The 56,064-nt window shown below is 55.8% G+C and carries 57 protein-coding genes and 1 tRNA gene (1 of these 58 cut by a window edge); 31 read left to right on the forward strand and 27 right to left on the reverse strand.

Annotation, left to right across the window (positions count from 1 at the left end):
• Positions 1–2,529 carry the 5' portion of a glutamate synthase large subunit gene (gene gltB / locus ACVDG4_RS22695; RefSeq protein WP_447236780.1) on the reverse strand. It extends 2,271 nt beyond the left edge of the window, so 2,529 of the gene's 4,800 nt are visible here — the first part of the coding sequence; its start codon is at positions 2,527–2,529; its stop codon lies off the left edge, out of view.
• 534 nt (positions 2,530–3,063) lie between these two features.
• Here gltB and ACVDG4_RS22700 point away from each other — a divergent pair.
• From ACVDG4_RS22700 to ACVDG4_RS22720, 5 genes are all read left to right on the forward strand, one after another.
• Positions 3,064–3,369: a BufA1 family periplasmic bufferin-type metallophore gene (locus ACVDG4_RS22700; RefSeq protein ID WP_133951331.1), complete on the forward strand. Its 306-nt coding sequence runs from the start codon at positions 3,064–3,066 to the stop codon at positions 3,367–3,369.
• Between the two features lie 101 nt (positions 3,370–3,470).
• The gene (gene bufB / locus ACVDG4_RS22705; RefSeq protein ID WP_447236781.1) at positions 3,471–4,367 is read left to right on the forward strand and encodes an MNIO family bufferin maturase; all 897 of its coding nucleotides are present in this window, start codon (positions 3,471–3,473) and stop codon (positions 4,365–4,367) included.
• Between the two features lies 1 nt (position 4,368).
• Entirely contained in the window at positions 4,369–5,160 is a 792-nt protein-coding gene (locus ACVDG4_RS22710) for an HvfC/BufC N-terminal domain-containing protein (protein ID WP_447236782.1), read from the forward strand.
• Positions 5,161–5,201: 41 nt separating this feature from the next.
• On the forward strand, positions 5,202–5,780 hold the full coding sequence (locus tag ACVDG4_RS22715) for a DoxX family protein (RefSeq protein ID WP_133951337.1): 579 nt from the start codon (positions 5,202–5,204) through the stop codon (positions 5,778–5,780).
• 45 nt (positions 5,781–5,825) lie between these two features.
• The gene (locus ACVDG4_RS22720) at positions 5,826–6,884 is read left to right on the forward strand and encodes a threonine aldolase family protein (RefSeq protein WP_447236783.1); all 1,059 of its coding nucleotides are present in this window, start codon (positions 5,826–5,828) and stop codon (positions 6,882–6,884) included.
• A 78-nt stretch (positions 6,885–6,962) separates the two neighbouring features.
• On the opposite strand, the gene ACVDG4_RS22725 is transcribed toward ACVDG4_RS22720, so the two are convergent.
• Positions 6,963–7,409 (reverse strand): Hsp20 family protein, encoded by a 447-nt coding sequence (locus ACVDG4_RS22725; protein WP_133951341.1) that lies wholly within the window; start codon positions 7,407–7,409, stop codon positions 6,963–6,965.
• 270 nt (positions 7,410–7,679) lie between these two features.
• Here ACVDG4_RS22725 and ACVDG4_RS22730 point away from each other — a divergent pair, with 270 nt between their 5' ends.
• Positions 7,680–8,105 (forward strand): hypothetical protein, encoded by a 426-nt coding sequence (locus ACVDG4_RS22730; protein ID WP_306147828.1) that lies wholly within the window; start codon positions 7,680–7,682, stop codon positions 8,103–8,105.
• Between the two features lie 106 nt (positions 8,106–8,211).
• The gene (locus tag ACVDG4_RS22735; protein WP_447236784.1) at positions 8,212–9,291 is read left to right on the forward strand and encodes an alpha/beta fold hydrolase; all 1,080 of its coding nucleotides are present in this window, start codon (positions 8,212–8,214) and stop codon (positions 9,289–9,291) included.
• A 42-nt stretch (positions 9,292–9,333) separates the two neighbouring features.
• Here the strand turns inward: ACVDG4_RS22735 and hisN are convergent, their stop codons facing one another.
• On the reverse strand, positions 9,334–10,140 hold the full coding sequence (gene hisN, locus ACVDG4_RS22740) for a histidinol-phosphatase (protein WP_447236785.1): 807 nt from the start codon (positions 10,138–10,140) through the stop codon (positions 9,334–9,336).
• 279 nt (positions 10,141–10,419) lie between these two features.
• Positions 10,420–11,268 (reverse strand): N-formylglutamate amidohydrolase, encoded by an 849-nt coding sequence (locus tag ACVDG4_RS22745; protein ID WP_209002538.1) that lies wholly within the window; start codon positions 11,266–11,268, stop codon positions 10,420–10,422.
• 247 nt (positions 11,269–11,515) lie between these two features.
• Here ACVDG4_RS22745 and cpdR point away from each other — a divergent pair, with 247 nt between their 5' ends.
• The 5 genes from cpdR (at position 11,516) to ACVDG4_RS22770 (ending at position 14,234) form a co-directional block, all read left to right on the forward strand.
• The gene (cpdR, locus tag ACVDG4_RS22750) at positions 11,516–11,875 is read left to right on the forward strand and encodes a cell cycle two-component system response regulator CpdR (protein ID WP_008196017.1); all 360 of its coding nucleotides are present in this window, start codon (positions 11,516–11,518) and stop codon (positions 11,873–11,875) included.
• Between the two features lie 134 nt (positions 11,876–12,009).
• Positions 12,010–12,084, forward strand: a tRNA-Val gene (locus tag ACVDG4_RS22755).
• A 152-nt stretch (positions 12,085–12,236) separates the two neighbouring features.
• Entirely contained in the window at positions 12,237–12,362 is a 126-nt protein-coding gene (gene ykgO / locus ACVDG4_RS22760) for a type B 50S ribosomal protein L36 (protein ID WP_008196524.1), read from the forward strand.
• A gap of 244 nt (positions 12,363–12,606) precedes the next feature.
• Positions 12,607–13,179 (forward strand): tetratricopeptide repeat protein, encoded by a 573-nt coding sequence (locus ACVDG4_RS22765; protein WP_447236786.1) that lies wholly within the window; start codon positions 12,607–12,609, stop codon positions 13,177–13,179.
• A 176-nt stretch (positions 13,180–13,355) separates the two neighbouring features.
• Positions 13,356–14,234: an alpha/beta fold hydrolase gene (locus tag ACVDG4_RS22770; RefSeq protein WP_447236787.1), complete on the forward strand. Its 879-nt coding sequence runs from the start codon at positions 13,356–13,358 to the stop codon at positions 14,232–14,234.
• A gap of 49 nt (positions 14,235–14,283) precedes the next feature.
• Here ACVDG4_RS22770 and pyk read toward each other — a convergent pair whose 3' ends face one another.
• Positions 14,284–15,720, reverse strand: a complete 1,437-nt coding sequence (pyk, locus tag ACVDG4_RS22775; protein ID WP_133951353.1) for a pyruvate kinase — start codon at positions 15,718–15,720, stop codon at positions 14,284–14,286.
• Positions 15,717–16,160 carry a DUF1036 domain-containing protein gene (locus tag ACVDG4_RS22780; protein ID WP_447236788.1) on the reverse strand — a complete coding sequence of 148 codons (444 nt, stop codon included), beginning with the start codon at positions 16,158–16,160 and terminating at the stop codon, positions 15,717–15,719. Before ACVDG4_RS22780 ends, pyk begins: the two co-directional genes overlap by 4 nt.
• Positions 16,161–16,624: 464 nt before the next feature.
• Here ACVDG4_RS22780 and ACVDG4_RS22785 point away from each other — a divergent pair, with 464 nt between their 5' ends.
• From ACVDG4_RS22785 to ACVDG4_RS22795, 3 genes are all read left to right on the forward strand, one after another.
• Positions 16,625–17,434: an N-formylglutamate amidohydrolase gene (locus ACVDG4_RS22785; protein ID WP_447236789.1), complete on the forward strand. Its 810-nt coding sequence runs from the start codon at positions 16,625–16,627 to the stop codon at positions 17,432–17,434.
• 39 nt (positions 17,435–17,473) lie between these two features.
• Positions 17,474–17,770, forward strand: a complete 297-nt coding sequence (locus tag ACVDG4_RS22790; RefSeq protein ID WP_409694411.1) for a DUF1244 domain-containing protein — start codon at positions 17,474–17,476, stop codon at positions 17,768–17,770.
• 139 nt (positions 17,771–17,909) lie between these two features.
• Entirely contained in the window at positions 17,910–18,176 is a 267-nt protein-coding gene (locus ACVDG4_RS22795) for a DUF2312 domain-containing protein (protein WP_133951361.1), read from the forward strand.
• Between the two features lie 75 nt (positions 18,177–18,251).
• On the opposite strand, the gene ACVDG4_RS22800 is transcribed toward ACVDG4_RS22795, so the two are convergent.
• Both ACVDG4_RS22800 and ACVDG4_RS22805 read right to left on the reverse strand, forming a co-directional pair.
• Complete coding sequence (locus ACVDG4_RS22800; RefSeq protein WP_447236838.1) at positions 18,252–19,964, reverse strand: peptidoglycan L,D-endopeptidase MepK; 1,713 nt, start codon at positions 19,962–19,964, stop codon at positions 18,252–18,254.
• A 331-nt stretch (positions 19,965–20,295) separates the two neighbouring features.
• Positions 20,296–21,858 (reverse strand): sigma-54-dependent transcriptional regulator, encoded by a 1,563-nt coding sequence (locus ACVDG4_RS22805; protein ID WP_447236790.1) that lies wholly within the window; start codon positions 21,856–21,858, stop codon positions 20,296–20,298.
• Between the two features lie 189 nt (positions 21,859–22,047).
• Here ACVDG4_RS22805 and ACVDG4_RS22810 point away from each other — a divergent pair, with 189 nt between their 5' ends.
• The 8 genes from ACVDG4_RS22810 to ACVDG4_RS22845 all read left to right on the forward strand — a co-directional run bounded on the left by ACVDG4_RS22810 (position 22,048) and on the right by ACVDG4_RS22845 (position 30,587).
• Positions 22,048–23,874: a M3 family oligoendopeptidase gene (locus tag ACVDG4_RS22810; protein ID WP_447236791.1), complete on the forward strand. Its 1,827-nt coding sequence runs from the start codon at positions 22,048–22,050 to the stop codon at positions 23,872–23,874.
• Between the two features lie 16 nt (positions 23,875–23,890).
• Positions 23,891–24,805 carry a heme-dependent oxidative N-demethylase family protein gene (locus tag ACVDG4_RS22815; protein ID WP_447236792.1) on the forward strand — a complete coding sequence of 305 codons (915 nt, stop codon included), beginning with the start codon at positions 23,891–23,893 and terminating at the stop codon, positions 24,803–24,805.
• A gap of 99 nt (positions 24,806–24,904) precedes the next feature.
• Positions 24,905–26,284 (forward strand): ABC1 kinase family protein, encoded by a 1,380-nt coding sequence (locus ACVDG4_RS22820; RefSeq protein WP_447236793.1) that lies wholly within the window; start codon positions 24,905–24,907, stop codon positions 26,282–26,284.
• A gap of 177 nt (positions 26,285–26,461) precedes the next feature.
• A complete protein-coding gene (locus ACVDG4_RS22825; protein WP_008190938.1) occupies positions 26,462–26,743 on the forward strand; it encodes an aa3-type cytochrome c oxidase subunit IV in 282 nt (93 codons plus the stop codon).
• Positions 26,744–26,804: 61 nt separating this feature from the next.
• On the forward strand, positions 26,805–27,944 hold the full coding sequence (locus ACVDG4_RS22830; RefSeq protein WP_209174833.1) for a Re/Si-specific NAD(P)(+) transhydrogenase subunit alpha: 1,140 nt from the start codon (positions 26,805–26,807) through the stop codon (positions 27,942–27,944).
• 11 nt (positions 27,945–27,955) lie between these two features.
• The gene (locus ACVDG4_RS22835; RefSeq protein WP_008188999.1) at positions 27,956–28,426 is read left to right on the forward strand and encodes a proton-translocating transhydrogenase family protein; all 471 of its coding nucleotides are present in this window, start codon (positions 27,956–27,958) and stop codon (positions 28,424–28,426) included.
• Between the two features lie 12 nt (positions 28,427–28,438).
• Complete coding sequence (locus ACVDG4_RS22840; RefSeq protein WP_133951373.1) at positions 28,439–29,833, forward strand: NAD(P)(+) transhydrogenase (Re/Si-specific) subunit beta; 1,395 nt, start codon at positions 28,439–28,441, stop codon at positions 29,831–29,833.
• Between the two features lie 82 nt (positions 29,834–29,915).
• Positions 29,916–30,587: a pseudouridine synthase gene (locus tag ACVDG4_RS22845; RefSeq protein ID WP_447236794.1), complete on the forward strand. Its 672-nt coding sequence runs from the start codon at positions 29,916–29,918 to the stop codon at positions 30,585–30,587.
• A gap of 13 nt (positions 30,588–30,600) precedes the next feature.
• On the opposite strand, the gene ACVDG4_RS22850 is transcribed toward ACVDG4_RS22845, so the two are convergent.
• The 3 genes from ACVDG4_RS22850 to rpsU all read right to left on the reverse strand — a co-directional run bounded on the left by ACVDG4_RS22850 (position 30,601) and on the right by rpsU (position 32,549).
• Positions 30,601–31,194 carry an NAD(P)H-dependent oxidoreductase gene (locus tag ACVDG4_RS22850; RefSeq protein ID WP_447236795.1) on the reverse strand — a complete coding sequence of 198 codons (594 nt, stop codon included), beginning with the start codon at positions 31,192–31,194 and terminating at the stop codon, positions 30,601–30,603.
• Positions 31,195–31,296: 102 nt separating this feature from the next.
• Complete coding sequence (locus ACVDG4_RS22855) at positions 31,297–32,160, reverse strand: tetratricopeptide repeat protein (protein ID WP_447236796.1); 864 nt, start codon at positions 32,158–32,160, stop codon at positions 31,297–31,299.
• A 161-nt stretch (positions 32,161–32,321) separates the two neighbouring features.
• Positions 32,322–32,549, reverse strand: a complete 228-nt coding sequence (gene rpsU, locus ACVDG4_RS22860; protein WP_008188883.1) for a 30S ribosomal protein S21 — start codon at positions 32,547–32,549, stop codon at positions 32,322–32,324.
• Positions 32,550–32,902: 353 nt separating this feature from the next.
• Between rpsU and ACVDG4_RS22865 the strand changes: the two genes are divergently transcribed.
• The gene (locus tag ACVDG4_RS22865) at positions 32,903–34,303 is read left to right on the forward strand and encodes an MATE family efflux transporter (protein WP_447236797.1); all 1,401 of its coding nucleotides are present in this window, start codon (positions 32,903–32,905) and stop codon (positions 34,301–34,303) included.
• On the opposite strand, the gene ACVDG4_RS22870 is transcribed toward ACVDG4_RS22865, so the two are convergent.
• From ACVDG4_RS22870 to ACVDG4_RS22880, 3 genes are all read right to left on the reverse strand, one after another.
• On the reverse strand, positions 34,304–35,398 hold the full coding sequence (locus ACVDG4_RS22870; protein ID WP_447236798.1) for a 5-(carboxyamino)imidazole ribonucleotide synthase: 1,095 nt from the start codon (positions 35,396–35,398) through the stop codon (positions 34,304–34,306).
• Positions 35,399–35,422: 24 nt separating this feature from the next.
• Positions 35,423–35,917 (reverse strand): 5-(carboxyamino)imidazole ribonucleotide mutase, encoded by a 495-nt coding sequence (gene purE, locus ACVDG4_RS22875; RefSeq protein WP_409694391.1) that lies wholly within the window; start codon positions 35,915–35,917, stop codon positions 35,423–35,425.
• Positions 35,918–36,052: 135 nt separating this feature from the next.
• A complete protein-coding gene (locus ACVDG4_RS22880) occupies positions 36,053–36,250 on the reverse strand; it encodes a YdcH family protein (protein ID WP_133951385.1) in 198 nt (65 codons plus the stop codon).
• 348 nt (positions 36,251–36,598) lie between these two features.
• Between ACVDG4_RS22880 and ACVDG4_RS22885 the strand changes: the two genes are divergently transcribed.
• Entirely contained in the window at positions 36,599–36,778 is a 180-nt protein-coding gene (locus ACVDG4_RS22885) for a YdcH family protein (RefSeq protein WP_133951387.1), read from the forward strand.
• 70 nt (positions 36,779–36,848) lie between these two features.
• Here the strand turns inward: ACVDG4_RS22885 and ACVDG4_RS22890 are convergent, their stop codons facing one another.
• Complete coding sequence (locus tag ACVDG4_RS22890; RefSeq protein ID WP_447236799.1) at positions 36,849–38,480, reverse strand: acyl-CoA synthetase; 1,632 nt, start codon at positions 38,478–38,480, stop codon at positions 36,849–36,851.
• Between the two features lie 87 nt (positions 38,481–38,567).
• Positions 38,568–39,332, reverse strand: coding sequence for a sulfite exporter TauE/SafE family protein (locus ACVDG4_RS22895; protein ID WP_133951391.1), 765 nt, complete (start codon positions 39,330–39,332; stop codon positions 38,568–38,570).
• Between the two features lie 167 nt (positions 39,333–39,499).
• Between ACVDG4_RS22895 and ACVDG4_RS22900 the strand changes: the two genes are divergently transcribed.
• The 3 genes from ACVDG4_RS22900 (at position 39,500) to ACVDG4_RS22910 (ending at position 42,847) form a co-directional block, all read left to right on the forward strand.
• The gene (locus tag ACVDG4_RS22900) at positions 39,500–41,407 is read left to right on the forward strand and encodes a propionyl-CoA synthetase (protein WP_447236800.1); all 1,908 of its coding nucleotides are present in this window, start codon (positions 39,500–39,502) and stop codon (positions 41,405–41,407) included.
• Between the two features lie 135 nt (positions 41,408–41,542).
• Complete coding sequence (locus tag ACVDG4_RS22905; RefSeq protein ID WP_306147808.1) at positions 41,543–42,334, forward strand: SDR family NAD(P)-dependent oxidoreductase; 792 nt, start codon at positions 41,543–41,545, stop codon at positions 42,332–42,334.
• 108 nt (positions 42,335–42,442) lie between these two features.
• Complete coding sequence (locus ACVDG4_RS22910; protein WP_447236801.1) at positions 42,443–42,847, forward strand: hypothetical protein; 405 nt, start codon at positions 42,443–42,445, stop codon at positions 42,845–42,847.
• A 28-nt stretch (positions 42,848–42,875) separates the two neighbouring features.
• On the opposite strand, the gene ACVDG4_RS22915 is transcribed toward ACVDG4_RS22910, so the two are convergent.
• Positions 42,876–44,669 carry an ABC transporter transmembrane domain-containing protein gene (locus ACVDG4_RS22915; RefSeq protein ID WP_447236802.1) on the reverse strand — a complete coding sequence of 598 codons (1,794 nt, stop codon included), beginning with the start codon at positions 44,667–44,669 and terminating at the stop codon, positions 42,876–42,878.
• 319 nt (positions 44,670–44,988) lie between these two features.
• On the opposite strand from ACVDG4_RS22915, the gene rpmE reads away from it, so the two are divergent.
• Positions 44,989–45,213, forward strand: coding sequence for a 50S ribosomal protein L31 (rpmE, locus tag ACVDG4_RS22920; protein ID WP_008196026.1), 225 nt, complete (start codon positions 44,989–44,991; stop codon positions 45,211–45,213).
• 128 nt (positions 45,214–45,341) lie between these two features.
• Here the strand turns inward: rpmE and rcdA are convergent, their stop codons facing one another.
• Complete coding sequence (gene rcdA, locus ACVDG4_RS22925) at positions 45,342–45,884, reverse strand: protease adaptor protein RcdA (RefSeq protein ID WP_306147805.1); 543 nt, start codon at positions 45,882–45,884, stop codon at positions 45,342–45,344.
• A 403-nt stretch (positions 45,885–46,287) separates the two neighbouring features.
• Entirely contained in the window at positions 46,288–46,485 is a 198-nt protein-coding gene (locus ACVDG4_RS22930; protein WP_133951403.1) for a DUF1192 domain-containing protein, read from the reverse strand.
• A 139-nt stretch (positions 46,486–46,624) separates the two neighbouring features.
• Between ACVDG4_RS22930 and ACVDG4_RS22935 the strand changes: the two genes are divergently transcribed.
• Both ACVDG4_RS22935 and ACVDG4_RS22940 read left to right on the forward strand, forming a co-directional pair.
• On the forward strand, positions 46,625–47,629 hold the full coding sequence (locus tag ACVDG4_RS22935) for an NAD(P)H-quinone oxidoreductase (protein WP_447236803.1): 1,005 nt from the start codon (positions 46,625–46,627) through the stop codon (positions 47,627–47,629).
• A gap of 154 nt (positions 47,630–47,783) precedes the next feature.
• Positions 47,784–48,530, forward strand: a complete 747-nt coding sequence (locus ACVDG4_RS22940; RefSeq protein ID WP_209174820.1) for a DUF1013 domain-containing protein — start codon at positions 47,784–47,786, stop codon at positions 48,528–48,530.
• Positions 48,531–48,668: 138 nt separating this feature from the next.
• Here ACVDG4_RS22940 and ACVDG4_RS22945 read toward each other — a convergent pair whose 3' ends face one another.
• The 8 genes from ACVDG4_RS22945 to fba form a co-directional block, all read right to left on the reverse strand.
• Entirely contained in the window at positions 48,669–49,052 is a 384-nt protein-coding gene (locus ACVDG4_RS22945) for a GFA family protein (protein WP_447236804.1), read from the reverse strand.
• A 61-nt stretch (positions 49,053–49,113) separates the two neighbouring features.
• Positions 49,114–50,148, reverse strand: a complete 1,035-nt coding sequence (locus ACVDG4_RS22950) for a peptidoglycan -binding protein (RefSeq protein ID WP_133951411.1) — start codon at positions 50,146–50,148, stop codon at positions 49,114–49,116.
• Positions 50,149–50,154: 6 nt separating this feature from the next.
• Entirely contained in the window at positions 50,155–51,144 is a 990-nt protein-coding gene (locus ACVDG4_RS22955; RefSeq protein ID WP_040451027.1) for a flagellar motor protein MotA, read from the reverse strand.
• Between the two features lie 168 nt (positions 51,145–51,312).
• Entirely contained in the window at positions 51,313–52,119 is an 807-nt protein-coding gene (locus ACVDG4_RS22960; RefSeq protein WP_447236805.1) for an inositol monophosphatase family protein, read from the reverse strand.
• Positions 52,120–52,185: 66 nt separating this feature from the next.
• A complete protein-coding gene (gene efp, locus ACVDG4_RS22965) occupies positions 52,186–52,749 on the reverse strand; it encodes an elongation factor P (RefSeq protein ID WP_008196321.1) in 564 nt (187 codons plus the stop codon).
• Positions 52,750–52,906: 157 nt separating this feature from the next.
• Positions 52,907–54,040 carry a tetratricopeptide repeat protein gene (locus ACVDG4_RS22970; RefSeq protein ID WP_447236806.1) on the reverse strand — a complete coding sequence of 378 codons (1,134 nt, stop codon included), beginning with the start codon at positions 54,038–54,040 and terminating at the stop codon, positions 52,907–52,909.
• 7 nt (positions 54,041–54,047) lie between these two features.
• Positions 54,048–54,686, reverse strand: coding sequence for a thiamine phosphate synthase (locus ACVDG4_RS22975; protein WP_447236807.1), 639 nt, complete (start codon positions 54,684–54,686; stop codon positions 54,048–54,050).
• 136 nt (positions 54,687–54,822) lie between these two features.
• Entirely contained in the window at positions 54,823–55,890 is a 1,068-nt protein-coding gene (gene fba / locus ACVDG4_RS22980; RefSeq protein WP_447236808.1) for a class II fructose-bisphosphate aldolase, read from the reverse strand.
• Positions 55,891–56,064: the final 174 nt, after the last annotated feature.

The following is a 56,064-nucleotide window of genomic DNA, read 5'->3' on the forward strand; positions in this document are numbered from 1 at the left end:
CTCGGAATGGCGCTGAACGGTTTCCTGGGCAACTGCACTCAGGCCAATGCCTTCGATCATGGTCGCTGTGCCGAAGAAGTACTTCTCGACGAATTCAGAAGACAAACCAACGGCGTCAAAAATCTGGGCACCGCAGTAGGACTGGTAGGTCGAGATGCCCATCTTGGACATGACCTTCAAGATGCCCTTGTCGATCGACTTGATGTAGCGCTCGACGACTTCGTACTGATCAACTTCTTCCGGGAAGTCCATCTCCATGTGCATGGAAAGAAGGGTTTCGAAGGCAAGATACGGGTTGATGGCTTCGGCACCAAAACCGGCAAGAACACAGAAATGGTGCACTTCACGGGCTTCACCGGTTTCAACCACCAAGCCGACAGATGTGCGAAGGCCCTTGCGGATCAGGTGGTGATGGACCGCAGCTGTCGCCAAGAGGGCCGGGATCGCAATCCGCGATCGGTTAATCATGCGATCCGACAGAATGATGATGTTGTATCCGTCAAGCACCGCTTTTTCGGCGCGCTCGCAGAGTTCGGCCAATGCGCCTTCCATTCCTTCAGCGCCTTTATCGGCGTTGTAGGTGATGTCCAGGGTTTTGGCCGAGAACTGATTGTCGGCGATGTCGCCGATCACCCGGATTTTTTCCAGATCTTCGTTGGTCAGAATTGGCTGACGGACTTCCAGGCGTTTGGATGTCGACAAACCTTTCAGGTCAAACAAGTTCGGGCGCGGCCCGATGAATGAGACCAGGCTCATCACCAGCTCCTCACGGATCGGGTCGATCGGCGGGTTGGTGACTTGAGCGAAGTTCTGTTTGAAGTAGGTATAAAGCAGCTTAGATTTGTCCGACAACGCCGAGATTGGCGTGTCGGTGCCCATGGAGCCAATAGCTTCTTGACCGACTGTTGCCATCGGGGTCATCAAAAGCTTGATGTCTTCCTGGGTGTAGCCAAAGGCCTGCTGACGGTCGAGCAGGCTTTCGCCTGCGACCGGGGCCATCTGGCGGACGCCCGGCAGATCTTCCAGAACGATCTGTGTCTTGTGCAGCCAGTCTTTATATGGGTTGGCCGTGGACAGCTGGCGCTTGATTTCGTCGTCAGAGACGATCCGACCTTCTTCCAGGTCGATAAGCAGCATCTTGCCCGGTTGCAGGCGCCATTTCTGGACGATCTTTTCTTCTTCAACCGGCAGAACGCCAACTTCGGAAGACATGATGACGAAGTCGTCTTCAGTCACGATGTAGCGGGCCGGGCGCAGACCGTTCCGGTCAAGCGTCGCACCGATCTGGCGGCCATCGGTGAAGGCAACAGCAGCCGGGCCGTCCCACGGCTCCATCAATGCAGCGTGGTACTCGTAAAAGGCACGGCGATTGTCATCCATCAGCGGGTTGCCGGCCCAAGCCTCCGGGATCAGCATCATTGCAGCATGGGCGAGCGAGTAACCGCCCATCACCAGGAATTCGAGCGCATTGTCGAAACAGGCTGTGTCTGATTGGCCTTCATAGGAAATCGGCCAGAGCTTCGAAATGTCGTCTCCCAACAGCGCGGATGAAACCGATGCCTGGCGGGCAGCCATCCAATTGACGTTGCCGCGGAGCGTGTTGATTTCGCCGTTATGGGCGACCATCCGGTAGGGGTGGGAGAGGTCCCAGGACGGGAACGTATTGGTCGAGAAACGCTGGTGAACCAGCGCGAGAGCAGAGGTGAACCGCTCATCCTTCAGGTCGCTGTAGTAAGCGCCAAGCTGATAGGCGAGGAACATGCCCTTGTAGACAATGGTCTGGCTCGACAGCGAGACGATGTAGAAGCCTTTCGTGACCGCATCTGTTTCCGCGCGAACGGTATTGGAGATCACTTTGCGCAGAACATAAAGCCGGCGCTCGAACGCATCCTGATCGTCGCCATTCGAGCGTTTGATGAAGACCTGACGCGATACCGGCTCAGTGGCTGCAATGTCTGGAGCTTTGGAAAGGGACGCGTTGTCGACCGGCACATCGCGCCAGCCAATCAACTCTTGCCCTTCGGCTTTGATGACCCGCTCTACGATTTCTTCGCACTTGGCACGCAGGACATCGTCCTGTGGCAAGAATACAAAGCCTACGCCATAGCCGCCGAATTCCGGAAGCGGTGTGCCAGCGGCAGACATCTCGGCGTCGAAAAAACCGTGCGGGATTTGAACCAGCATTCCGGCGCCGTCGCCCATGAGCGGATCTGCACCAACTGCGCCGCGGTGTGTGAGGTTCTCCAGAACCTGCAGTCCGTCTGCAACGATCTTGTGGGATTTTGCGCCCTTCATGTGCGCAACAAAACCAACACCGCAGGCATCGTGTTCTCGCGACGGATTGTAGAGCCCTTTGTCGGCGGCCGTGCCCAGTCGATCGGCAAGTGTTGTGGCTGTCACGGTGTTTGTCTCCGTCTGGCCTGCTTGCATGGCTGTGCTGGTCGTCAGCTCTGTCTTCGTCATGTGCGCCCTCACTGTTACCCCAGTGTTAGCCGTGGTTTGGAGCGTCGGGTTCCGTTCGGGTCGCATTCCATCAAGAGTGCGGCTCGGTGAACCCTGGCTTTTGCCCCGGCTCTGTCGATGTACTTACTGCAGCGGCTTGTTCTGGCAAACCGTCGCATTGCCGCAGCGCCAGTTAGCGCTGTTGAAACACAATTGCCTCATCTTGCTGGAGGCCCTCCCCGGACCGAGCAAGCGGCTGCTTGGATCTTACATTTATCACGACCGGCGGTCCGGTGGTGTTTCCCTTACCTCAAAAGGACAGTATGCCTGTCCTATTCCAAGCGGGCGGAACATGACAGATTTCATTGCAAGGAGCAAGTGTGTTTCTTTGTCGCTATTATAATTGTTTCGTACGTAAAGTGCCAATCGTCCGGAAACGTCGCGTTGAGTTGGGTTTGAGTAAGAATCTTTCGTTTAATAGTCTAAGGTAGGTGACAGCTCGCAGCAGTGTCACAGGCGTTTGATTTCCCATTGAACGCCAATCCGGCCATGTAACGGGTGTAGCAGCACTTATCCGGCATCGTGGTTGCTGCGCTGATTTTTTGACCAGAGGAGTTTGATATGAAAAACAAGGCTATGTCTGCAGCAGTTGTTGCTGGCGCCGTTGCCACTGCAATTGCAGGTCTTTCGGCGACCACTTCGACACCGGCCCATGCTCAAGCCAAAGAGAAATGCTATGGTGTTTCCCTGAAAGGCCAAAACGATTGTAAAGCCGGTCCGGGCACGACGTGTGCCGGTTCTTCAACCGTTGACTACCAAGGCAACGCTTGGACGCTGGTTCCGAAAGGCACATGCGTGTCCATGGAACTTCCGGACGGCCGCAAGGGATCCTTGACGGAATTGTCTCGCGACCTTCCGGAAGCGTAATTGGAAGAATTCGAATCGGCCATTAACGGGCGATCATACGAACTCAGGCTGGCGGTTTGCGCCGCCCGCCTCACACCGTAGTTCAAGGTCTGGAGCTTGCCATGCGGTCCGACGAACAACCCGTTTCTGCTTTTGGCACTCAGGCGGCCGTTCCGAACCGGCCCGGCGCTGGTTTGAAAGCGGAGCATGTCGACGACATTCTTCAAAGCCACCCGGACATCGGTTTTTTCGAAGTTCACGCTGAAAACTACATGGGCGCCGGAGGGCGGCCGCATCAACAACTCACGGCAATTCGCGACATCTATCCGCTATCGCTTCACGGGGTTGGTCTGTCCATTGGCGGCGAAAGCCCGCTCAACAAAGATCACCTGGCTCGGCTCGCGGAGTTGAACAAACGCTATGAGCCCGGTCTGTTCTCTGAACACCTGGCCTGGTCTACACACGAGACGACCTACTACAATGACCTCTTGCCGGTTCCATACGACCAGGCAACTCTCATACGCGTGTGCGATCACATCGATGAAGTTCAAGATGTGATGGGGCGGCAGATGCTTTTGGAGAACCCGTCCACTTACATTGCCTATGCTCAGAGCACCTTCAGTGAGTTGGATTTCCTTAAGGAGATCACTCGCCGGACAGGGTGTAGTCTGCTGCTTGACGTCAACAACGTCTACGTGTCCTGTACTAACCAGGAACAATCGCCGGCCGTTTACCTGGCCGAATTTCCCATGCAATATGTCGGTGAGATACATCTTGGAGGCCATGCTCCGGATATGGACGAGGCGGGACGTCCGCTGTTGATTGATGCGCATGACCGAGCCGTCGATGATGCTGTTTGGGCTCTCTACAAAGACGTGATTGGAATGCACGGCGCCCTGCCGACATTGATTGAATGGGACAATGATGTTCCTGCATGGCCCGTTTTGCTTCGTGAAGCAGATGCTGCGCAGGAAATCCTGCGTCGTGCCGAAGACGCAGACCTGAAGGCGGTCAGCTGACATGGCACAAGTGTTTGCACTGCCAAGGCTCTCCGCAGCTGACTTTGGCGACGCTCTCATCAATCCGGAACTCGGGACACCCGAAGGCGCTGTCGGACCCGATGGGCTGCCGGACGTGAAACGCTTCAATGTTTATAGGAACAATGTCATCGTCAGCCTTTGCGAGGCGCTGGGCGAGACCTATCCGTCTATCAAAGCGCTCCTCGGTGACGAATATTTTGCGGCTTTGGCCCGTGCGTTTGTCGCAGAACATCAGCCGTCAAACCCTGTCCTGATCTGGTATGGAGAAGCGTTTCCAAATTTTCTTGCCGCATTTCCGCCGCTGAAGGCCTATCCTTATCTGGAAGATGTGGCGCGCCTGGAATGGGCTTGGCTTCAATCCTACCACGCAAAAGACTGTGAAGTTTTTGATCCGGCCGCGCTTGCGACGATCCCGCCCGCAGATCTTGAAGGCGTGAGATTTCAGCGTCACCCGGCGGCAACGATCGTGGCTTCAGAGTGGCCGATCTGGGATCTCGTGAAGGTCAATCGGTTCAAAGATGGAGAGCAATCGCAGATCGATCTCTCTGTTGCTCAGCCTGTGCTGATCGTCCGGCCAGAATTCGATGTCGATGTCCGGGTTTTGGAACCAAGCCATGCCACGTTCGGGGGCGCAATTATTTCTGGGGCAACGTTGGGGGAAGCGGCTGAAACGGCACTTGAAATAGACAGCGGTTTTACACTGGCTGATTGTTTGTCGAACTTTCTATCAAATGGGGCTCTTGCCGGTTTGCAGACCAAAGAACCCGCCTAAGCGGGATCCGGCTAGAAACAACAAAAGAGGCTATGAAGCGGATGGTTATTGGTTTTTTTGTAAGGCTTTACACGTTGGTGTTCGGCGCAATTGAGCGGCTGACTGAGGGCTGGTTTCTGGGTCTTGCCTCCCGGCTTATTTTTGCTGCTGTGCTGTTCCAGTTTTTCTGGAACTCGGCGCTCACAAAAATTGGCGGCAACATCATGAACATCTTCACGCCGACGGCTGGCGCATATGCCCAAATGCTGCCGGCCATGATGGAGCAGGTCAGCTATGACACCAGCCAGATCGCCTTTTTTCCATATGGACTGATTGTCCTCCTCGGAACTTGGGGCGAGTTCATCCTGCCGGTGCTTGTTGTTGTTGGCCTTTTCACCCGCGCGGCGAGCCTTGGCATGATCGTCTTCATAATTGTCATGACTTATGTCGACATCACGGGTCATGGGGCCGATGCCAAGACAATCGGGGCGCTGTTTGACGGAGATCCTTACGCGATTATTGCGGATGATCGGCTGCTGTGGATCTTCCTGCTTCTGGTGCCGACTTTAAAAGGACCGGGTTTGATTTCGCTCGATGCGCTACTGGGTGTCCAGTACCGCAAGCGGGAAATGTACTACTAGGAAATAGCGGTTGCCCGGTTGGGGCCGTGGTGATTTAACGGCCCCATGAATTTTGCCAGTGACAATTGGGCGGGTGCAGCTCCGGCGGTGATGTCGGCGCTGACCCGCCATAATAATGGTCATGCGCCGGCTTACGGCAGTGACCCCTTCACCGAAAGCGTCTCCAACAAGTTCAATGAGCTGTTTGAACGGCAAGTTGCAGTTTTTTTTGTGGCAACAGGGACGGCTGCAAACTCGCTCGCGCTCGCGGCTTACGGCAAACCGGGTGGTGCCATTTTCTGCCACCGCGACTCGCACATTCAGGTCGATGAGTGCAATTGTCCGGAGTTCATGACCAGCGGCGGCAAGCTGGTCAGTGTTTCTGGGCAAAATGGCAAATTTGACGCAAGTGGCTTGATCGAGGCCATGTCCGCTTTCCCCGATGGCGTTGTGCATCATGGTCAGGTCGCAAGTGTCTCGATCAGCCAGGCGACCGAAAGCGGAACAGTCTACACGCTGGAAGAGATGGCTGCGATCAAGGAGGTTGCTGCCTCCCGGTCCGTCCCCTTGCACATGGACGGCGCTCGTTTTGCAAACGCGCTCGTAACGCTTGGATGTTCACCCGCCGACATGACCTGGAAATCCGGGGTGGATGTTCTTTCCTTTGGTGCCACCAAAAATGGGTGCTGGTGCGCGGAAGCAGTCGTCTTCTTCGATCTGGAGGCTGCCAAGGGATTTGAGTACTTCCGCAAGCGCGGCGGGCATCTGTTTTCCAAGAGCCGGTTTGTGGCTGCCCAGTTTGATGGATATTTCAGTGAAGACAGCTGGCTGGATACGGCAGCACACGCCAACGCGATGGCACTAAAACTTGCCGAAGGTATTCGGTCCGCTGGTGGAAGAACCGCCTGGCCTGTTGAAGCCAATGAGCTGTTTCCAATCCTGAAGCGTCGGCAGTTCGAGCAATTGGAAGCCAAAGGCGCAAAAATTTACGAATGGCCGGCGAAAGATATGCCTGAGGACCATGCTCTGCAGGCGGATGAAGTTTGCGTACGAATGGTGTGCAGCTTCGCAACGACCGAAGACGACGTGGCAGCGTTCTTGGGCGCGCTGTCCGAGATATCTTGAGGCTGCGGTAGATACGAAGAGAGGCGCCTGTTTGACAGGCGCCTCCGCACCGCTTCAGCTCAGGGGAAAAGCTGCCGGTCAGTGAGCGGTGCTTTCAATCTGTTTGGTCCCGCCGGATGTGATCTCGATCTTGCGGGGTTTCATGGCCTCGGGCAGCTCACGGACCAGGTCGACGTGAAGGAGACCATTTTCGAGGCTCGCACCGTCAACGCGGACGTATTCCGCGATCTGGAAGCGGCGTTCGAACGTCCGGGATGCGATGCCGCGATATAGTATTTCGCGATCAGCAGCTTCTTCTGCTTTTTCACCCTTGATGGTCAGAACGTGTTCTTTTGCTTCAACGGAGAGTTCCGCATCGCTGAAGCCTGCAACAGCCATGGTGATCCGGTAGGAGTTTTCGCCGGTCCGCTCGATGTTGTACGGCGGATAGCTCGGAGCTTCATTGCCAGCTGCATCCAGCATGGAAAAAAGGCGGTCAAAACCGATTGTGGAACGGTGAAGGGGAGTAAAGTCGAAGTGACGCATAGTCTGTCCTCTCTTTGAGCAACTGTTACTTCTGATCTTTGCGATCTCCTGTCCCCCATCATCGGCGAGACTGGAACGCTGCGCAGACCCGTTTTGGCGCCTGCACTGATCGAGATGGGAATTCTGAATTTTGAATTCAAGAGGTCGTGGGTAAGCGGAATCATCGGCGATGAACTGAAGATGAATAGGGCCTTCCGGTCCCGTTCAAACGCTCTTCGGCATTCTCCGGGTATCGCCAGCACGGGGCTGGCGGAACAAGGAGATCACACAATGTCGATGTCACTCATGAAGCGCATTTCCACGAAAGCGTCTGCCCCGATTGCAGGAGCGGTTTTGCTCTTGGCCGCCGGTGGAGCAACGCAAGCGCAGGCTGTTCCTGTCTCAGGTTTCGGTGCAAAGGCACCCGTGGTTAGCGGCATGACGATTACAGTCGATTACCGCGGCGGGCCGGGGCGCGGTTGGGATCGTCGGCACGGTCGGCATCAATACGAGTTGGGGCCGAGGCAAATTCGCCGCAGCTTGCGCCATCGCGGGTTTCATCGGATCAAAATCATTGATCGCCGCGGCCCGATGTACATCATCAAAGCACGTGGCTGGCGTGGTTTTCCTGTCAGACTCGTTGTCGATTCCCGCAATGCAGATATCGTGCGTAGCCGCCCTCTGGGCCCACGGTACAACTGGCACAGCCGGTGGTAATTCTGGTCACTTTTGGAGCCGGTCCTGCGGGGCCGGCTCAAAGTATATTGAGAGCTGGAGCTCAGGCGGCTATCACTGATCGCTGCGACAAGCGAATCGGATCAAGATGAGCCTGATTGACACCAAGGATAATCCGGTCCCGGATGGGGCCGTTTCCGGGTTTTTGGAGATGAATGGCCGGGTCAAGCTGCGCTATGCGCATTGGCCTGCTGCGCCGGGCAAGTCGTGTCGGGGCACTGTGACCATCCTCCAGGGACGCGCTGAGTTTATCGAAAAATACTATGAAGTTGTCTCCGACCTGCGTTCGCGAGGATATGCTGTTGTTGCCTTCGATTGGCGCGGGCAGGGCGGTTCGACGCGTTTGACCCGAAGCCCGGCGCGGGGACACGTCACGAACTTCAAAAGATATCAGCAGGATTTGCTGGCGATCTTGAAGAACGTTTCCCTTGCAACCTACCCGGGACCGCATTTTGCGCTGGCGCACTCTACGGGCGGCCTCATTTTGATGTCATGTTCACAGCGACTGCGGACGATGTTGGATCGGGCGGTCATTACGGCGCCGCTACTGGCGATCGCACCAAGGGATTGGGAAAGCGAACTGACGGCCGGTTTGCGAAAGCTGCTCCGTATTTTGACTTTGGGGCTGTTTGGAAGACCTCAACTCAGGGCGACCCGCCCGTCCACTTCCCGATTGACCGAGACACTCGGTTTTGGCCTTGCTCGATTTTGCGCCTGGACCTTTTTGGGCCGGCTCTACGTTCCAGGTGGAAACGGGAAGCTTACGCTCCCATTCGAAGAAAACCGCCAGACAACTGACCGTCAGCGCTATCGCAGGTTTTCCAAGGTTCTGGAGGAGTACCCGGAAATCGGTATCGGATCGCCGACGATGAGTTGGCTGAACGCAGCCGCCACGGCCATGAAGTCGATGCGTCAGCGCCGCGCCGGACCTGAAATGCGCTTGCCGTGCCTTATACTTGGTGCCGGCCGTGACAGAATTGTTGCCACGCCCGCAATTGAAGAGTTTGTTTCCCGGACAAAGAATGCATCGTATATCGAGATCTCGGGCGCGGAACACGAGCTTCTTATGGAAGCCGACAGATACCGGGACCAGGTTTGGGCGGCATTCGATGCGTTTGTGCCAGGATTGGAAGCAGATTTGGTGTTGGACCAGGCAGGCGCTGATTGAGTGTCAGTGACGCACTACCTGGCCGAATTTTTGAGACAGGCGTCACACGGCAGCTTTCGCCAGTTCGGTCAGCAAGATGTCGTGGAGGCGTTTATCGCCGGATGCGACGATCTGACCGCCATCTGCCGGTGAGCCGCCTGTCCAGGTCGTGACAACCCCGCCAGCGCCTTCGATGATCGGCACAAGTGCAACGATGTCATAGGCCTGTAGCCCGGATTCAATGACAGCGTCGCCGTGACCTGCTGCCACCATGCAATAAGCGTAACAATCCGTTCCGTATCGTGTCAGCTGTGCCTCTGCCTCCAATTGATCAAAGACCGGCCGTTCTCTGGCGTTAAAAAGCGCGGGTGTTGTCGTAAACAAGGTCGCGCTGTCGAGCGATGTGCAGGCCCGCGTTTTCAGATCTTTTTGGCCGAGAGGCCCATGATACCAGGCGCGTTCACAATCCCCGCTGTAGCGCTCGCCAATGTAAGGCTGGACCATCATGCCAAGGCTGGGTTTGCCATTTGACCGGAGGCCGATCAAGGATCCCCAAGTTGGAAGACCGGTAATAAAGGCCCGTGTGCCATCAATCGGGTCCAAGACCCAAACATGATCAGAATCAAGGTTCTCTGGTCCATGTTCTTCACCCAGGATGCCGTGGTCGGGGTAATTTTCGTTGATCAGAGCCCGCATAGCTGTTTCACCGTTCTTGTCGGCGATTGTGACTGGGTCGAAACCGCTTTCCAACTTGTTGTCGACCGAGAAGCCTTGACGGAAGTGCGGCATGATTGCAGCGCTGGAAGCGTCCGCCAGGCGATCGAGAAATGGAGCCAGCGGGTTTGCACTGGCAGCGAGCGGCATGGACATATGGCCTCCAGTCGGATGTGTCACTCTTCGGTCAGAACGACCGCAGGTGGCTGTCTTATAACCTGATTTGCAAAAAAAGAATTCGGAATACCTGAATTGATGCTCATATTTTGAGCATGAAACAACCGCTGCCGGGGTTGCATTTTGTGCGGTGCGGTGCGATCTTATTGCGGTGCGATAGAGCTTTCTGTCGTGCCGCCCTCCTTGGGCGTTTCCTCCCTAGACTTCGGCCGCCTCGTTCGAGTGCGGCCTTTTTTTTAATTCGATTTAATACAGGGATTATTCGGCCGCGATTGGATCCGCGACGAGACCGGCGTCCGGCATTGCGGTCAACTCCCGGACGAAGTCTTTCAGATCGTGGAACAATTGTCCGAAATGGGCCGTCGGCTCATGGGTCGCTTCGTCCATGTAAAGGCCGCGATTGATTTCAATTTGAAGAGCATGCAGTCCGCTTGACGGCCGGCCGTAATGCTCCGTTATGAAGCCGCCCGCATACGGTTTATTGCGGCTCACGCTGTATCCTTTGCTCCGCAATGTTTCAAACGCAAAGTCGGTGAGGTCGCTGTTGCAACTGGTGCCGTAGCGATCACCCAGAATGAAATCGGGCCGTGTATCTGTGGTCTGACATTTCACTGTTGACGGCATTGAGTGGCAGTCAATCAAGACTGCATGCCCAAATGTCACGTGCGTTTGCGCCAGCAGACGCCTCAGTGTCGAGTGGTAGGGCTTATAGATCGTCTCGATGCGGTTGAGCGCTTCTTCAACAGGCAGCCTGTGCCGATAGATCTCATGGTTTTCGCTGACAATGCGCGCGACGGTTCCAAGGCCACCCGCTACCCGGATTGAGCGGATGTTTGCGTAAGACGGCAGCCGACCGTCATACATCTTCGGATCGAGCTCATAAGGTTCCCGGTTCACATCCAGATAAGCGCGCGGAAAGTGTGCCCGAAGCATGGGGGCACCAAGTGGCACCACATGCGAAAAGAGCTCGTCCACATAAGCATCTTCGGACCGCCGGATCGAGCGCGCATCAAGCCGTGAGGCAGCCAGAAAACTCTCTGGATACTGACGGCCCGAATGTGGAGAGTTGAAAACAAATGGCAGCCGTTGATCAGCAGGGGACAACACATCAAATGCAGGAAAGCCGTTGAAGTCGACTTCGAACTGGCTGTTTGGGGCGCTGGGCGTTGAACTTGTCAATATGTGTGTCCCGTTTGCGGCGATTGCCTATCGTGCCAAGGAATCAACACGCAGTCCACAGTCGAGCGCGCAAAAGCTTAGGAGAACCAATTCACCCTATCTTTCTGTTGATTTCGAGCTATAACCGGCGAAAGACTTGAACGCTCCGTAATGCGAAGGAAATTGGTTGCAAACTATGCCGCGTATCCTGCTTGCCGAAGACGATAACGACATGCGCCGGTTCCTGGCCAAGGCTCTGGAAAATGCCGGGTATGACGTCGTGTCATTTGATAACGGCAAAAGCGCGTATGAGAGACTGCGCGAAGAACCGTTTTCCCTGCTTCTGACCGATATTGTGATGCCGGAGATGGACGGCATTGAGCTCGCGCGGCGTGCAACGCAGCTCGACCCTGATCTGAAGGTGATGTTCATAACCGGATTTGCAGCCGTTGCGCTCAATCCTGAATCGGATGCGCCGAAGGATGCAAAGGTTCTTTCAAAGCCCTTCCACCTCAAGGACTTGGTGCAGGAAGTGGAGCGCATGCTCGCTGCCTGATCGTTACTTTCAACAGGCTGAAGAGCGAAAAAGGAATTTTTGACAGTTCGGTGAAAAGGGGGTTGCACAGACTTTGGATCCCCGCTATATCGCACCCCACCACGGCGTTGGGGCGCCGATGGCCGAAGAAATTCGGGCGTGTAGCTCAGCGGGAGAGCACTTCGTTGACATCGAAGGGGTCACAGGTTCAATCCCTGTCACGCCCACCATTATTGCGCAGATCAAATTCGTGACGCGCTCTAGCTTGGAAGACTTGCGCAGATATCTGCAGCGACTTCCGGCAAAAATGACTGAGAAGAATGGGCGCCTTGGGCGCTCATTTGGTTTGAAGCTAAACAGACGACCCCACGGGGACAATGACATGAAGATCAAGAATTCGCTCAAAGCGTTGATGACCCGTCACCGGGAAAACCGCATGGTTCGCCGTAAGGGCCGCGTTTACATCATCAACAAGAAGAACCCGCGCTTCAAGGCACGTCAGGGCTAAATGTTCTGACGCTGCTTCTGGCAGCGTCACGCAACAGGCATTGTCAGGTGCGCGCCTTAGAAAGGCGCTGGGCAACAATGTACCCAATTCGCGTTTGTGTGAACGTGTGAGTTTTCGGGATTGACCGCCGCATTCAACGACCCATAATCGTTGTATGCGGATTTTTGTGTTTGCCACCTTTCTTTTTCTATCTCCGATTGTGGGCCTTGCCCAACCGGTGCCTGATCTCGGTCCAGAGACAGACATGCCCTCTATTGATGATTTTGATGCCTTGCCGGATGCAGAGCCGGACGAAGGCGGGCAGGTGGTCGTGGAAGAAACCGACCCTGGCGAAACTCTTTCCAAGCTCGATAGTCTTTATGAAGATCTCGCGGATGCAGAAGATCCGGCTGCGCGCCAACGCGTTGCACGCGACATCCGGCGCATTTGGATGGACTCAGGCTCTGATACCGTCGATCTGTTAATGGCGCGCGCCGGGCGCGCCATCCAGGCCGAGGATCACGGGCTTGCGCTTGATCTTCTCGACGTCGTTGTCGTCCTTGAGCCGTCCTTTGCTGAAGGGTGGAACCGCAGGGCGACCGTGCATTACATGAAGGAAGACTTCGGCAAGTCACTTGTCGATATTGAGCGAACCCTGGCCCTGGAACCCCGGCATTGGGGTGCATTATCAGGCCTTGCGATCATCCAGCGCCGATTGGGATTTGAAGAGCAAGCGCTGTCCACGTTCCGGCGGGCATTGGAAATCCATCCAGGTCTCGAAAACGCAAGTGATGCAGTCGAATCTCTGGAAAAGGAAGCAGAGGGCGAACCCGTTTGATGGAAACGCGCAAATCCTGCGCCACTTATACTGTATGACGCGTCCCAACTATACGGTTTCAGTCCCTCAACATGCTCTCAGTTCTGCCCGCAATCCTTGTTGTACTCGCATCGCTTGCCGGTTACTCGGCCTTGCGGTTTCATCAGATCAGACGCTCGATCCGACCTGATGGGGAAATGTGTACCGTAGAAGGTGTGCAACTCCACTATCATTTTTTTCCAGCGGAAAACGCGTGTCCCGATACGCCGACCTTGGTCTTCCTGCATGGTGCGAGCGGAAATGCCTATGATACTCAACTCGCGTTTCTAAAGCCGCTGAAAGGGCGTTATCCGCTGCTTTTTGTGGACCGGCCCGGTTTGGGTTTTTCCAGTACGATCCCGGATGGAAAGAACTCGCCCGCGCGTCAGGCGGAGCTGATTGAGGGACTGCTTCGTGAATTGGGCATTGATCGGTGTATTGCCATCGGTCACTCACTCGGCGCGTCCGTTACCGCCGCACTTGGTCTGAGGGCGCCGGACCGGATATGCGGTTTGGCGTTTTTGGCGCCTGCAACACATCCTTGGCCTGGCGGTGTCGCATGGTACAATCATGTGGCAGCGGCGCCGGTAATCGGATGGTTGTTCTGCCGGATCTTGACGCTTCCCGTTGCCGAGTATTTGGCGCCACGGTCCATCCGGCACGTTTTTCATCCGGAGCCGCAGCCAGAGAACTACAATCAGGCAACACGATTGCCATTGCTCTTTTTGCCGGACGCTTTCCGCTCAAATGCCACGGATATCGCTCGCTTGAAGCCTCACGTGATAGCGCAGTCCAAGGACTATGGTGATCTGGAGCAGCCCACTGTCATCTTAACCGGCACGGAAGACACGGTCGTGTGGCCATCTATTCACAGCGAAGGTTTGCTGCGGGATCTTCCAAATGCCGAGCTTGTGGTTTTGGAGGGGGCGGGGCACATGCCCCATCACACCCGAACTGAGGAAATTGTCGAGGCTTTGGACCAGCTTGTTCTGCGGGTCGGGAAGGCAAGCGTGTTGGATTGCCGGAGCAGCGCATAAAAAAGGGCGGCCAAGTGCCGCCCTTCTGAAATTTCAACCGATTAGATCGTCAAATGCCGCCCTGGCCGTCTGTGCCAACAAACGCAATCCGCAACATATTGGTGGATCCTGGTGTGCCGAACGGGACGCCGGCAGTGATGATGATCCGCTGACCCGGTTTTGCCCATCCTTCAGAATGAGAAATACGGCAGGCGCGATCGATCATATCCTCTTCGTTGGCAGCGTCTTCGCTGACCACACAGTGGAGACCCCAACCGAGCGACAGCCGGCGGGCCGTTGCCATGACGGGTGACAATACGATGATCGGGCTGGACGGGCGTTCCCGCGAAGCGCGCAAACCCGTGGCGCCGGATGTCGTGTAGCAAACCACTGCGGCCAGATTAAGCGTTTCCGCAATTTGGCGTGCCGCCGCAGAGATCGCATCAGAACCGGTCGCTTCCGGTTCGGTACGCTGGGCGTAAATGATGGTCCGGTAGTTTGGATCCTGTTCAACCTGTTGAGCGATCCGGTCCATTGTGGACACGGCCTCGATCGGAAAGTCGCCCGCTGCCGATTCCGCGGAGAGCATAACTGCATCAGCGCCTTCAAAGACCGCAGTCGCGACGTCAGACACTTCTGCACGGGTTGGTACCGGTGCGGTGATCATGGACTCAAGCATTTGGGTTGCGATAACTACAGGCTTGCCTGCGCGCCGGCAGGCGCGTGTGATCCGCTTTTGCAGACCTGGAACCTGTTCCAGCGGCATCTCAACGCCAAGATCGCCACGAGCCACCATGATCGCGTCTGACAGCTCGATGATTTCATCAAGGCGGCCGATCGCTTGCGGCTTTTCAATCTTTGCAAGCACACCGGCGCGGCCGCGGGTGATCTTGCGCACTTCTGCAAGATCGTCCGGGCGTTGAACGAAGGACAGGGCAACCCAGTCTACATTCTGCTCCAGCGCGGCAATAAGATCCTTATGGTCCTTTTCTGTCATCGCGCTGGTCGCGATTTCAGAGTCTGGGACGCTGACGCCTTTACGGTCAGAGAGCTTGCCGCCGACGATAACTTCGGTCTGAGCTTTCGTCGGAGACGATTCAGTCACGCGCAGCTGGATCTTGCCATCGTCAAGAAGCAGCCGGTGGCCGGGTTCCAGAGCCTTCAGGATTTCGGGGTGAGGAAGGTGGACACGATTGACATCGCCTGCCGATGTGTCTGCATCCAATGTAAAGACTGCGCCGTTTTCAAGCATCACCGGGCCATCGCCGAATGTGCCTACGCGCAGTTTTGGTCCCTGTAAGTCGGCAAGAATCCCAATCGGTCTTCCTGTTACTTCCTCCACAGCACGGATGCGGCTGACCAGCATCTTGAGACGATCATGATCGGTATGGCTCATGTTGATGCGAAACACATCAGCACCAGCTACATACAATTTTTCGATGATGTCTTGTTCTGAGGAGGAGGGTCCGAGAGTTGCGAGAATTTTAACTCGTCGGTTTCGCCTCATCGCCCACCTGTCCCTTGTTGCACGGGTTCTGTGAGCTGGACTGTCCAGCTGCTTTGTTCTCCCGTGTCGATTTCAAAAAAGCCTGTCCGCTCGAATCCCCGAGCAACACAATCTTCAATTCCGCGAATAGTGAATTCTTTTTCCCGGGTGCACATGAATGCGCGACCGCCCCATTCGCCGAACTGATCGTAATCCACCGCATAGATGTAATAGTAGCGTGACACCAAAGCGCCCGGGACCAGTGTTTCACAGCTGTTGGAAGCAAGGTTCCACCAACCTTCAGTGATCCAGTCGGACTTGTCCTTGTATCCAATAGCCACACCAACCTGGCTGTCCGTCTTGTTGCATAGACGGAGATCAGCGTGTGCGTTGTCGCTGAAAATGGTGTTCAGGAGGACGGCCAGACTTAAGGCGCAGAAGGTCTGGATGGATGCACGCATCCACGTTTGCGACCAGCCCCGGTGCCGTTCCCCTACCTCTAACATACGCAGTCGTTCACTTTGCTGCTTTACAGACATTGGCTTTTTGCGTGGACAGAAGTGTCTTGTCAACGTCGTTAACAAGATATGTGCGGGAGGAAAACCCCTTGACATCCATCGCTTCCATCTCTCGGGCCCACCCAGATGAAACCAAGCTACCCTATGAAGTTATAATTGGGGCGGGAACATGACCGTACCTCTGTGGGTAGCCGTTAGCCGTCAAAAAAGGGTAACCAAACACTTTCATCCACATCAAAAACCTAGGTTGTTGATTGCTGGCAGCTGCGATCATCTAGCGGACTGATTTTTCACGATTCGGGCCCATATAAGCGGCTGTCAGTGGAATTGGGCTTGGTTCCGCTGAGCCTTTGTCGTAAATCTGGCGCCCTGCCTCCACAGCCGCATTAGAAATCAAGAAGACCACGATGACCGATCCTGTCCCAATGCCGGACACGTCTTTTCAGCCGTATGAATATGTTCATGGTGACGAGACCGCAGGCATCCTGCTCTTGTGTGACCATGCGCGGAATACGGTCCCGGATGAGTATGGTGATCTTGGGGTCCCTGCCGCTCAGTTTGAGCGGCACATCGGCTATGATATCGGAGCTCGGGCGGTCACGTTGGAGCTGGCCAGGCGTCTCAATGCTCCGGCTTGCTTGTCGACATTCTCAAGACTGTTGATTGATCCTAATCGGGGCGAAGATGACCCAACCCTGATCATGCGCTTGTCAGACGGTGCCGTTGTCCCTGGAAATGCGACAGTTGATGTGACCGAGAGGCGGCGGCGGATTGATCTTTTTCACAAGCCGTATCATGACCTGATCGATGCAACGCTGGATCGGATGATGGCGGTTGCGTTGGCGCCTGTGATCATATCGATCCATAGTTTCACGCCAATCTGGCGGGGCGTCCCGAGACCTTGGCACGTAACGGTGCTCTGGGACAGCGACCCGCGCGCTGTCGATCCCATGCTGGCAGGTTTGAGGGCACAAGCCGATCTGGTTGTCGGAGACAACGAGCCTTACGACGGTGCCCTTGAAAACGACACGATGTATCGGCACGCAACCAAGCGGGGCCTGTCTCAGGCTCTTCTGGAGATCCGGCAAGACCTGATCGGAGATACCCGGGGGGCGTTGGAGTGGGCCGATCGGTTGGAGCCTATACTGAAAGAACTCGCACAATCATCGGAATGCCGTCAGGTTCGGCACTATGTTTCGCGATGTGACAACAAATGACCGCTCGGTTTCAGGAGCAGACTTGAGGGAGATGAGTTGATGGATGATCAAACGAAAATTGAGCTGGAGGCTGCCGTTTTCCGTCGGTTAGTCGAGCACCTGCGTGGCCGGACCGATGTTCAGAACATTGACATGATGAACCTTGCAGGCTTTTGCCGCAATTGCCTGTCCAATTGGTATGCGGATGCGGCTGCCGAAAAGGACATGAACCTGGGCAAGGACGCAGCTCGCGAGATCGTTTACGGCATGCCCTACGGTGACTGGAAGGCAAAGTATCAAACCGAGGCCACAGCTGAGCAGAAAGCCGCTTTTGACAAAAACAAGCCTGAGCATTGAGGGCTTTGGTCTGGTCCGCTTGACGTGCCTCTTGAAGTCTGGCACGGCACCGGCCGGAATTACCGCGGACTGGTGTTGTGACACCATCCGTGACGTGAACGCAGAAGAAGAACACAACTAGCCAAGGAGAAACACTCGAATGTCCGATCCGGGTGGAGTGGCCGCAGACCAGCTGCGCGCCTTTATTGAACGTATTGAACGTCTGGAAGAAGAAAAGAAGGTCATCTCGGATGACATCAAGGACGTTTACGCCGAAGCCAAGGGCAATGGCTACGACGTCAAAATCCTGCGCAAGGTTGTCTCTCTTCGCAAGAAGCAGCCGCATGAGCGCGAGGAAGAGGAAGCTGTGCTCGACCTCTACCTGCATGCGCTCGGCATGGCAGGGCCTGGGCCTTCCGAGGGCTGAGCTGATTACCGAAAATGGAAACGCCGGGCAGTTGTCCCGGCGTTTTTTTTGATGTCACTGCGTTCTGAAATGTCGCTATCTGGCAAACCGGACAGGCAGCACCACGATAGCGGGTCCGTCAAATCGGTCGGTGCGCAGATTTCCATAAGGATCTTGCTGGAAGCTTGCAGCCACGAACCTGTTGCCCGGCTTCATGACATTGTTTAGTTGCCGTTGATTGGGATGGCTTAGCCACGCAAATGTCTGGTGGCGGGCTGTGCCTGCGCCAGTAAGCAGAAGTGGTTCGGACCGGTCCGGAAGGCTCGCGAATCCGGCAAGCGGATCAACAATCTGGTCTTTCGGAATGCGCCCGGATACCGATGGCCGCGTGGCGGCCGCTGCCGGTGCAGCCGTTGGACGTGGCGCTGCAGCTTGTTGGTTCGTGGCGGTGCCAGGCCGCAGTGACCGTGTCAACTCGGGCGGTGTCGGTGCCGCCGATGCATAGGCAAGTGTGGTATCTGAGCGGGGGGCAGGGGCTGGTGACGGGATTGCAGTTCCTGTTGCAGCAGCAATGGCCGCCACCGGATCGTCAACCGTTGTTCCCTCAGAGTCACCAATTCTCTCAGCTGCGGCTTGTGCAGCTGCTTGGAGGCTCGCTGCCGGCTTTTGTGCCGGCGCCCTTGCAATCTGGAACCGTGCGTCGAGCGGTTCGCTTGCAGCTGAAGGCTGGCCGGCATTCAAAGCTGCCCGCTGACCATCGAGTGTATTGGGCGCGGGTGTAGGAAAAGATGCCGCGCTTGCAATTTGAACCGGCTGTTCGTCGATTGGCTTTAACTCTGGAGCTGCACTTGCCACTGCAATGACGGGAGCCTCCTCAGGCGTGTCTACGATCTTGCGAGTAGGCACAGGAGGATTGGCTATGACCGGAGAGACTGTCTCAGCCTGTGATGCCGTCTGGCGACCGCCAACCGCGCCGGGCCGGGTTGCATCGGAGTTTCCAGTGCGCTCGCCGCCACCAAACAGGCTCGCAAACAAATTACCACCGCCCTCAGGCGCTTCGCGTGTAACATTTGCCGGAGGTGTTGGTGCCGGCGTGCTACGGACACTCTGGTTCCGGGTCGTAAGCGTCCGTGCGCCTTGATCCCGATCATTGATGTTCCGCGCGGCAGACGTGTCGTTTGATGCGACAATGGTCGGCCGTGTTGAGCTCCGCCGGCCTGATTTGGATTCTGCAAGGGCGATCTTGTAGCCCTTCATCGGCTTGCCGTCGGAAGGGATATGCAAAGTCTTGCCGTTCGGGAAAACCCGCGCAAGCTGCGACCGGCTCATCTTCGGCCAATGGCGAACGCTTCCTGTATCCAGATGGACAAATGGCGATCCCGAACGCGGATAATACCCGACGCCGCCAACTTGCTTGCGCAAGCCGGTTTCACGCAGCTTTCTGATGTTCACGCCTGGAATATAGAAATCCATGGCTTTGCCGAGCGTGTGCTGGCTGTTTCTGGCAACGCCCTTGGAGCGCTTGCGCAACATGTTGTTCGTTGCAGGCGACCGGTAGCTGGATACAACGTGAATGTAATCTCTGGCTCGTACCTTTTGGTAGACTTCCCAAACAAGGTCGAGCAGTTCTGGATCAATTTTTGTGATTTCGTTGCGCCGCCAGTCGCGCAGAAACCGATTGGCTTCCCGCAGACCGGACGGAATATACCGGCCGTTCTTCTTGAAAGTGATCGAAACACGCTCTTTGGTATGCGTGTTGTATAGTTTCAAGGTTCTGGTTTCTGCTTGAACCGTGCCTGCAAATGTCATGGCAAACGCCACAATCGCTGCCGCTGAAATCGCGGCGCGTTTCATCCAGGCGACGGCGTCGAAACCAACAGACCGTTTACGCAATTTCTATCCCGCCGTTTTGTGGTGGCTTGCACCCATCCCGTGCTCCCCAGCAGAACCCGAGTTTTACATGCCGCAGGTTAAGAAGTTTTTACCCTAATCTCAGTTCTGCAGAAATCGTGGTAAAATTGCAACTTGTTGGGCGGTTATCGGCAACGGATTGCGCGCAATAACCCAAGGGCATCCCCTACCGCCCGAATGTGTCCAAAAATCGGCCAAAGCCGAGTGGGCGCCTTAAAGTGTCCGGAAATTAGGCAGCTGCATCCGTGCCACCATCGTCCAAACCGTATTCTTTGAGCTTGCGATAGAGGGTGGAGCGGCCAATGCCCAGCCGCTTGGCAACTTCTGTCATACGCCCAGAATAGTGTTTGATGGCGGCCCTGATCAGCTCTTCCTCAATATCAGTCAGTTTTCTGACATGTCCTTCCGGGTCGAGGTTCCGCATGAAGCCAAAGGGTGCTGAGCCTTCAAATCCGGCCGGTGTTGAGGTGGTCGTTGCTGTCTGCGCACCTTGGTGGGCAGGTGGCGGCGGCGCACTAGCAGCGGGGTCTTGCGGAACTGCGGCAAATGGGGCTGAAGCGCTTGGGTGGACAACGCCGGACTGGCTGCCAGGGTGCTCGATTGCGGCTGCAACTTGCGGAAAATCGTCGATGGTCAGTTGAGCGCCATCACACAAGACAACGGCCCGGAAGACGGTGTTCTGCAACTGCCGAATGTTGCCGGGCCAAGTGTACTCCTGCAGCATGGCCAATGCGTCTTGAGCAACACCAGACACCTGGGGCTTGCCTTCTTCAGCCGCAAAGCGTGCTAGGAAATGCCGTACGAGCGCTGGGATGTCTTCCCGGCGGTCTCGCAATGGCGGGATCCAAATGGGGAAAACGTTCAGGCGGTAATAAAGATCTTCACGGAACGCGCCGTCTTTGACTTGGTCAATGAGCCTGCGATTCGTTGCAGAGATGAGTCTGAAATCCACTTTGACCGGCCGGCGGGACCCGATCGGATCAATCTCGTTTTCCTGTATGGCGCGGAGCAGCTTGACCTGCACATCTTGTGGCAATTCACCCACTTCATCTAGAAAAAGGGTGCCGCCATGTGCTTCCTGGAATTTGCCGACATGCTTGTCGACCGCGCCCGTAAAAGCGCCTTTCTCGTGGCCGAAAAGGATTGATTCGACCAAATTGTCGGGGATGGCACCGCAGTTGACCGTGATCAACGGTTTTGACTTGCGGTCACTGGATCCTTGGATCGCACTTGCGATCATTTCCTTGCCAACACCGCTCTCGCCTTCGATTAGGATGGGAATGTTGGAGGCAGCAGCCCGCTTGCCCAGATTAATCACCCTCTCCATTGCCGGCGAATGGGTGATGATGTCGGCAAAGGTCAGGGTCCCGGAAGCCTTCTTCTGGATCCGGGTGATTTCACCTTCCAGGGCGGACGTTTTAAGGAGGTTTCGGATCGAGACATTCAGCCGCTCAGGCGCGACCGGCTTTACTGCAAAGTCCTGTGCACCGGCATTCATGACCGAAACAACCGTGTCGATGCCGCCATGAGCTGTTTGAACGATCACGGGGGTGGAAATCTTGTCTGAGCGCAGGCGCTCCAGCACGCCGAGACCGTCAAGTTCCGGCATCACCATATCGAGGATGATCAGATCGATTTCGCTGGCTTCAGGTCCGGTCATGATCCGCACAGCTTCCGCGCCGTTTTCGGCAGTTTTGGATCTGTAACCAAATTTGTGCACGGCTTCCTGCAGGAGCCGGCGCTGAATTGGATCGTCGTCAACAATGAGAATTTTGCCGCTGAGTGCTTGCATCAGGTGCCTTCGAACTCGTCAAGGTGTCTCGTTTCGGGCCATTCTGGTCGTAAAGCGGTAAACAAATTCTCCAGCCCAATTGAAAAAAGATGCTGTTTTTCGATTGCAGCTACAGGTGGCTAGGGCCTACAAATTCTCTAAGTATCCCATCGGAGCAACCAATCGTTCCGCCGTTTTTCGGAGTATGAAATGCCCTTTTCGAGCCCAAATTTTGCGCCTGCCGCCTCAGGAACAGCAGAGCTTGGCGATCTCCCCGTTTGGGATCTCACGGACCTCTATCCGTCCGTCGACGCACCCAAAGTCACCTCTGATCTGAAAGAAGCGCTCGATCGCGCAAAAACATTCGAGGCGTCCTACAAGGGACGGCTTGCTGATTTGGCGGCAAACAATGTTGCGGCTTTGGTGACAGCCATCCGCGCATATGAAGATCTGGAAGACCTTATGGGCCGCCTGATCTCTTTTGCCGGATTGGTCTATGCAGGCAACACAACAGACGCGGCTGCGCAAAAGTTCTATGGCGATGTTCAAGAGCAAATCACGACGGCAAGCTCGCATTTGCTTTTTTTCAGCCTGGAACTGAACCGGATCGAGGATGCTGTGGTCGATGCCGCGTTGGAGGATGCACATCTCTCCCATTACCGGCCCTGGATCGAAGACCTTCGAAAGGACAAGCCGTACCAGCTGGAAGACCGGGTCGAGCAGCTTTTTCATGAAAAGTCGGTCACCGGCAGCAGTGCCTGGAACCGCCTGTTCGATGAAACAATGGCGCGGTTGACCTTCAATGTTGCAGGCGAAGAGCTGCCGGTCGAGCAGACCCTCAATTTGTTGACCGACCCTTCACCTGAAAAGCGGGAAGAAGCGTCAAAGGCGCTCACCGAGACGTTTTCCAAGAATCTCAGCACCTTCGCACTGATCACAAACACCTTGGCCAAGGACAAGGAGATTTCCGACCGGTGGCGGAACTTCTCCGATATTGCCGATAGCCGGCACCTGGCCAATCGTGTCGAGCGTGAAGTTGTCGACGCAATGGTATCCGCAGTCCGGGAGGCCTATCCGCGGCTTTCGCACCGGTACTACAAACTCAAGGCAAAGTGGCTTGGCGTTGATCAACTCAACACCTGGGACCGAAACGCTCCGCTTCCCGATGCCGATACGCGGGTTATTCCTTGGTCTGAAGCCAAGGACACCGTGCTTTCTGCCTACAACACATTCTCGCCGGACATGGCGGAGATCGCGAGCCGGTTCTTCGACAAGGGGTGGATTGATGCGCCGGCGCGGTCCGGCAAGGCGCCAGGCGCCTTTGCCCATCCAACAGTACCAAGCGCGCATCCGTACGTTCTGGTCAATTACCAGGGCAAAGTTCGGGATGTCATGACCCTTGCTCATGAACTCGGCCATGGCGTTCACCAGGTGCTGGCCGGTCCGAATGGTCCGCTCATGGCGCCGACCCCTCTGACACTTGCTGAAACCGCGAGTGTGTTCGGAGAGATGCTGACTTTCAAATCTCTCCTTGCGAAAGCGGAAAACCCCAAAACCAAAAAAGTCATGCTCGCCTCTAAGGCAGAGGACATGATCAACACGGTCGTCCGGCAAATCGCGTTTTACACTTTTGAGCGGAAGGTTCACACGGAACGGCGCAATGGTGAGCTGACCGCGGACAAGATCGGAGAACTCTGGTTGTCGGTGCAGGGGGAGAGCCTTGGTCCTGCGATTAAGCTCAATGACGGCTATGAGACTTTCTGGACCTACATCCCTCATTTCATCCATTCACCCTTCTACGTTTATGCCTACGCCTTCGGGGATTGCCTCGTGAACTCGCTTTATGCGGTTTACGAGGAAGCTGAAACTGGGTTCCAGGAGAAGTATTTCGACCTCCTGAAAGCTGGAGGCACCAAGCATCATTCCGAACTGTTGAAGCCATTTGGTCTCGATGCAACCGATCCTGATTTCTGGAAAAAAGGTCTGTCCGTCATCGAACGTTTGATCGATGAGCTGGAAACTCTGGATCAGGCCTGAGCAACGGTCTGCTTTGATGTCCAAGGAAGATTTCCGGTTTCAGCATACTCCATATGATGGCTCCAGCCATCCATTCACGGTCGGTCTAAAGCCGATCGACGAAAGGGAATGGCTCGAGCCGGATGCTTTCCTTGTTCCGCATCTCGCTGAAAAGGACCGCTTGGTATCCGAGCGCCGTGATGCTGTTTTCCGCGCTGAGGACGGTACGGAAGAGGCGCAGCGGGAAGTGCTTTCGCTTATCGTTGAAAACCTGAAGCAGTATCACGGCAAGACCCACAAGTTTGAGGCTGGTCGTGTGGTGATTGCGGATCGGGGGGCGGTCGTCGACCTTTCCAACGAGCCAGCTCTTTTGACAGCCGCACGCCTTGTCCAAGAAGACTTGGTTCTGATGCGTCCGGGGCCAGACGGCTACAGGTTGGCGGCGGCCAGCCTGAGTTTTCCGTCTTCCTGGTCATTGGCCGAGAAGTTCTCGAAATCCATGAGCGCAATTCACAAGACGGTTCCGGGTTTTAACGGCGCGCGCATGGGCATAATGGTCGCTCGCCTCTTCGAGAACCTGAAGGTGGGTCAATGTGTGTGCCGCTTCAACTGGTCGATTTACCCGGATGATGAGCTCTACAATCCAAAGCCCCATCGCATCGATATGCGGGATGGCGAGCCGGCCCTGTCGCGCCTCTTCCTGAGAGTTGAACGGCAAACGCTGCGCCGTTTGCCGGGAAGTGGGGACATTATCTTCACGATCAAAATCCATCATGATCCGTTGCGCGCATTGGAAGGACATCCAGAGCGGGGGCAGTTGGCCGGGCAACTCAGAACGCAGTTGATGGCGCTGGATCCGGACCAGCTGCAATACAAAGGTTTGGCCAGTGCGCGGGATGAACTGGCGCGCGCGCTGTCCGAACTCTCCACTTCTGAAGCTGGAGTGATGTGACAGATCGTCGTTTCTGAGCCTCTGGACTGGAAGTTGGCGGGCAATTTTATATGTACCGGTCAATAGAAACGTTTCGTTCGGTAAGGAGCATCTGGGCACATGCCTCAGGACAAGGATCGGGAAAGCAACCGCTTCAGCGCACGTATGGGCCGATATGCACGTGTGGGCACGAACGTTGGCGGCATTGCTGCCAAAGTTGCCGGCGCGAAACTGCTGGGCATGGATCTCGACAATGGGAAGAACGCTTCCGAGCTGGCTGCTGCCTTGGGAGGGCTCAAAGGTCCGCTGATGAAGGTGGCGCAACTTCTATCTACGATTCCCGATGCACTGCCGCCGGAATACACTACCGAACTTGCCAAGCTCCAGGCCAGTGCGCCCCCTATGGGATGGGCATTTGTCAAACGGCGCATGCGGGCTGAGCTTGGTGCTGGCTGGGAAAAACGTTTTGAAAGTTTTGAGCGCGAACCGGCTGCGGCCGCATCGCTTGGCCAAGTGCATCGCGCTGCTGGACACGACGGCCGTGTTCTGGCCTGTAAACTTCAGTATCCAGATATGGCATCCGCAGTGGAGGCTGATCTCAAGCAACTGCAAATGCTGTTTTCACTACACCGGCGTATGAAGCCGGCAATTGATACCAGCGAGATAGCGAAAGAAATCAGTGCTCGCGTTCGCGAGGAGCTCGACTATGGCCGCGAGGCCGGGCACATCGGGCTATATAAGCAGATCCTCGAGGATGCGCCGCATATCCGTGTTCCCGACGTCGTACCGGATCTGTCGACTAAGCGGCTCTTGACGATGAACTGGCTGCACGGGCGGCCATTACTTGATTTCAAAGAGCATGATCAAGAGGATCGAAATCGGTTGGCAAAGACCATGTTTCACGCATGGTGGCATCCTTTCAGCCATTACGGTGTGATCCATGGTGATCCACATTTGGGCAATTACACGGTGTTTGAGGAAGAGGGCGTGCCCTCCGGGATCAACCTTCTGGACTATGGCTGCATCCGGGTCTTCCCTGAAGCTTTTGTCGAAGGCGTTGTTGAACTCTACAAAGGGCTTTTGGAAGAGGATAATGACCGTGTGGTTGCCGCATACGAACGCTGGGGATTTCAAAACCTGAAGAAGGAAGTCATTGAGGTCCTGAACATCTGGGCCCGCTTTATTTACGGTCCGCTTCTGACCGATCGTGTCCGATCGATCGCAGATGGCGTTTCGGCGGCTGAATACGGCCGGAAGGAAGCGTTCAGGGTGCACTCTGCGCTGAAAGAACTCGGCCCTGTCACAGTGCCGCAGGAGTTCGTTTTCATGGACAGGGCCGCAATCGGCCTGGGTGGTGTCTTTTTGCACCTGCGGGCAGAGTTGAATTTCTTTCAACTGTTCAATGAGCAAATTGACGGATTTGAAGCGAGTACAGTTCGCAATCGGCAGGAAACTGCGCTTGAGGCTGCGGGCCTTCTTGAGCCTGGACGGGCTGCTTAGGCGTGATCCCTATCACCTTTAGCCTGCAGGTTTAACTCGAAAGTCGGATATATATCTCGTTTACGTAAACGGAATTGCTGCTATGCTTCCTTCGAATTTGCAATGCAAAAGATTGCCGAGTGGCAAGGGTTTATTGTAAGGAAGACCACTGAATGAGGAATTTATTTGGGGGACTTTATGTCTGACGAAACTGCACCGGCAATGGACTACGAAACGCACGAGAGTACTTACGAGGGGTTCATCAACTTCTCTAAGATCGGCACCGTCGCGGTTTTGAACATTGTTCTTTGCCTGATCCTGTTTGCCTTCGGTGGCACCTCTGCTGTTGTCTTCGGTTGGTTGATGCTCATCGCGACGCTTGTGGCCTCTGGCATCGGCATGGCGCTGGGCGAAAAGGGATGGGTCCCGCCAACAGTCGTATTTGCTCTGACCGGCGTTCTGTGCATCCTGCTGGTCTAAGCCTTACCTGACATACGCTCTGGCCCCGGATCCCGGGGCCGCAAATCCTGGGGAGGGGTATATGAAAATTGCTGTACCGCGCGAAACCGACGCGGTTGAAACACGTGTGTCCGCCACGCCTGACACGATCAAAAAGCTGATCGGCTTCGGCGCAACTGTGGTTGTTGAGAAGGACGCCGGCAAGCTTTCGCGTATTCCCGACCAGGACTACAAAGACGCTGGCGCGGAAATCGCGGCTGACTATGCATCAACGGTTGGCGACGCTGACGTGGTGTTGAAAGTCCGCCGCCCTTCCGCAGATGAGCTCGGAGCCATGAAGAAAGGCGCGCTCGTTCTGGCGTCGATGGATCCTTACGGCAACGAGAAGGACGTTGAGGCCATGGCGAAAGCCGGTATCACCGCCTTCGCAATGGAATTCATGCCGCGCATTACTCGTGCGCAGGTCATGGACGTGCTTTCTTCCCAAGCCAACCTGGCCGGTTATCAGGCTGTCGTTGAAGGAGCGGCCGAATATGATCGCGCCATGCCGATGATGATGACGGCAGCAGGAACTGTTCCCGCGGCGCGTGTCTTCGTTATGGGTGCTGGCGTTGCTGGTCTTCAGGCGATTGCGACCGCGCGGCGCCTGGGTGCGGTCGTCACCGCAACAGACGTGCGGCCAGCTGCCAAGGAACAAGTTGAATCCCTCGGCGCAAAGTTTGTTGCCGTTGAAGACGAAGAGTTCAAGCAGGCGGAAACTGCTGGCGGATATGCGAAGCAGATGTCCGAAGAGTACCAGAAGAAGCAGGCTGAACTCGTTGCGTCTCATATCGCCAAGCAGGACATCGTGATCACCACAGCGTTGATCCCCGGTCGTCCGGCGCCGCAGCTGGTCAGCAAGGCGATGCTAGAGAGCATGCGTCCTGGCGCTGTCGTCGTTGATCTTGCTGTTGAGCGCGGCGGTAACGTGGAAGGCGCCAAACCTGGCAAGGTAGCAACGGTCGCGGGCGTGAAGGTGGTCGGTCACCTGAACATGGCAGGCCGCATCGGTGCGTCCGCGTCGGCCCTTTACGCCAAGAATCTGATCGCATTCCTTGAGACCATGATCGACAAGGAAGCCAAGGCCTTGAAACCTGATTTCGAGGACGAGCTGCTGCAGGCGACTGTATTGACCCGCGATGGCAAGGTGGTTCATCCCGCCTTCGCTCCTGCGGAAAGCTAAGGGGGAGAGTGATGAGCGACTTGTCTCAAACCGAAGCCTTGGAACGCGCAGAAGCGGCCGCGGAAGCAGCCAGGGAAGCCGCGTCCAATGCGCAGGAAGCTGCCACGGCAGCTCAGAGTTATGTGGACCAGATCGCAGGCGGAGCTGCCGATGTTGCCGTTCAAGCAGCATCAACGAGTGCAATCGAACCGTTTGTGTTTCTGTTCTCTGTCTTCGTTCTGGCGATCTTTGTCGGATATTACGTGGTTTGGTCGGTGACACCGGCTCTGCACACGCCGCTTATGGCGGTAACCAACGCGATTTCATCGGTTATCGTCGTCGGTGCGTTGCTGGCAGTTGGTGTTGACCTGACCCAAAGCGATGGCGCCTACATGGCGCGGGTCTTTGGGTTCCTGGCCCTTGTCCTTGCTAGCGTGAACATATTTGGCGGGTTCCTTGTGACCAGCCGAATGCTCGCTATGTACAAGAAAAAGCAGCGATAGGAGGCCGAACCCATGTCAGCTAATCTTACGGCGGTTCTCTACCTCATATCCGCAGTCTTGTTCATCATGGCCCTTCGCGGCCTGTCCAGCCCTGAGACCTCCCGTCAGGGCAACACTTACGGCATGGTCGGGATGGCCATCGCGGTTCTGACAACGTTGTTCGCAACGGGCCTGACCGCTGGATCGTTCTTCCTGATCGTGATCGGTGTCGGTGTCGGTGGCGGCCTCGGTGCCTACATCGCGCAGCGTATCCCGATGACGGCCATGCCGCAGCTTGTGGCAGCCTTTCACTCGCTGGTTGGTCTTGCGGCGGTGTTCGTTGCGGCCAGTGCGCTCTATGCGCCCGGCGCATTCGGGATCGGCGCGCCGGGTCAGATCTACACCTCGGCCATGGTTGAAGCGTCCATTGGCGCTGCAATCGGTGCGATCACCTTCACCGGCTCGGTGATCGCCTTCTTGAAGCTCGACGGCCGCATGTCCGGCAAGCCGATCATGCTGCCGATGCGCCATGCCATCAACATCGCGCTGGCAGTTGGAATGGTGGTTCTGACGATCATTCTGGTCGGCTCGGAAAGCATGACGGTCTTCTGGGCCTTGGTGATCGTAGCGTTCATCTTCGGTGTCCTGATCATTATCCCGATCGGCGGTGCGGACATGCCAGTGGTGGTGTCCATGCTGAACTCCTATTCCGGATGGGCCGCAGCCGGCATTGGTTTCACAGTGTCGAACATGGCGCTGATCATCACCGGTGCGTTGGTCGGATCTTCAGGTGCGATCCTGTCCTACATCATGTGTAAGGGCATGAACCGGTCGTTCATCTCCGTTATTCTTGGCGGCTTCGGCGGCGAAACAGCTGCTGCCGGCGGTGATGGCGGCGAAGAGCGTCCTGTCAAGCAGGGTGCTGCGGACGATGCAGCCTTCATCATGAAGAACGCGTCCAAGGTGATCATTGTTCCTGGGTACGGTATGGCCGTGGCTCAGGCGCAGCACTCGCTGCGCGAGTTGGCGGATCAGCTCAAGGAGGAGGGCGTTGAAGTCAAATACGCCATCCACCCTGTCGCGGGCCGCATGCCAGGTCATATGAACGTGCTCCTTGCGGAAGCGAACGTTCCGTATGATGAAGTGTTCGAGTTGGAGGACATCAACTCCGAGTTTGCGCAGGCAGATGTTGTCTACGTGATCGGGGCGAACGATGTGACCAACCCGGCTGCTCGCGATGATCCGCAATCGCCGATTTACGGCATGCCGATCCTGGATGTTGACAAGGCGGGCACCGTCCTCTTCGTCAAGCGCGGCATGGCCTCCGGTTATGCGGGCATTCAGAACGAGCTCTTCTTCAACGACCGCACGATGATGCTGTTCGGCGATGCCAAGAAAATGACCGAGGAAATCGTCAAGGCACTTTGATCGGTTCCACCTGGTTTGGGTTCTGAAAGGCGCGGCACTTGCCGCGCCTTTTGTTTTTGGCAAAACCCGCTATAAGCCGGGCATGAACCAATCCGCCCCAGCTTCTTTTGTCTACGAGCCGCCGAGAGAGCCGTTCCTGCACGTTCTCCATGTGGATGCAGATCTTTTGGTGGTCGATAAGCCAAGCGGACTACTCAGCGTTCCAGGTAAAGCCCCAGAGCATTCTGATTGCATCGAAGCCCGCGCGCAGCAAACCTATGCAGAGGCGCGGATTGTCCATCGGCTGGATATGGATACCTCCGGTGTCATGGTGCTGGCCATGAATCCTCAGGCTCACCGACACCTTGGTCTCCAGTTTGAGCGGCGGAAAACGGAAAAGACCTACGTTGCAGAGGTCTGGGGTCAGATTGAGAAGGATGCCGGAGAGATCAATCTGCCGCTGATCTGTGACTGGCCGAACCGCCCAAAGCAAATGGTAAGCTTTGAACACGGCAAACCAGCCTTGACCAGATGGCAGGTGATTGCGCGGAACGAGCGGACCACGCGTGTTCGGCTTTTCCCGTTTACAGGCCGATCTCATCAGCTGCGTGTTCACATGCTGTCACTCGGTCATCCGATTGTTGGCGACCGCTTTTATGCAACTGGCGATGCGCATTCAGTTTCACCGCGTTTGCGCTTGCATGCAGAAAGTCTGACCTTGCATCACCCCACCGGCGGAGAGCGTGTCACGTTCGACTCTTTCTGCGAGTTTTGAACTCCAAAATACCCTAGGCAGTTTTTCGTCCGAGGGTCCTCATTTTTCGTTTCCAGCTCGAGATTTTGGTGTCGTCTGCAGCTTCAACCATTCCGAATAGCGTTGACCTGACGTGCGAAAATCCGATGAAGCGAAAGATGTTACGCTCTAGGCTTTTCAGACTATGGGCCCGGTACCACAGGCGGTAGAAGAGCGAGGGCATCCCCATCGTCACGACAATTCGTGCTGACTTTCCCTTCATTTTCCCTTTAGGCCAAGCGTCATCCGCACCGCGCTCAAAGGCGGTGTCGTAATGGAATATCTGTTCCAGGAAGGCTTTCGTGTAAGCGGGCAACGTGCCGAGCCACAGGGGATAAACCAGCACAACATGGTCCGCAGCCAGGAGGAGGTCTCTTGCCGGATGCAAAGGGACTGGTGTTGGCTGTTTTTGAAAGTCGGACGGTGTTTGCAGGATCGGGAAATCCAGATCGGCGATCCTAATCAAAGTTGCATCGTGTCCAGCTTCGACAGCGCCGCTTCGGTAGCTCTCCGCGAGGGCGTGGCACAGATGGTTGGGGGCTGGGTCCGGGTGCCCGTCCAAAATCACGATACGTTTTGCGATAGCCATTGTCCGCTCCGAATTCTATTGGAGACGGTGGCACTCTATTGTTTCTGCAATTGATCGCCTTGAGACCGGTCAATCAGAAAGGAGCTAAGATGCGTCGGCCGGTTATGCGCCGCCCACCCGGCGCAACCCGTCTCGTGCTATCTGGTTCGAATTGTCGAGGGTCATCGCGCGGGTAAAATTGCGCCGCGCGTCTTTGGGCTTATCAAGCATTTCCAAAGCAAGCCCACGGTTTGCCCAGGCAACGGACGAATCGCGGTCCAGATTGACCGCCATGGATAGGTCAGAGAACGCTGCATTCGGATCGTTGACAGCGAGATAGGAAATGCCGCGGGCAATGTAAGGCGCGCTGGCTTTCGGGTTAAGGCCGATCGCTGTTGCGAAATCTTCGATGGCGCGCGGGTTCTGGTTCTGCGCCTGATAGATTAGCCCGCGGTTATAGAACGCTCGAGCATCACTGCTGTCTCGTGAAATCACGGAGTTGAAGTCGTTCAAAGCCGCTGTAAAGTTGCCCTGCTGACGGTAGATGTTCCCGCGGCCGACATAAGCGACGTCATAGTCCGGCTTGATGTTGATCGCCCGCGTGTAGTCGGAAATGGCCAGATCGTTTTGGCCCATCCGGCGGTAGACCAAAGCCCGGTTGGCATACGTCTGGAAAGACTGCGGATTGAGCTGCAGGGCCCGATTGAAGTCTTCGATCGCGTTGTCGAGTTTTCCGGCCTGGCCGTAGGCAATGCCGCGTGTGCTATATGCGTTTGCGTCAGACGGGTTGGCTTCAATCACGGATGTCAGCGAGGCGATGTTCGTCGAAGACCCTGCAGACGAGTTGACCGGCACACCTTGATAGACCCCGCTGCCCTGGCAAGCCCCCAGGAGCGTGGCCATCCCGAAAAGGGCGGCGTGTGGCAGAAACTTCCTGATCCGGCGCATGGAACTCATCTTAGTCAAGCCAATGGACATGCCGTTCATCTGCCTCCAATTAGGCGGTAATATGGCTCTTAAGTCCGCTGCCATCCACGGCGGAGCGGGTATCCCCGACAAACGCCAAAAAGCCGACCGATCTTACGGCCGGCCTCTCGGCAGATATGGTTTGCAGAAAGCTTGCTGCCAGCAGCACGCTCAAGCCGGTATTAGCGGCGAGCGGATTTGCCTGGCAGAAGACCTTCGCGCTGAGCCCGCTTGCGAGCCAGCTTGCGAGCGCGGCGGATAGCTTCAGCTTTCTCACGCGCTTTTTTCTCAGACGGCTTTTCGAAGTGACCGCGAAGCTTCATTTCACGGAAGATGCCTTCGCGCTGCATCTTTTTCTTGAGCGCCTTCAGCGCTTGATCGACATTGTTGTCGCGAACCAGAACCTGCACGCGTTTTTTCCCGTTTTTAATACGCTACGGTCAATTCCGCAGCTAATTAAGACCATGATTGAAGCGAGGTTTCGTCAAACGATCTTGAGACTGCTCTGAACAACATGCAGTCAACGCAAGAGTGCATCCACTAGTGTACAGAAACCGGATCGCCGCTGACGCGTCGCTCACTTTGAGCCGGGTGTTTACCAGAGGCCGGGGATTGAGTCCACAGTGATTTGAAAAAGAAATGGCTCAAATCCGTGATTTGGTCATTTCCAAGTGCTCCGGCAAGGGCGGAAACGTGGTGGACACCGGTGAGTTAGACGAGTAGAGGTGGTTTTTAAATTCCCGCCCATACTTTGGAGTGACGAATGGCGCAGCGCGCTGCAGGGGCTCCTGATTCGACGACAAAACAATCCTTGTGGCAGAGCGATATTCTGCCAACCCTTTCGCTTGGGTTGCCCTTGGCCGGTGCGCAGTTGGCGCAAATGGCTATAAACACAACTGATGTATTGATGATCGGCCGTTTGGGCGCCGAAGAGCTGGCCGCGTCGGTGTTGGCGTTCAATTTTTACATGCTGCTATGGTTTTTCGGCATGGGACTCCTTCAGGCGGTGATTCCCCTCGCAGCCCGTGCCCGGGGGCGGCGGCAACCGCGGGATCTTCGCCGCGCGGTCCGGATGGGGTTTTGGGTTTCGGTTCTGTACTGCCTGCCGATCTGGGTGCTTCTTTTTTTTACTGAAGAATTGCTCCTGCTCTTCGGTCAGGATCCGGAACTTGCCCGGCTCGCCGGCATTTACATGGGCGTCTTGCAATGGACCATGTTGCCGGCGCTTCTGATCATGGCTGTTCGCGGCTTCTTGACCGTGATGGAACGTACACAGGTCGTCCTGTGGGCAACGATTGCCGGAGCATTGGTCAATGCGGCCCTTGATTATGTTCTGATCTTTGGAGAGTTCGGCTTTCCGCGTTTGGAACTGATAGGTGCGGGTATTGCCTCCGTTTTCAGCGCAACGACAACGTTCCTGTTTCTACTCTTTTACGCGCTCTATCATCCGAGGTTGCGGCGGTATCACATCCTCGGCCGAATTTGGCGGTCGGACTGGCCCGTTTTCTTCCAGATCGTCCGGTTGGGAACGCCAATCGCGGTCACGATTGTGGCTGAAGGATCATTGTTCACTGCATCTGCAATCATGATCGGATGGCTGGGCACTATACCGCTTGCCGGTCATGGCATTGCGTTACAGATCGCCTCCCTGACGTTCATGGTCCCCGTTGGCTTGTCTGTTGCTGCGATGACCCGGGTGAGCCTGGCGGATGGACGGGGGGACAAGGACGGTGTTGGCCGGGCCGGTTGGACGGCGCTCGGCGTGACGATGACCTTTATGGGAGCGTTCGCGGTTCTGTTCTGGACCGTGCCGGAGACGTTAGTTGGACTTTATCTGGATCTCAGCGACCCACAGTCGCAAGAGGTACTCACCTACGGCGTGTCGTTCATTCTGGTTGCAGCACTCTTTCAGCTGGCCGACGGCGGTCAGATCATCGGCGTCAACAACCTGCGTGGTCTGGGAGACACCACCATTCCGCTTTTTTATGCGCTCTTCGGCTACTGGGTCATCGGGATCAGCCTCTCGCTTGGCCTCGGATTTTTGGCCGGCTGGGGCGGTGTCGGGGTCTGGTGCGGTCTTGCTGGCGGCCTCTTGTCGGTCGCGATATTGTCCAACGTCCGCTTTGCCCGCCGGGAAACACTCGGTCTGCTTCAGCGCAATTGATCAGCTGGTCTTTGGAGAGATCCGGTTCACATGCCCCATCTTGCGGCCATCCCTGATTTCGGCCTTGCCATAAAGGTGCAGTTGAGCCGCCGGGTCTTTGAGAATGCCATGCCAGTCTTCGGCATCACGGCCGATGAGGTTTTCCATGACGGCATCAGAATGACGGTCTACAGGGCCAAGCGGCCAACCGGCGACTGCACGAATGTGTTGATCAAACTGGGACGTCAAACACGCGTCCTGGGTCCAATGACCTGAATTGTGAACGCGCGGCGCGATCTCGTTGACCAAAAGCTTTTCGGTATCGCCGTTGCGAACAAGGAACATCTCAACGCCCATCACGCCAACATAGTCGAGACTTGAAACGATCCGTTCGGCCATTTGCCGGGCTGCCGTCAGCGTTTGCTTAGAAACGCCAGCCGGAACCGTTGATGTCTTCAGAATGTGGTTTTCGTGATGGTTTCGGGCAATGTCATAACTTGCACTGTTGCCGTCCAAGTCTCGTGCGACGATCACCGAGACTTCACAGTCAAAGCCAATGAGGGCTTCTAGAACCGCAGGAGCGTTGCCGATCCGTTCGAATGCACCGCCAATGTCCTCAGGCGAACGGATCATGGTCTGGCCTTTACCGTCATATCCGAACCGCCGGGTTTTCAAGACGCCTTGGCCGCCAAAGTTTTGAACGGCTGTTTCGACATCCGCTTGCGAGGTGATTTCTGCAAAGTCAGCAATCGCCACACCTGAATTTTTCAGAAACTCTTTCTCAAACAGGCGATCCTGGGAAACTTCAAGAGCACGGACACCGGGGCGAACCGGGACCTTGTCCACAAGATGCTGCCCGGTGGGCCCAGGGACATTTTCAAACTCGTAGGTTACGACGGACACGGCATCAGCAAATACTTCCAGCGCAGCTGTGTCCTCATAAGCTGCGATCGTGTGTTGCGCGCTGACATCAAACGCAGGGCTGTTCTGGTCAGGACAGAAAATGTGTGTTTTGAGGCCCATGCTGGCAGCCGACTGGGCCAGCATGCGGCCCAACTGGCCGCCGCCAAGAATTCCGATCGTGTCACCGGGTTGAAGGCGAATGGAAGCGCTCATGGCAGCCTATCCTGCGTCTGGTGATTAATTGGTGTCGTCGACCGGGAACTCTGCGACAGCGGCAGTACGCCCGGCCCGGTACGTGTCGAGAGCTTTTTCGATATCAGAATTGTTGAGGGCCAGGACCGCGCCTGCCAACAATGCCGCGTTGGTCGCTCCGGCCTTGCCGATTGCCAATGTGCCAACCGGGATGCCGCCGGGCATCTGTACGATCGACAGGAGGCTATCCTCCCCGGAAAGCGCGCGGCTTTCGACCGGAACACCGAAAACGGGCAGAGGTGTTAAAGCTGCAGTCATGCCGGGCAGGTGAGCCGCACCGCCGGCGCCAGCGATGATAACCTTGAAACCTTCGGCCTTGGCGCCCTTGGCAAATTCATACATGCGGTCTGGCGTCCGGTGCGCGGAAACAATGCGCGCTTCGAAGGAGATGCCAAGCTCGGCAAGCGTGTCGGCAGCGTGTTTCATGGTCGGCCAGTCGGACTGACTGCCCATAATAATTGCAACGTCTGCCTGCGCCATTCTCTACTCCAAGTGTTGCGGGAGGCCGGAAGAGCCGCGGAGTATAGGCACGGAGCGCTGCTTCGCAAGCATCAAAGCAGACGAAACATCAGGGAGCTCTATCAAGCAGGGCTGTTTGGCACTGACGTGTCGATATTATGCAATAATGTCGGGGCGAAGCTGATCTTCCAAAACCATGATCCGGTCCTTGATCATCAGTTTCTTTTTCTTCAAGCGCTGAAGTTGAAGAGCGTCGTGATTGGACGTGGCCGCCAATGCCTCTACGGCGACGTCGAGATCCCTGTGTTCCTGACGGAGCTGCGCAAGCTCCACCCGCAAAGCCTCAGTATCCATTCGTGCCTTCAATCCCCCAGAACCGGTTCCTAGTCCTAGTCTATTTTTGGGTGTACGGGCAAGACAGCATAAGTTTTTGCTGTTTATTCACCGAAGGATTGGGCCCGGGCCCTTCGGACCATTTTTTCCTGTGTGCCGTAATTTCTGAGATGGCAAATCTGTCATGATCAAAAACCGATAGTTTTTAGTGTCTTAAGTATGTGCCGGAATTTAGGAATTCTAAAGGATAGCGGCGAGAACCCGTTCTACGACGGCAAAATGGTTCCGGTATGCAGAATCTGCAATCGACAACGCCTGAAAATGTGTGGCACGATGCTTTCGTTGAGCCAACAGACAGGAGGTTTATCCATGTCAATGCAGTCACATCTCGCAGAACTTGAGCGCCGCCATGCGGAAATGGAACGCAAGATCGAAGACGCTCTGTTACATCCGAGTACGGACTCCCTGAAATTGGCTGACATGAAACGGCAAAAACTCAAGATCAAGGATGAGATTGAGCGAATACGAAAAGATGTGACGATCCACTGATCGCACGGACTTTGGGAAATTCAACGCCGCGCCATCTGCGCGGCGTTTTTTATTCATGGAGATGAACTTCTTAGAGGGCTTTGGCTTGCTCCCGGAGGGCAAACTTCTGGATTTTACCGGTCGATGTTTTAGGCAGGTCGCAGAAGACAATCGTCTTCGGAGATTTGAAGCTTGCCAGATGTTCTTTGCAAAAGGCCATCAGGTCGGTCTCCGTTGTATCTGACCCTGGTTTCAGCTCAACGAAGGCGCAAGGGGTCTCGCCCCATTTTTCGTCCGGCCGGGCAACGACTGCCGCGGCCTGAACATCCAGGTGTTTGTAAAGGACATCTTCAACCTCAATGGAGGAGATGTTTTCCCCGCCTGAAATAATGATGTCCTTGGACCGGTCTTTCAATTGGATATAGCCGTCCGGGTGCATCACACCGAGATCGCCGGAATGGAACCAGCCACCCTTAAAGGCTTCATCGGTCGCCTCCGGGTTTTTCAGATACCCTTTCATGACGACATTGCCGCGAAACATTACCTCTCCAATGGTATGCCCATCGGCGGGAACCGGTTCCATGGTCTCCGGGTTGAGAACTGTCAGATCTTCGAGCGCAACGTAGCGAACACCCTGCCGCGCTTTCTTTTGAGCTTGTTGTTCAAGAGGCAGCGAATCCCATTCACCCTTCCAGTCATTGACCACCGCTGGGCCGTAGACCTCGGTCAATCCATAGAGATGGGTCACGTTGAACCCGGCCGTTTTCATTGCTGCCAGAACGCTTTCCGGCGGGGGCGCTGCGGCGGTGAAGAACTCGACCTCCCGGTCCAAATCGCGTTTGTCGTCGCCGGCATTGAGCAGTGTCGACATGATAATCGGCGCACCGCACAAATGTGTCACGCCTTCATCCGCGATCAGATCCCACATGGCATTTGGCCGGACCCAACGCAAACACACATGCGTTCCGGCGACAACGGATAGTGACCAGGGAAAACACCAGCCATTGCAATGGAACATGGGCAATGTCCAAAGATAGACAGGATGCTTGGCCATCGAAGCGGTGATCACGTTTGCTTGGGCCAGCAGATAAGCGCCGCGGTGGTGGTACACGACACCTTTGGGATTTCCTGTGGTGCCGGACGTGTAGTTCAGCGTGATGGCATCCCATTCATCATCGGGAAGGGACCAGCTGAAATCCGGGTCTCCGGATTGAAGGAAGTCCTCATAATCCAGTGACCCCAAACGCTCGCCATCCTGCGGGAATTCGGGGTCTGAATAATCGATCACGGTCGGTTTGACGGTGGCCAGTTCGAGCGCTTCCTTGATGACGGGCGCATATTCGCGATCCGTAATCAGCACCTTGCAGTTGGCGTGATCGAGCTGGAACGCGATGATCGCTGCATCAAGCCGTGTGTTGAGGGAGTGCAAGACAGCTTTCGTCATCGGCACACCATAGTGAGCCTCAAGCATTGGCGGGACATTCGATAGCATCACGCTGACTGTGTCTTCTTTACCAATGCCGTGTTTGCTCAGTGCGGATGCCAGTTGTTTCGAGCGCTTGTAGAATGTCCGATAATCTGTCCGCTGTTTGCCATGAATGATCGCGGTGTGATCTGGAAACACATCTGCGGCCCGCGCCAAGAAGCTTAGCGGGCTCAGCGCTGCATAGTTAGCGTCAGTCTTGTCCAGTCCTTTGGCAAAGGGGCTAACTGTCGCGTCCATGATTTTCCTCCCAATCGTCTTTGCCCGGTATCAAAGCCGGAAAAGTCTTTGGGAGCAATGCAACAAAGGGCGTTTGTGGTACTGCGATCAGGCAAGCAGTCCGGCGAGCCCGTCATACGTCAATTTTGCGCCGATTAGGCCCATGACGACATAGATGATGGTGTAAAAAGTTTCCGCCTTGATGATGCGGACAAGACGCACACCGGCCAGCGTAGCAACCAGTGCGACCGGGAACAGAACCGCTGATGTGGTTAAGTTCGTCGTATCAAATTGCCCGAGAAAGAAATATGGGATGACCTTTACCGCGTTCACGGTGGCAAAGAAGATCACCGCTGTCCCGGCGAACAACATCGGTGCGAGTTTCAGAGGCAGCGTATACATCTGAAATGGCGGGCCACCGGTGTGACTGATGAAGCTGGTAAAACCGGCGACTGCTCCCCAGAAAGACCCTTTTGGTATGTTGTGGCCAAGGGCTGCGGCCTCTTTTCTGCGTTTGAAAACATAGTCGGCGACAAACGCCAGCGAGATCACCCCGATCATCAGCGTGACGAATGTATCATTCACGTAGGCAGCCGTGCCCCAACCGATGCCGATCCCGACCATTGCTGCCGGAAGCAAAATAGCCAGGCTGCGCCAATCTGCTTTGCCTTTGTAAGCCATCAACGCAACGGCATCCATCACCAACAGGATCGGCAACATGATCCCGGCGGCCTGAAGCGGCGAAATCACCAACGACATGATGGGAACCCCAAGCATGGCGAACGTTCCACCGAACCCTCCCTTTGACAAGCCGACGCAGATGACGGCAGGGACAGCAGCTGCATAGAACCAGGGGTCGGTGATGAGAAGCATCAAAAATCACTGTTATGACGTGGAAAAAGGCGCTGCAAACAAGCACGACGGAGGGATTACGTAAAGGTCCGCTCATCGAATTGCTAAGTCAGTGACACTTGCTTTTCAAACCATACTTGCAACACACTCGCGAAAATCGATGAGTGCTGCTGTTTGGGAGGAAGACGATGGCAAGCCGGTATCATGACGTTTATCAAGGCTGGCATTCCGATCCGATGGGGTTTTGGAAAAATGCCGCTTCCGAGATTGACTGGATCAGCACGACAGACAAGGTCTTCGATCCCGATCAAGGTCAATTTGGCCGCTGGTTTCCGGATTGGGAATGCAACACCTGCTACAATTGCCTGGACCGTCATGTAGAGCGCGGCCGGCCCGGCCAACCGGCGCTGATCTACGACAGCCCGATCACTGGAGCTAAAGCTACCTACACCTACGCTGAGCTGCTCGAAGAGGTCGAGGCATTGGCGGCTGTTCTTCAGGACAACGGACTGGAGAAGGGAGACCGGGCAATCATCTACATGCCGATGATCCCGCAAGCTGTCATGGCAATGCTGGCTTGCGCACGTCTTGGCGTGATCCATTCTGTGGTGTTTGGTGGCTTTGCGGCCAATGAACTTGCCACCCGGATCAATGATGCGACCCCGAAAACGATTATCGCAGCGTCCTGCGGGATCGAACCGGGAAGGGTCATTTCCTACAAGCCGCTGATTGACGAAGCAATTGAACTGTCCACGCACAAGCCGGACAGCGTGTTCGTCTATCAACGTGAGGCAGAGATTGCCTCGCTGGTAGAGGGTAGGGACCATGATCTTGGCAAGCTGATGGAAGATGCGGTTGCCGCTGGCCGCCGTGTGCCGCCGGTGCCGGTCAAGGCGACCGATCCGCTCTATATTCTCTACACTTCAGGCACTACCGGGCAGCCGAAGGGCGTGGTCCGTGACAATGGTGGCCATATGGTCGCGCTCAAGTGGTCCATGTCGAACCTCTATGACATTCAGCCCGGCGAAGTTTTCTGGGCAGCGTCAGACGTGGGGTGGGTCGTTGGCCATAGTTACATCGCGTACGCACCGCTTCTTCACGGCTGCACCACGATTGTGTTTGAGGGCAAACCTGTGGGAACGCCGGATGCAGGTACTTTCTGGCGTGTGATCTCTGAACACAGCGTCGCGTCCCTTTTCACAGCACCAACTGCGTTCCGCGCAATTCGTAAGGAAGACCCGAACGGCGAGCTGATCAAGAAATACGATCTGTCGACCTACCGTTCTTTGTTCCTTGCAGGAGAGCGTGCCGACCCGGAGACGGTGAACTGGGCGATTGATCAGTTGCAGGTGCCGGTCATTGACCATTGGTGGCAGACAGAAACGGGTTGGTGCATCGTTGGCAACCCGCTCGGGCTCGGGGCGCTTCCGGTCAAGCCAGGGTCACCCACCGTTCCCATGCCTGGGTATGACGTCCAGATCCTGGATGATGCGGGACACCCTTTGGAAGCAAACACCTTGGGCAACATCGTCGTAAAACTGCCATTGCCTCCGGGCGCTCTGCCAACCCTTTGGAATGCGGACAAGCGTTTCTTTGATGCGTATCTGGCCGAATTCCCAGGGTACTACAAGACCGCGGATGCTGGCGTGATTGATGATGACGGGTATCTGTCAATCATGGCGCGGACTGACGACATCATCAACGTTGCTGGGCACCGCTTGTCGACTGGCGGGATGGAAGAAGTGCTTGCCACGCATCAGGATGTTGCTGAATGTGCGGTCATCGGGATAGCCGACAAACTGAAAGGTCAGCTGCCGTGCGGCTTTGTTGTTCTGAAAGCCGGTGTCGATCGCGAGCATGCGGATATCGAAAAAGAACTGATCAAGCTGGTGCGCGAAAAAATCGGCCCTGTTGCGGCCTTTAAGATCGCCATTACGGTTGACCGATTGCCAAAGACGCGGTCTGGCAAGATCCTGCGCGGGACGATGCGTCAGATCGCCGACGGCGAAGAGTACAAGATGCCGGCGACGATTGATGACCCGGCAATCTTAGATGAAATCACCGACGCCCTGAAATCACATGGGATTTCCGCATAAGTGGGAAAGGTGACGCAACTGGAGGTGTGCCAGAGGCATCGACAGACGTAATTTTGGGACTTATGGTCGGGCGGCCGCGAAGCGGCCCGTCGCATTTGCGGCGGTGTTTTTGTTAGCACAGCCGTGAGGTTTTCCGTGTCTTTAGAAAATAAAGTCGCCATCGTAACTGGCGCAGCCCGAGGTATCGGTTTTGCTGTTGCCAAGCGTTTTGTCATGGACGGCGCAAAGGTTGTGATTGCCGACGTTGATGACGAGGCTGGCGAAGCGGCTGTTGAAGATCTCAGTGGCCTCGGCACTGCCATGTACATCCATTGCAATGTTGCGGAGCGGTTGGACGTCCGCAACATGGTTGCCGAAACGCTGAACGCCTATGGCGATATTGATGTTCTGGTCAACAATGCCGGCATTGTTGTCGGCGCCGAATTCCTTGATCTGGAAGAAGACGACTTTGACAAGGTTCTGTCGATCAACCTGAAAGGGGCCTTCCTGTGTTCGCAGGCTGTTGCCCGGCACATGGTTGAAAAGGTTGACAATGGCGGTGATCCGGGCTGCATCATCAACATGTCATCGATCAACTCTGTGGTCGCGATCCCGAACCAGATCCCATATTGCGTCTCCAAAGGCGGGATGACACAGCTGACCAAAACGACGGCTCTGTCTCTTGCGAAGTATGGCATCCGCGTCAATGCGATCGGGCCCGGCTCGATCATGACCGAGATGCTTGCCTCCGTGAACAGCGACCCGGCTGCGAAGAACCGGATCATGTCTCGTACGCCAATGCTGCGTATCGGGGAGCCATCAGAAATTGCAGGTGTGGCGGCCTTCCTTGCTTCTGAAGATGCCGGGTACGTCACGGGTCAGACAATTTTTGCAGATGGTGGCCGGATGCCGCTGAATTACACCGTGGCCGTTCCAGAAGACGACTGAGTCTCGAAGCATCCGCCTTTACTTCACCGCGTTGGTGCGTCTTCATGTCAAGAGAGCGTTCGCTTTGCTCGACGTGACAGAAGTGCCAGCGCTTTGGGAGGGGCAAAAATGAGACAGTTCCTTTGGTGGTGTGTCTGGTCCATGCTTCTTGTGTGGCCAGCAACAGCACAGAACATTGCAGATGTGAAATTCGCCGCGGGCAATTACGGCGCCATGGTAAGCGGAACAATCATCGGTGACGAGTTTTTCGATTACCGTCTTGATGTTGCAGCCGGGCAGGAGATGTTCGCAGAGTTGACGGTTTCAGGCACAAACGGCACCGGAAACGTTTATTTTAATGTGCTGCCGCCGGGCAGTGATGGCGTGGCTGTCTATAACAGCTCAATCAATGGGAACAGCGCGACCGTCGATTTGACGGAAACCGGTGTCTACACAATCCGTGTGTATCTAATGGGTAATGATCGGGATGCTGGCAAGACTGTTGGCTACAATCTCGATCTATCTATTCAGTAACCGGCAATGCAGATTGTGGAGTGCGCCCTCAGAGTTCGGACGGCTCTGGCTCCTTCACGGTGCCAAATTGCAATTTGGCGAGTTTCGCATAAAGCCCGCCAGCCGCACTCAGCTGTTCATGTGTTCCGGTTTCAACGATCCGGCCCTCGTCCATGACAATGATACGATCCGCTTTCAGCACCGTAGCCAACCGGTGGGCAATGATCAGAGTCGTTCGCCCTTCCATCAATTGATCCAAAGCCTTTTGGACGAGCTGTTCGCTTTCGGCATCCAAGGCGCTGGTTGCTTCGTCAAGCAACAGCACAGGAGCCTGTTTCAACACGGCACGGGCAATGGCAATTCGTTGGCGTTGCCCACCCGACAAAGTGATGCCGCGTTCGCCGACGAGTGTGTCGTAGCCATTTGTCATGGTTTCGATGAAAGGGGAGGCAAGGGCGGCCGTGGCCGCTTTGACGATGTCCTGACGTTTTGCATCAGGAAGGCCATAGGCAATGTTCTCTGCGATGCTGGCGCCGAATACAGCGGTGTCCTGCGGCACCAGCGCGATGTTGCGCCGAAGTTCATCTGGGTCGAGGTCACGCAGTTCCACGCCGTTCATTCGAATGGCCCCGGATGTCGGGTCATAAAACCGCATCAGCAGACTGAAAAGCGTACTTTTGCCGGCGCCCGAGGGGCCAACAACCGCAACTTTCTCTCCCGGAGCAATGGTCAAGGTCAGATCCTGCACCACGGGTAGATTGCCTGCTGCTTGGTAGGCGAATGAAACGTCCTCGAAACGAATTTCGCCCCGTGGTGTATCCGGCAGGGGGATGGGATTGAGAGGGGCCCGAATCTCCGGCGTGATCTCCAGAAGTTCGGAGAGACGTTCAGCGGCACCAGCTGCCTGTGACAGCTCGCCCCAGACTTCGGACAAAGCGGCCAATGAGCCCGCGGCAAGAATTGAATACAAAAGGAACTGGCTAAGTTCTCCGCCGGTCATGCGTCCGGCAAAAACGTCACTCGCGCCGATCCAGAGAACAGCTACGATGGAAGAGCCAATGACGAGGATGGCAAACCCCGTCAATGCGGCGCGGGCGGTTATCGCCTGGCGTGCAGCGGTAAACGCCGTTTCCACAGCAGATCGGTAGATCCCGGAGCTGCGGCTTTCGTGCGTGAAAGCTTGCAATGTCCTGACCGATCCGAGCATTTCCCCGGCATAGGCTGAGGCGTCTGCCAGCATATCTTGCGCAAAACGCGAGCGCTTTCTGACCTTCCGGCCAAACCCGATGATCGGGATGAGGATGACCGGGATCGCCGCGAGCACAATGACCGACAAGCGCGGACTGGTTACCACCATCATCACCGAGGCGCCGGTGAACATGATTGTGTTCCGCATTGCCAGGGATGCGCTTGCGCCAAAGGCCGCTTTGATCTGGGTTGTGTCTGCAGTCAACCGGGACAGGATTTCGCCTGACTTTGCGCTGTCGTAGAATGACGGGCTCAGCCGGGTCATGTGAGCAAACACATCGGCCCTGACTTCGGCCACGACCCGTTCTCCCAGCCACATGACAAGAAAGTACCGGACAGAACTGGCGCAGGCGAGGGCGCATACCACACCGATCAGCACAGCGAAGTAGGAGTTGACCAGCGCTGGATCATCTGCGCCAAAGCCAAAGTCGATCATGCGCCGGACGGCAGCGGGAAGAACCAATGTGATGATCGCGGCGGAGAAGAGAGCAGCGAGTGCGGCTAGTACCATGCCTTTGTGCTTCAACAGGTACGGGAGCAACCGGGTCAATGGGCGCAAAGACCTTCTGGTGTCAGAGGGGGCATTTGTTGTCATGTGTTGCCTTGCGAAAACCGGTCTTCCAAAACTATGTCTCCGCCTACTTAATTGGACGGGTGCAGTATGCCAATCCCGTATTGGTCTAACCGGAGGTTTCTAAAGCCAGTTATGCGCTGAAATGCTGTAGTGAATTTGATTCCCGGAAATGTCCGGAATTGCGGGAAATTCGGTCTTGTCTTGTGCGCTGCCTTGGGGTATATCCCCGCCTCATGTTTCTAAGGGCGGCATCCGCAACTGGATCGGCGGCCCTTTATCTTGTTTGCGCTCCATAGCATTCTGACCAAAGATGGCTTGAAGGCGCTGGAAAGGACCGGTCATGAAAGCGGATATCCATCCCGACTACCACACCATCAAGGTCGTAATGACCGATGGCACCGAATTCACCACCCGCTCCACTTATGGCGCGGAAGGCGACACCCTGCAGCTCGACATCGACCCGACGTCTCACCCGGCTTGGACCGGTGGTGACCGTCAGTTGATGGACCGCGGCGGCCGTGTGTCCCGCTTCAAGAACAAGTTTGCTGGTTTTCTGGGTTCCTAAATCCAAGCCAACAGCGTGACTGTTTAAGACCCGGCCGGAAGGCCGGGTTTTTTGTTGCCTTGTTTTCTGGTGACAAAAAAGCCGCCCGGAGGGGCGGCTTAAAAGAAGAGAAACGTGAAGATGATCTATCAGCCGATTTTGCCGAAGGCGGCGTGCAGCTGGTTGATCTGAGATGCCACAGGGTTGTCGTTGTTCGCTTCTTCCTGCGGTGCGGCTTCTTCAGCTCTGTAGAGCATCTTGTCGAGATGAACGACGCGCTCCTGCAGCCGGGTCGAACGTTCCACAAGATTGCGCAAGCTTTCCGGCAGGTCGTCCCAGGCCGGGCCGCCAATTGCGCTGCTGAGTTTGTCTAGACGGACCTTGTTCTTGTCGCTACCGGCTTGTTCGCGGGACATCTCGCCTTCGTTGACGGCGCGTTGCAGCAGCAGCCAGGAAGCCAGCTGCATAAGGCGCGTTGTCAGGCGCATGGATTCAGTTGCATAAGCCAGCGAGGCTGGGCGTGGCAGCTTCTTGGCTTCTTCGCGCCCATCGCCATCAAGATAAAGCGCTGTCTCTTCGACCAGAGACATGCCTTCCTGAAAAAGCGTCTGGAAGTTGTCGGAGCTGGCCAGATGATGCGCGATGTGTACGGCATCAGAAGTGCGATCCGTTGTCTTGATATCTTCCGTCATGAGCTTACTACGCCTCGGTTACTTATTCTGGTTGCCCGCGGTTGTTGTGCCGTTTGTGTCACCTTTGATCAGGTGTGCACATTTGGAACAGTGCGAGCCCTTGTGCCCTTTACACAGCAATCCGTGTGCCAGATGCAGTCACTTGAGCCGCGTTAACCAGAACTACCGCAGAGTACTACGCTCGAACGGCAAAAAAAAGAGCCGCACGGTTGCGGCTCTAAGTCTTTAACAGGGAGGCGTCAAACAGAGTGGTCTGAACCACTCCTATCCAGATGACTGGATGCATAAGTTTATAATTTGGAAAGATTAATGATTGGTAAATGAATAAAAATCTATTAAAGGCGTTAAGGATAAAGGCTGTCGATTTCGAATAAATTCACAATTTTTGCAGATAGTTACAAGGTTACTTCTGAAAGAATGCGTCTGCAGCATTGCGAATAGTGCTGCGTTGCTCAAGCGCCTCTCTTGTACGGTTAACTTCCGCGGTTAATGCCTCGATCCGGTCCTGGAGTTCGTCCTCTGACAAGCGGCTTAGATCTTCGCCAACGGTAACCACATTCGGTTCCTGCTTTTTGGGGATATCATCGTCAAAGAGGCCCATGTCATATCTCCTGCTGGATCTACGCGAATGGCAATCTTGCTCACCCGTGTTTGATCCTCATAAACTCGGCCATTATTTACCATAGAACCGGGACAAGCGCAGCCGTATGTCCCAATTTGGATCATAAGGACAGTTCCATATGCAGAATTTGCCGGACACCATGACAGTTGTTGCGATTTCAGAACCGGGTGGACCTGAGGTTCTCATTTTGGAACAGCGCGCCCTGCCGGACGTGGGCGACGGCGATATCCTGATCCGGGTTGAGGCAGCAGGTGTGAACCGCCCCGATGTCCTTCAGCGAATGGGCGCTTATCCGCCTCCGAAGGGCGCATCGGACCTTCCAGGCCTTGAGGTTGCCGGCGAAGTGGTTGCTGTTGGGGCAGCCGTTCATGGGCACTCTGTCGGTGACAAAGTGACAGCTCTTTGCCCGGGCGGAGGCTATGCGGAGTATTGTAAGGTGCCAGCGGGTCATGCCTTGCCTGTGCCGGCGGGTATGAGTGTGCTGGAAGCGGCTGCGCTGCCGGAAACATTCTTCACTGTATGGACCAACGTTTTCGACCGTTGCGGTCTACGGGAGGGCGAGCGCTTTCTGGTTCATGGTGGGGCGTCCGGAATTGGCACATGTGCCATTCAGTTGGCCAAGGCCTTCGGTGCTGAGGTGTTCACCACGATAGGTTCATCGGAGAAGATCGAAGCGGTGAAAGCCCTTGGTGCCGATCATGTCATCAATTACCGGGAACAGGCATTTGAGAAGGTCATCCTTGAGGTCACTGGCGGACAAGGTGTTGATGTCATCCTGGATATGGTTGGCGGCGATTATGTTGAGCGGAACTGGAAAGCTGCGGCCATTGAAGGCCGGATATGTCAGATCGCGACTCTGAACGGTGTTTCGCATGATGTGAATTTCTCGCGCCTCATGGTGAAGCGGCTAACACACACCGGTACGACGCTGCGGCCAAGAGATGATGCGTTCAAGACTGCCATTGCCGATAGTCTCCGATCCAAAGTTTGGCCATTGATCGAATCGGGCCAGATCAAGCCGTTGATCGATTCCACCTTTCCGTTGAGTGAGGCTGCCGAAGCTCATCGGCGCATGGAAAGCTCTGGCCACACTGGTAAAATCGTCATGACGGTCGGATACTAGAAGACCGACCGGACTTGGGCGCTGTGGTGGTTCGCAAGATCATTTGCGTTTCCGCCGCGTTCAGCCTATATTCGCGCCAATTCCCATTAAATTGAAATGGAACACCGCTCTTCCGACCTGCCGGCCGGGGGAGCAGACAAGAGGAATTTGACCGATGGCGAACACGCCGCTTATGCCGAAAGCAACTGCTGTCTGGCTCGTGGACAACACTGCGCTGAGCTTCACGCAGATCGCGACATTCTGCAAGCTGCATCCGCTTGAAGTGAAAGCCATCGCAGATGGTGAAGCGGCGCAGGGCATCAAGGGTTTGGATCCGGTTCTGACTGGCCAGTTGACGCGTGAAGAAGTCGAACGTGCTCAGAACGATCCGAACTACCAACTCAAGCTGCAAGGCTCAAAGGTTGTTGTCCCGGAAACCAAACGCAAAGGCCCGCGCTACACGCCGGTTTCGCGCCGTCAGGACCGCCCGAATGCAATCCTCTGGCTGGTGCGCAATCACCCGGAGTTGAAAGACGCGCAGATCATGCGTCTCGTTGGAACCACCAAGCCGACGATTGCCGCCATTCGCGACCGTACCCACTGGAACTCGGCGAACCTGACGCCATCCGATCCGGTGACGCTCGGTCTTTGCAGCCAGCTTGAGCTCGACATTGAAGTTGAAAAGGCTGCGAAGAATGCACCGCAGCCGATGGCAGGCGAGCCGGCAGAAACGCTGATGTCGGTTGATGACAGCACCAGCGAAGATGCAATTGCTGCAGCGTTCTCGCTCGATCCGAATACCGCGCCGAAGCGCGAGGAAGAAGAAGAGATCGATGTCGACGCCGTGTTCGCCAATCTGAACTCTCCGAAAGACACAGATGGCGACGACGAAACAGACGACGACAGCTCAACTAAGCTCTAAACGCCTGTCACAGTAACAGTTCTGGAGCCACCGGATGACGTGTCATCCGGTGGTTTTTATTTCACACGGCAATAGCGGAAACCAATCCGGCCCGGAGTCTGTCTCTCTTCCTAACCTTCGTAGAGGTGGAGGCGCTGGCTAAAATTTCTGGACCTGTGGTGCATCGTCGGTGATGTCATAGTAGTCACCTTTATCTTTGACAAAGATGTGCTTGCCAATCTCCAGCCCTGTCGGGCTCTCCAGGCAACCGGCAGCTATTCCGATGCCATCTTCTGTATTCATTCGGTAAAACAGGCTGGACCCACAGAATTTGCAGAAGCCACGTTTGGCAAAGTCAGATGACTCATACCAAGTCAGGCCTTCGTCAGTTGTAAACTGCAATTCCTTGAAAGGGGCGTGGGTCGACGCCCAAGTGTGCCCGCTAGAGCGGCGGCATTGCCCGCAATGGCAGATCGTGACTGTTTTTCTAACCTCCGGGACTTCAAACCGGACTTTTCCGCAATCGCAGCGACCTTTGAGCAATACTGCCTCCTGAAATTATCCTTAAAGAACGGATTTCATAGATCGAGATGGGTCCGGCGGTTTAGCGCTCGGTTAGTTTCAGCTCGATCCGGCGGTTTTTCGCCAAAGCATCAGGCGTTTCACCTTCTTCCAGAGGTTGGAACTCGCCAAAGCCCGCAGCTACCAGCCGTTTTGGGTCGACACCCTTCTCAATGAGATACCGGACAACCGAGATGGCGCGGGCTGCCGACAGTTCCCAGTTGTTGCGCAGGCGCCCAGTTCCGGAAAGCGGCCGGGCATCGGTATGACCATCCACACGCAAGACCCAGTTGATCTCATCCGGGATCTGTCCGCTTAGTTCGAGGATTGCCTCCGCAAGCTTGTCCAGTTCCTGCTGGCCTTCCGGGTTGATGTCCTCAGACCCTGAATCAAAGAGCACCTCCGACTGGAAGACAAAGCGGTCGCCGACGACCGAAATGTCGGAGCGTTGGGAGAGAATTTCCCGCAGCCTTCCGAAGAAGTCAGACCTGTAGCGCGAGAGCTCTTGAACCCGCTGTACCAGAGCGGCGTTCAGCCGTCTGCCAAGGCTCGCGATCTTTGCCTGGCTTTCGGCTTCCTTGGCTTCAGAGGCCTCAAGCGCGGCATTGGCTGCTGCGATTTGGCGGCGAAGAGCTGCAATCTGCTGGTTGAGCAGTTCGACCTGGGCCAAGGCCTCCTGGCTGACCTGCCGCTCATCATCGAGGAGGTTCTCGAGTTGTGCTGCTCTGCCGCCGGCTGCCTCGGCATCTCCCGAGCTGCTTTCCAACAGGCCCAGCAGGCGAGACTGTTCAGCTTCAGCGCTGCTGAGGCTGGCCTGAAGTCCAAGAATGGTGTCTTCCAATTCGCCCGAGGAGGCCCGTTCCAGTGCAAGCAGCTCAGTCAGTTCACTTATTTGGGCGTTCAGCCGGTTCAGAACCGTGTCGCGCCCGGACAGTTGCTGCGAGAGAAAAAACTGCGCGATCATGAAGATCGACAACAGGAAGATAATAACCAACAGGAGTGTGGCCATCGCATCGACGAAGCCGGGCCAGTAGTCGGTCTGTTGGGCGCGGCGGCGCGACCTGAGGCTGCCAGCCATCCGCGATTACTCCTTCGCCCGGTCGAACGCGGCCGAGATTGAGGCCAGTAGACCCTCAATCCGCTTTTGCTGTTCGCCTTGTGATTCCGCCCAGTCGCGCATCATCTGCTGTTCGGAGCGCACATGTTTGACCAGTCCTTGAATACCTTCAGCGAGGTTTGCCATGGCCTGGGAGGCGGTTTTGCTGCCACCTTCTTCAACGCTTTTTTGCAAGGCCGAAATCGAGGCCTGGATCTGTTCGACGCCCGGGGAATCTCCGGAGGCAAACATACCGTCTTCCGGATCGATGTCCGTGACGGTTGATAGCCAGTCTTCCAGTTCGTTGTAGAACCGGTTTTGTGCCTGACCTGCTTGCAGATCCAAAAAGCCGAGGATCAAAGACCCTGTCAGACCGAAGAGGGATGATGAAAACGCAGTGCCCATGCCGGACAATGGGGCTTCCAAGCCGGCTTTTAGGTCCTCAAAGATGACATTCGCATCGCCAGAGCCGACATCCAAGGACTGGATCGTCGCGCCAACCGAACTCACTGTTTGCAAGAGGCCCCAAAACGTCCCGAGCAGACCGAGAAAAACCAGCAGCCCGGTTAGGTAACGGGATATTTCGCGGGATTCTTCAAGGCGCATGCCAATGGAATCGAGAATGGAACGAGCAATCGTCGGGGTCAGCGCCATGTCGCCGGATTTGTTACCGAGGAGGGCAGCCATTGGTGCGAGCAGAACGGGAGACCGGGTGTCGAGCGCAGGATCTCCAATCCGGAAGCTGTTGACCCATGCAATTTCCGGAAACAAACGAATGACACGGCCAAATAGGAGGAGAACTCCAAAGGCACCAACAAACACAATTAGGCCGTTGAGGCCCGGGTTGCTCATGAAAGCTGTTGAGACTTGCGGAAATAGAATGAAGGCAATGAAAGCGACGATCACCAGAAAGATGATCATGAACGTCAGATAGGCCCTCGGGCTCGACAAGCTGTAGGGGTCAAATTCACGTGCCATGTTTGCTGTCAATCACCGTTCTGCAGAGGTCATTGATTGATAGCGTGATTTTTAACGTCTTGGAAACCGTGAATCGGCCCGGCAACCCCAATTAAATTTGGAAAGCCCAAAAACCGGCAGGCCTCATGGGGCTGCCGGTAAATGACATTTGCGGGTGAATGCGGGGTGTTATTCTTGTTGCGGGGCCGCTGCTTTCTTAAGCAGGCGCAGGAGGTGCTTGTGGGCATCCTCATTACCGACCACAACATCGCCGGTCTCCAGCATCTTGGATTTGCCGTCCAGATCGCTGACGAAGCCGCCCGCTTCGCGGACCATCAACAGGCCGGCTGCAATGTCCCAGGAATTGAGGTTGCGCTCCCAATAGCCGTCGAGCCGGCCGGATGCTGTCCAGGCCAGATCAAGCGCTGCGGCGCCAGCCCGGCGAATGCCAGCGACTTCCGGCATGATGTGGCGCAGCTCGCGCAACGTACGGCCATGATCACCGCGTCCGATGAATGGCAGGCCGGTCCCGAACACCATCTCCGGCAGCTCTGTCCGTCCCGCAACACGAAGTCTGCGGTCGTTGAGAAAAGCGCCACGGCCACGTTCGGCGGTGTACAGCTCGTCCATGACCGGATTGTAGATCACACCGGCAACGATCTCGCCGTTCCGCTCAAGTGCAATGGATGTTGCGAAAATCGGAATGCCGTGCAGAAAGTTGGTCGTGCCGTCGAGAGGATCAATGTGCCAGCGATGCTGACCGTCCGTTCCCTCAACTTCACCGCTTTCTTCCATAACGAGGCCAAAAGTCGGACGGGCCTTGGTCAGCTCGGACCGCACGATTTCCTCAGCTTTCCGGTCGGCAGCCGAAACGAAATCTCCAGGACCTTTCCGGGATACCTGCAGGTTTTCAACTTCACCGAAGTCACGGATGAGGCTGCGACCGGCTTTGGTCGCGGCTTGAACCATGACGTTGAGGATTGCTGTGCGGGCCATGTTGTTTCACTTGTTGTTGGGCGCAACGGCAGATCCGCTGCGCCAGATGTTCAGCTGGTTGAGGCGTCAGTCTGCGCGCTTCACGTATTCCAGCGTACCGGTGTCGACGATAATTTTTTCGCCAGCGGTGATGAACGGCGGCACCATCACGCGAACGCCATTTTCCATGAGCGCCGGCTTGTAGGATGAAGACTGGGTCTGGCCTTTCACGACCGCATCGGCTTCGCTGATTTCCAGCGTGACGTGTTGCGGCAGAGTGATACCGATCGGGCGCTCTTCATGAAGTTCCACGGTCACCATCATGCCGTCCTGCAGGAAGGCGGCACGATCGCCGACAAACTCTGTCTGCAATTCCAGCTGTTCGTAGGTCTCTGTGTCCATGAAGATCAGCATGTCGTCTTGCGTGTAAAGGTACTGGAAGTCCTTCTGCTCAAGACGGACGCGCTCGACTTTATCTTCAGACCGGAAGCGCTCATTGAGCTTGCGGCCGTCTAGCAGGTTTTTCATTTCGACCTGCGCAAACGCACCGCCCTTTCCAGGCTTTACGTGTTGAACCTTGACGACGGCCCACAGGGTTTCCTGATGCTGAAGCACGTTGCCCGGCTTGATTTCGTTACCGTTGATTTTCATGGAACGACCGATTTTTGATTTGTCTGGATCTTGTACGGCGCAAAAATCAGTTCAATAGACCGCGCCAACAATGGATTGCGCCTGTCCACCATAAATGCTCGCTTCTTTCAAGGAAAAAAGCGAGCTCCGGCCACAAACAGTCGGGCAATTGCCAGGATTACGGAGAGTTCAGGTACGATTCGTCCGATGGTGCCATCAAGGTCGCGGAATACTGCTCAGCCAACTTTCTTGCGGCAGCAAGTGTCTCGTCGTCCAGCGTTCCGAATATGCCGTCCAGTGTCGGGTCGGAAACTCCAAGTGTCCGGGCAATAAGATGCCATCCGGCAGCCGCAGCATTGTCATGCTCGCGCCCGCGGCCATACGCATAGATCCGGGCAAGCCGGTTCATGGCGACAGGGTTTCCAGCAGTGGCAGCGCGTTCAAACCAATCGGCAGCTTCGCTTTCATCTGGATCTACGCCGCGGCCCTGAAACCGGAGGATGCCGTAGTAGACTTGCGCAAAGGTATGACCTCTGCGGGCAGCGCGCCCCATCCAGAAGGCACCTTTGCCAGGATCATTGAGACCGTCACCGGATTCAAGATACGCCAATGCGAGCGTGTATTGTGCTTCAGGGTCGTTCAGTTGAGCAGCTTCTTCGAGAAGTTCCCGTGCCTTTTCCTCATTGTAAGGCCGCCCCTCGCCCTCCTTGTAAAGGATCGCAAGATTATAGAGCGCGGACGGGTTGTCCGCTTCGGCGGCTTGTTCGAAGAGTTCGGCTGCCTTGGCCTTGTCCTGCGGTATGGCATCGCCGAGCAGGTATAGTTGCGCGAGCTGAAGTGCAGACCCATTGTCGCCTTGTGCCGCTGCAAGACCATACCAGTCCGCAGCTTTTGCCTTGTCCTGCTTGATGCCAAGCCCTGCCTCATGGAGAACACCCAACAACGCTTGCGCGGATCGGTCGCCGTTCTCCGCGAGCGGCGTTGCCAGGGCCAAAGCGGTCAAATGCCAGCCGCGCTGGAAGGCGCTGTAGGCTGTGTCCGAGGAAGCCGTTTCCCCATCGGCAAGCGACGGGGGCCCGGAATCGATCAGGCTGGCAATGGTTTTGTCCCGTGTCGTGACATCGACAAGTGCAGGAAGTTTCGCAGTGCCTGGAGCTTCAACTGCCGAGATATCTGACGCCGGTGTTTCCGTTTGTCCGGATGCGGCTAAGGGCAATCCAATCAAAGCTGCAGACACGAATGCTGCCGCTGCAGTTTGCCGAACCACAGGGGTGGTGATCAGTTTATCCATGGCCGGTTTGAGACCTCTCATTCGGCTGTCAGTCAACCTCCGGGAACGGATGCGCTTCAAGCACCGTGTTGGCATCTGAAATTGTCTTGGCGATGTCTTCAGAATGCCAGACAGCGTCCTTCAGGGCAACGAAGTCGGCGCCAGTGGCCGCCACCTCGGCAAGTGTTTCAAGTGTGTTGCCCGCCAAGGCGACACAAGGTGTTTCGAAAAGCTCCGCCCACCAATTGGCACCGGACAGGGTCTTGTCGTGGGCAGTTTCTTTTTCCGTCAGATCCAGCTTGCCGAAGAACAGGTAGTCGACGCCGGTCTCTGCCCATTCCATGGCATCATGTTTCGTTTTGGTTCCACCTGTTCCGACGACCCGGTCAGGCTGGAAACTCTCCACGGCGAGTTTCACATCCTCAAGGGACTTGTCGACATGGACCCCATCGGCGCCGGAGCGGCCTGCCGCTTGTGTGTCACCATAGACCAAAGCAGCTGCGCCGCCGTCCTGGATGATCGGGACAAGAATATCTGCCGCAGCCTGAATGTCTTTTGTTGACGCATCTGGCATGTAGATCATCACACATGCGATATCTCCGCCCGTGAAAGCTTGCTTCAGTTGACTTGCAAGCGTTGCCGTATCGAACGCAGGCGGTGTCACAAGGAAAAGGCGGGGTCGGTTCACGAATGTCTGTCCTGATGTATCTTCAAATATGGCAACGATCTGCCGCCGTTTCTTGTCCCTAAAGACGGCGAAAGAGGGACGCAAGGCCCCTCTTTCAACATTTTGATCTGACCAGCTTGCCAGATGCTACCAGTTCTTAGGCGATCTTCGGATCCAGGCTGCCGTTCTGGTAGCGGGCCGCCATGTCGGACAGCGTGACAATTTTCTTGATCTTGGATGCTTGGCCTGCGGTGTTGAATGCTTCCAGACGGGCCACACAGAGCTTTTGCATTGCCTCACGTGCCGGCTTCAAGTATCTGCGCGGATCGAATTCGCCAGGGTTTTCCTGCAAGATCTTGCGGATCTGGCCCGTCATCGCCATGCGGTTGTCGGTGTCGATGTTGACCTTGCGCACGCCATTCTTGATCCCACGCTGGATTTCTTCAACTGGCACACCCCAGGTTTGCGGCATTTCTCCGCCGTACTGGTTGATGATGTCCTGCAGATCCTGAGGCACGGACGATGACCCGTGCATCACAAGATGTGTGTCAGGCAGGCGGCGGTGGATCTCTTCGATCACGTGCATGGCAAGAATATCACCGTCTGGCTTGCGGGTGAATTTGTAGGCGCCGTGGCTTGTGCCCATGGCAATTGCCAGCGCGTCCACCTTGGTTTCCTTGACGAATTTTACCGCTTCATCCGGATCGGTCAGGAGCTGATCTTCTGTCAGCTTACCTTCTGCACCGTGACCGTCTTCCTTGTCGCCCATGCCGGTTTCAAGGGAGCCAAGGACACCCAATTCACCTTCGACTGAGATGCCGCCGAGATGCGCCATGTCGGTTACGGTTTTTGTGACGCCGACGTTGTAATCCCACGACGCAGGAGTTTTGCCGTCCGCTTCCAGAGAGCCGTCCATCATGACGGATGTAAAGCCGGCCTGAATGGCCGTCATGCAGGTTTGAGCCGCATTGCCGTGATCCAGGTGAACGCAAACTGGGATGTGCGGGTAGATTTCGACAACCGCGTCCATCATGTGCTTCAGCATAACATCATGTGCGTAGGCCCGGGCACCGCGGGAGGCCTGAATGATCACCGGAGAATCGGTCTGGTCAGCGGCGGACATGATGGCCAGCGCCTGTTCCATGTTGTTGATGTTGAATGCCGGCACGCCGTAATCGTTTGCGGCAGCGTGATCAAGCAGCTGGCGGAGTGTAATGCGGGCCATCTATGTCTCCCAGAAGCCGGTATCGCAGCGTTCACTTTAGGGTTGTTTTACGATCCGGGTGTTGCGGTGCGTCAATCTCCGGTGGTTCTATCAAGAATCCGGCAGAGGAAAAGGGGCGAGAGGTTTCTTAAATCAATTTAATTTCAAGGTGATGCCGGTTTCTACCCGGTTGTG

The organism is Roseibium sp. MB-4 (genome assembly GCF_053005265.1).

Bases quoted from the DNA above. Each gene is read 5' to 3' on its own strand.
- ACVDG4_RS22700 (WP_133951331.1), top strand. From the start codon at position 3,064: ATGAAAAACAAGGCTATGTCTGCAGCAGTTGTTGCTGGCGCCGTTGCC.
- bufB (WP_447236781.1), top strand. From the start codon at position 3,471: ATGCGGTCCGACGAACAACCCGTTTCTGCTTTTGGCACTCAGGCGGCC.
- ACVDG4_RS22710 (WP_447236782.1), top strand. From the start codon at position 4,369: ATGGCACAAGTGTTTGCACTGCCAAGGCTCTCCGCAGCTGACTTTGGC.
- ACVDG4_RS22715 (WP_133951337.1), top strand. From the start codon at position 5,202: ATGGTTATTGGTTTTTTTGTAAGGCTTTACACGTTGGTGTTCGGCGCA.
- ACVDG4_RS22720 (WP_447236783.1), top strand. From the start codon at position 5,826: ATGAATTTTGCCAGTGACAATTGGGCGGGTGCAGCTCCGGCGGTGATG.
- ACVDG4_RS22725 (WP_133951341.1), bottom strand. From the start codon at position 7,409: ATGCGTCACTTCGACTTTACTCCCCTTCACCGTTCCACAATCGGTTTT.
- ACVDG4_RS22730 (WP_306147828.1), top strand. From the start codon at position 7,680: ATGTCGATGTCACTCATGAAGCGCATTTCCACGAAAGCGTCTGCCCCG.
- ACVDG4_RS22735 (WP_447236784.1), top strand. From the start codon at position 8,212: ATGAGCCTGATTGACACCAAGGATAATCCGGTCCCGGATGGGGCCGTT.
- hisN (WP_447236785.1), bottom strand. From the start codon at position 10,140: ATGTCCATGCCGCTCGCTGCCAGTGCAAACCCGCTGGCTCCATTTCTC.
- cpdR (WP_008196017.1), top strand. From the start codon at position 11,516: ATGCCGCGTATCCTGCTTGCCGAAGACGATAACGACATGCGCCGGTTC.
- ykgO (WP_008196524.1), top strand. From the start codon at position 12,237: ATGAAGATCAAGAATTCGCTCAAAGCGTTGATGACCCGTCACCGGGAA.
- ACVDG4_RS22765 (WP_447236786.1), top strand. From the start codon at position 12,607: ATGCCCTCTATTGATGATTTTGATGCCTTGCCGGATGCAGAGCCGGAC.
- ACVDG4_RS22770 (WP_447236787.1), top strand. From the start codon at position 13,356: ATGTGTACCGTAGAAGGTGTGCAACTCCACTATCATTTTTTTCCAGCG.
- pyk (WP_133951353.1), bottom strand. From the start codon at position 15,720: ATGAGGCGAAACCGACGAGTTAAAATTCTCGCAACTCTCGGACCCTCC.
- ACVDG4_RS22780 (WP_447236788.1), bottom strand. From the start codon at position 16,160: ATGCGTGCATCCATCCAGACCTTCTGCGCCTTAAGTCTGGCCGTCCTC.
- ACVDG4_RS22785 (WP_447236789.1), top strand. From the start codon at position 16,625: ATGACCGATCCTGTCCCAATGCCGGACACGTCTTTTCAGCCGTATGAA.
- ACVDG4_RS22790 (WP_409694411.1), top strand. From the start codon at position 17,474: ATGGATGATCAAACGAAAATTGAGCTGGAGGCTGCCGTTTTCCGTCGG.
- ACVDG4_RS22795 (WP_133951361.1), top strand. From the start codon at position 17,910: ATGTCCGATCCGGGTGGAGTGGCCGCAGACCAGCTGCGCGCCTTTATT.
- ACVDG4_RS22800 (WP_447236838.1), bottom strand. From the start codon at position 19,964: ATGACATTTGCAGGCACGGTTCAAGCAGAAACCAGAACCTTGAAACTA.
- ACVDG4_RS22805 (WP_447236790.1), bottom strand. From the start codon at position 21,858: ATGCAAGCACTCAGCGGCAAAATTCTCATTGTTGACGACGATCCAATT.
- ACVDG4_RS22810 (WP_447236791.1), top strand. From the start codon at position 22,048: ATGCCCTTTTCGAGCCCAAATTTTGCGCCTGCCGCCTCAGGAACAGCA.
- ACVDG4_RS22815 (WP_447236792.1), top strand. From the start codon at position 23,891: ATGTCCAAGGAAGATTTCCGGTTTCAGCATACTCCATATGATGGCTCC.
- ACVDG4_RS22820 (WP_447236793.1), top strand. From the start codon at position 24,905: ATGCCTCAGGACAAGGATCGGGAAAGCAACCGCTTCAGCGCACGTATG.
- ACVDG4_RS22825 (WP_008190938.1), top strand. From the start codon at position 26,462: ATGTCTGACGAAACTGCACCGGCAATGGACTACGAAACGCACGAGAGT.
- ACVDG4_RS22830 (WP_209174833.1), top strand. From the start codon at position 26,805: ATGAAAATTGCTGTACCGCGCGAAACCGACGCGGTTGAAACACGTGTG.
- ACVDG4_RS22835 (WP_008188999.1), top strand. From the start codon at position 27,956: ATGAGCGACTTGTCTCAAACCGAAGCCTTGGAACGCGCAGAAGCGGCC.
- ACVDG4_RS22840 (WP_133951373.1), top strand. From the start codon at position 28,439: ATGTCAGCTAATCTTACGGCGGTTCTCTACCTCATATCCGCAGTCTTG.
- ACVDG4_RS22845 (WP_447236794.1), top strand. From the start codon at position 29,916: ATGAACCAATCCGCCCCAGCTTCTTTTGTCTACGAGCCGCCGAGAGAG.
- ACVDG4_RS22850 (WP_447236795.1), bottom strand. From the start codon at position 31,194: ATGGCTATCGCAAAACGTATCGTGATTTTGGACGGGCACCCGGACCCA.
- ACVDG4_RS22855 (WP_447236796.1), bottom strand. From the start codon at position 32,160: ATGAACGGCATGTCCATTGGCTTGACTAAGATGAGTTCCATGCGCCGG.
- ACVDG4_RS22865 (WP_447236797.1), top strand. From the start codon at position 32,903: ATGGCGCAGCGCGCTGCAGGGGCTCCTGATTCGACGACAAAACAATCC.
- ACVDG4_RS22870 (WP_447236798.1), bottom strand. From the start codon at position 35,398: ATGAGCGCTTCCATTCGCCTTCAACCCGGTGACACGATCGGAATTCTT.
- purE (WP_409694391.1), bottom strand. From the start codon at position 35,917: ATGGCGCAGGCAGACGTTGCAATTATTATGGGCAGTCAGTCCGACTGG.
- ACVDG4_RS22880 (WP_133951385.1), bottom strand. From the start codon at position 36,250: ATGGATACTGAGGCTTTGCGGGTGGAGCTTGCGCAGCTCCGTCAGGAA.
- ACVDG4_RS22885 (WP_133951387.1), top strand. From the start codon at position 36,599: ATGTCAATGCAGTCACATCTCGCAGAACTTGAGCGCCGCCATGCGGAA.
- ACVDG4_RS22890 (WP_447236799.1), bottom strand. From the start codon at position 38,480: ATGGACGCGACAGTTAGCCCCTTTGCCAAAGGACTGGACAAGACTGAC.
- ACVDG4_RS22895 (WP_133951391.1), bottom strand. From the start codon at position 39,332: ATGCTTCTCATCACCGACCCCTGGTTCTATGCAGCTGCTGTCCCTGCC.
- ACVDG4_RS22900 (WP_447236800.1), top strand. From the start codon at position 39,500: ATGGCAAGCCGGTATCATGACGTTTATCAAGGCTGGCATTCCGATCCG.
- ACVDG4_RS22910 (WP_447236801.1), top strand. From the start codon at position 42,443: ATGAGACAGTTCCTTTGGTGGTGTGTCTGGTCCATGCTTCTTGTGTGG.
- ACVDG4_RS22915 (WP_447236802.1), bottom strand. From the start codon at position 44,669: ATGACAACAAATGCCCCCTCTGACACCAGAAGGTCTTTGCGCCCATTG.
- rpmE (WP_008196026.1), top strand. From the start codon at position 44,989: ATGAAAGCGGATATCCATCCCGACTACCACACCATCAAGGTCGTAATG.
- rcdA (WP_306147805.1), bottom strand. From the start codon at position 45,884: ATGACGGAAGATATCAAGACAACGGATCGCACTTCTGATGCCGTACAC.
- ACVDG4_RS22930 (WP_133951403.1), bottom strand. From the start codon at position 46,485: ATGGGCCTCTTTGACGATGATATCCCCAAAAAGCAGGAACCGAATGTG.
- ACVDG4_RS22935 (WP_447236803.1), top strand. From the start codon at position 46,625: ATGCAGAATTTGCCGGACACCATGACAGTTGTTGCGATTTCAGAACCG.
- ACVDG4_RS22940 (WP_209174820.1), top strand. From the start codon at position 47,784: ATGGCGAACACGCCGCTTATGCCGAAAGCAACTGCTGTCTGGCTCGTG.
- ACVDG4_RS22950 (WP_133951411.1), bottom strand. From the start codon at position 50,148: ATGGCTGGCAGCCTCAGGTCGCGCCGCCGCGCCCAACAGACCGACTAC.
- ACVDG4_RS22955 (WP_040451027.1), bottom strand. From the start codon at position 51,144: ATGGCACGTGAATTTGACCCCTACAGCTTGTCGAGCCCGAGGGCCTAT.
- ACVDG4_RS22960 (WP_447236805.1), bottom strand. From the start codon at position 52,119: ATGGCCCGCACAGCAATCCTCAACGTCATGGTTCAAGCCGCGACCAAA.
- efp (WP_008196321.1), bottom strand. From the start codon at position 52,749: ATGAAAATCAACGGTAACGAAATCAAGCCGGGCAACGTGCTTCAGCAT.
- ACVDG4_RS22970 (WP_447236806.1), bottom strand. From the start codon at position 54,040: ATGAGAGGTCTCAAACCGGCCATGGATAAACTGATCACCACCCCTGTG.
- fba (WP_447236808.1), bottom strand. From the start codon at position 55,890: ATGGCCCGCATTACACTCCGCCAGCTGCTTGATCACGCTGCCGCAAAC.